The organism is Paraburkholderia sp. MM5477-R1 (assembly GCF_050436385.1).
Classification (GTDB): domain Bacteria; phylum Pseudomonadota; class Gammaproteobacteria; order Burkholderiales; family Burkholderiaceae; genus Paraburkholderia; species Paraburkholderia tuberum.
On record NZ_JBNDMC010000008.1, the window covers coordinates 172,824 to 229,866 of the forward strand.

Consider the following 57,043-nt stretch of genomic DNA (forward strand, 5'->3'; position numbering starts at 1 on the left):
AAAAAATCGCCTGACCAGCACGCCCACCGACGAAGTCGGTTTGGATGGATCGATTGTCGGCTGGCGACAGACACCGCCCGCGACCTTGCCGCGCAAGGCTGCGCGAAACGCATTGCTGCAGCGCGGTCGATTGACGCAGCTCACGCGCCGAGGCACACACGGCCACGTATCAGCCGCCAAAAGAAACTTGATATTCAACAACGGCTTGCCTCATCGATAAGCGTATTTCGCATAAAACAAGGCGGTTTTTTGACGCACATCGCATCGCAACACTTTTTGTTTCGATCCCCTACTCTTGCGCCATCTGCCCAGCGCAGTGCGCACCGACATCGGTCGACGCGCGTAAGTCCGCTCACGCGGGCCATCACGCACAACAGGATCATGAACTCCGCACTATCGGCATTCGATCTCGCGCGCATTCAATTCGCGTTCACCGTTTCTTTTCACATCGTTTTCCCCGCGCTCAGCATCGGTCTCGCCAGTTTCATCGCCGTTCTCGAATGGCGTTGGCTGAAAACCGGCAAGGCCTACTACAAAGATCTTTGTCTGTTCTGGTCGAAGATCTTCGCGGTGGCCTTCGGCATGGGCGTCGTCTCCGGTGTCGTGATGAGCTATCAGTTCGGCACCAACTGGTCGGGCTTCTCGAGTTTCGCCGGACCGATCACCGGTCCGCTGCTGATGTACGAGGTGATGACCGCATTCTTTCTCGAAGCGGGCTTCCTCGGCATCATGCTGTTCGGCTGGCAGCGCGTGAGTCCGCGCGCGCACTTCGGCGCAACGCTGATGGTCGCGATCGGCACGCTGATCTCGACCTTCTGGATTCTCGCGTCCAATAGCTGGATGCAGACGCCGCAGGGCTTCGAAGTCGTCGACGGTCATGTCGTGCCGCTCGACTGGTTCAAGATCATCTTCAATCCGTCGTTCCCCTACCGGCTCGCGCATATGGCGCTCGCGGCGTTCATCGTCGCGGGGCTGGTGGTCGCGGCGGTCGGCGCGTGGCATCTGCTGCGCGGCCGGCGCGATCCCGCCGTCAAGAAGATGTTCTCGATGGCGCTGTGGCTGCTGTTGATCCTCACGCCGATCCAGGCATTCGTCGGCGATCAGCACGGCCTCAATACGCGCAAGTATCAGCCGGCGAAGATCGCGGCGATCGAAGGCTTGTGGGATACCGAAAAAGGCGGTACCGCGCTGAACCTGTTCGGCATCCCCGACATGAAGGCGGAGACCACGCGCTACGCGGTGTCGGTGCCGCACCTCGGCAGCCTGATCCTCACGCATAGCTGGGACGGCGAAATCCGCGGTCTGAAGGAATTTCCGCCTCAGGACCGGCCGGATTCGACCGTCGTGTTCTGGAGCTTCCGCATCATGGCCGGCCTCGGCGTGCAGATGATCGCGATGTCGATCGCGGCCTGGGTGCTGCGCCGGCGCGGGCGCCTGTTCGAAGCGAAGTGGTTCCAGCGGCTGTGCGTCGCGATGGGACCGAGCGGCTTCATCACGCTGCTGGCCGGCTGGGTCACCACCGAAGCGGGCCGTCAACCGTGGGTCGTGTACGGCGTGATGCGCACGTCGCAGGCGGTGTCGCCGCTGACCACGCAGCAGGTCGGTCTGTCGTTGATGACGTTCGTGGCCGTCTACTTCCTCGTGTTCGGCACCGGCATCTACTACATGCTGAAGCTGATGCGCTCCGGTCCCGCGCTGCCTGGCGGCGAGTCGCACGACATGTCCCACGGCCTGCCGCAGCCGACGCCCGCGCAGACCGCGCGCCGCCCGCTGTCCGCCGCCGATCGGATGATCGACGCCGTCTAACCTACGCTTCGAGAGAAAGAAAAAATGGACGTAACCGTCGTATGGGCCGCGATCATCGCGCTTGGCCTTTTCATGTACGTGGTGCTGGACGGCTTCGACCTCGGCATCGGCATCGTCTTTCCGTTCTTCCCCGACGAAAAGGAACGCGACCTGATGATGAACACGGTCGCGCCAGTGTGGGACGGCAACGAAACCTGGCTCGTGCTCGGCGGCGCCGCGCTGTTCGCGGTGTTTCCTGTCGTCTACTCGACCGTGCTGTCGGCGCTCTATCTGCCGCTCGTGTTCATGCTCGTGTGCCTGATCTTTCGCGGCGTGTCGTTCGAGATCCGCGCGAAGTCGCGGCGCACGAAGCATCTGTGGGATCTCGCGTTCATCGGCGGCTCGGCGGGCGCGGCGTTCTTCCAGGGCATCGTGCTCGGCGCGTTCCTGCAAGGCATTCCGGTCGCCGATGGCGCCTATGCCGGCGACGCGTTCGGCTGGCTCACGCCGTTCAGCCTGCTGACGGGCCTCGGACTCGTCGCGACCTACGCGCTGCTCGGCTGCTGCTGGCTCGTCGCGAAGACCGAGGGCGATCTGCAGCGACGGCTGCATCGCGTGGTCTGGCCGCTGACGCTGGTGCTGCTCGGCTTCGTCGCGCTCGTGAGCCTATGGACGCCGCTGATGGACGCGGGCATCGCGCAACGCTGGTTCCATGACGGGATCTTCTACCGTCTGCTGCCGGTGCCGTTCCTCGTCGCGATCTGCGCGTTCTTCATGCATCGCGCGGTGCGCGCGCGCCATCACAACACGCCGTTCGTGCTCGCGCTGGCGATCGTGCTGCTCGGCTATCTCGGGCTGCTCGTGAGTCTGTGGCCGTATGCGATTCCGTCGAGCATCACGCTATGGGAAGCCGCCGCGCCACGCTCGAGCCAGACGTTCACGCTGGCCGGCGCGGCGGTGATCCTGCCGATCATCGTCGCCTATACGACGATGGGTTACTGGGTCTTTCGAGGCAAGGTGCGTCATGGCGACCAACATCACTATCACTGAAACGCGGGGTGCCAGTGCGTCGGCTCCCACCGCCACTGCCGCAACGCCCAGCCGCAAACTGCCGGGCTGGCTCTGGTTCATCGCGCTATGGTGTTTCGGCGTGACCGCAGCGATGTCGCTCGGCTTCGCCTTCAAGCTTCTGATGAGTGCGACGCTGTTCGCGGTCAGATAGCGGCGCGCGAACCCATGTCGATCCGGCGGGCATAACCTTCCGGATCGTGCGCGTCAGCGCTTCAAAAACGGGGCGCGCGGCTCGTCTACGTAGCAAGCCGGAACCTATGCGCGGGAGACCTGCCTTAACATCACGAAGCGCAGCGAACGATGCCGGCAGCCGGCCACGCGCGTCGCAGCTGCGCAGCCTGCAACTGCGGCATGCGCAACGGCGGCAGCCCTCAACGGACAGGCTCGACTCGCGGAGACATCATGAAGTTTCTTGTAGCCGACGACCATGAACTGATCCGGCAAGGCGTCAAAGGCATGCTGCGCGGCTTCGATCCCGACGCCCAGTTCGACGAAGCCGACAGCTGGGAAACCCTTGCGACCGCCGCGCGCCCCGACGCGAATCACGATCTGGCGATCGTCGATCTGCATATGCCGGGCATGAGCGGCGCGACATCGCTCGAAACGCTGCTGAAGGCGAATCCGGCGCTGCCGGTCGTGGTGCTGTCCGCCGAGGAATCGCCCGACGAGATGCGCGCGGTGCTCGCGGCCGGGGCGCTCGGCTTCGTCCCCAAGCGCCAGCCCGCCAGCGTGATGCTGAAGGCGATCGAACTGGTGCTATCCGGCGGTGCCTATGTGCCGATGGAGGCGCTGAGTCTGCTCGGCTCGCGCGAGACGCGGGCGGGCACCGATGCGGATGGATCGGCACGTGTGCCGGCCCCGGGCGCCGCCGCGCAAGCCGTCCGCGGGCCGGGCCCCGGCACCGTCCCGCAGCTCGAACCGGTCACGCAGGTACCGTCGCTGCAGCCGCATCAGCAGCATCTGCTGGAGAACCTGTCACCACGTCAGCAGGACATCATGCGGCTCGTGCATCGCGGCTGGACCAACAAGATGATCGCGCGCGATCTCGGCGTCGCCGAAGGCACGGTGAAGGTGCATCTGTCGGTGATCTTTCGGGCGCTTGGTGTGCATAACCGGTCGACGGCGATCGCCGTAATCAATGGATGGCTGGAGGCCGGGAAGACGTTGTAGCGCTTTGTGCTGCGCCGCAAGCCCAACCCGTCTTGGTTTCCAGCCTCTAAGGCTGCGTTTCGCTTTGCGCGCCTGAGCCCGCTTCGGCTTGCGGCGAGCCGGCCGCGGCGGGCGACGGCGGTGGGTCGTCCGGCGCTCCGCCCCCCAACACCACTGCACCCGCCGGCCGCCCCTGATCGAGCTCCGCCTGCTGCCACAGCATTTCCAGCGTGCGCCGCAAGCGCGCCGGCGTCACCGGCTTGTGCAGCACCGGAATCCCCTGCAACGCGAGCGCCGTCAGCTCCGCCGACGCCATATCGCCGGTGATCAGCAGCGTCACCACATTGCCGTGCCCCTCCCGCGCAAGCACGCCCCGTATCGCGCTCAGCGCCTGCGCGCCGGTGCGGTGATTGGCGAGCTGGTAGTCGCACAGCACCGCGTCGGGCACGAAGCCGTCCGCGAGCGCGGCGAGCGCGCCGGCTTCGTCGCGCGCGCCGCGCACGTCGCAGCCCCAGCGCTCGAGCAGACTCGCGAGGCCTTCGAGTATCGACGGCTCGTCGTCGATGCACAGCACGCGCCGCCCCTGCGCGGCCGGGCCGCCCGCGACCGAATCGTTCAGACTCGCGACGATGCCGCTCGCGTCACCCGCCTGCACCGCAAAGCGGAACACCGAGCCGCGCCCCGGCGCCGAGCGCAGCTGCAACTCGCCGCCGAGCAGGCCGACGAGCCGCCTGACGGTCGGCAGCCCGAGCCCATGCCCCTGACGCGCGTCGCGCTGCGGATTCTCGACCTGGTAAAACTCCTCGAAAATGCGCTCGTGCTCTTGCGGCGCCATGCCGACGCCCGAATCGCGCACCTCGATATAGCCGCCCTTCTGTCGCCCCGCGCGCCGGAAGCCGAGCCAGATCGCGCCTTGCTCCGTATAACGCACCGCGTTCGACAGCAGATTGCTCAACACGCGTTCGAGCAGCACCGGATCGTCGTAGACGACCATCGTCGTAGGCGCGATGCGCAGCGCGAGCCCCTTCGCCGCGGCCTGCGGACGATACTGGCTACCGACCCGGTCGAACAGCTCGGAGAGCCGGAAGTGCAACCGGATCACCTGGGTCACGCCGCTTTCGAGCCGCGCGAGATCGAGCACCTGGTTGAACAGCTGATTGAGCGCCTCGACGTTATAGACGATGTGCCCGGCCGTCTTCGCGTGCTGCGCGGGCGTCGCCGCCGGATCGTTCAGAGATGCCGCAAGCAGGCCGATTGCATGCAGCGGCTGACGCAGATCGTGGCTTGCCGCCGCGAAAAAGCGCGTCTTCGCGAGACTCGCTTCTTCGGCGACGCGCTTTTGCGCGGCCAGCGATTCCGCGAGGTATTGCTGATCGACACGCGCCTGCACGACCTGGCGAAACAGCTTGCGATAGCTCATCGCGTAGACGTTGATCGCGCAGAAGAAGAACGCGAGCACGATCGCGAGAATCGTGCGATCGAACGTATGCGAGCCGAAATGCAGCACGATCGACGGCAGCAGCAGAAACGGAATCGAGGTCGAAAAATTGAGGAGATCGAACCCATTCGACATGAACACGCCGGCCGCGAGCGTCACCAGCAGTACGGTATGCAATAACGGCAGATCGGTTTGCGGACTCTGGAACGCGAACCACACCGCGAAGCCCGGCCCGCTATAGAGGAGCACGCCGCGCAGCGCGTGCAGATAGATCCAGTCGCGCGGCGAGACGAGCTGCGGATAACGGCGATTGCAAATCCACAGCGCCAGGCCCGCGCAATTGGCGAGCGCATAAAAAACGAAGCACGCGATAAACAGCGGCGGGGCCGGCACATGCGGCCAGTAGATCGCCACCAGCACCGCGATCGAAAACCAGTGCGAAAAGAACGCGATCGGATCCTGCGCGTAGAGCACGCGCACGAGGTCTTCGTCGATGGCACGCTGGATCGGGTCGGCCCGCATGGGGCGGTCTCCTCTGTCGATCGGCGTGAGCGCTTTAGCGCTTACGCCGATCCCACGCAGCTTTATCGCGCGGGCATGGCAACTTCGTTGAGACGAAACACTGACGAAGCGGCGGCGCTCTGGCACTTCGTGGCAACCGCGGGTTGAATCGGGCGACCGAATGCGCCGCCCGCGCGGTCTATTCTACGGCGAATGCGCGCTCTTCAGACGAATCGTCAGCAATCCACCGGAAGGTTTACCCGGCAGTTTACCATCGCGAGTTTTTATGTCGCGTCGCACCAATTTTAAAGACACTAAGCTGTTGATTAAAAACAAATAACATGTTTACCGTTTTACTCCTGCCTTCTATACACTGCCCCGACATAACGGTTCGCTGTGGGGGAATGCTGTGGGGGAATTGACCGAAAAATCTACTGGCCGTACTCACGCCGATAGACCAAGGACGCGTCCTCCGGGATGGCAATGGAGTCGCAGGAAAGGTTCACGTGTCCGCAACCGGCGCGATTAGTGTGCACTTCCGCTATCGCTATCGGTTCGACGGGCAACAGAAGGAAGTGGCGCTGGGTGCCTGGCCCCGTGACACATTGAACGCCATTCGCGAAAAACATCAAGCCATCAAGGTTCGTGTCTCACTTGGCGCTGATCCCAACGGCCAAAAACAAGCAGTACGCCAGCAGATCACGCTCGAGCGGGCATTGGAAAAACGGCTGCTTGCAGAGCATACGGCCCGCGTCGAACAGGAACAGATTACGAGGTCCACCTTCCGCCAGCTCTGCGACGCATGGCTGGAACACGGGGTCAACCGGAAATGCAAGAAGCGGCTCAAGCTCACGTTCGAGAAAAACATCCTGCCGTCACTCGGGGAGAAACGTGTACACGACGTAAGTGATTCGATCCTCCTTGAAGTGCTGCAAGCGATCATCTCATCGGGTCGTAAGCCGACCGCACTCGCTCACTTTGGCGAGCTGCACCACATGTTCAAATGGGGCAAGCGCGGCAAGCCGTGGCGTGACCTCATCGATGTGCTGCCTACCGAACTGATCGATCTGGACCGCCTGTTCGGCAAGGGGTACGTCTCCTTGCGGACACGGACCCTCTCCGAAGACGAAGTGCGTGACCTCAATTTGAAGGTCGCGGCAACCCGTGAGACTCCCGACCGGGAAACGTGGGGTCGCGTGCGGCACACTCCGCTGGGCGAGGACACTGAGGCTGCAATATGGATCTATCGACGCGCAAGCGGAACATGGATCGCAAACCATCTCCACTGTGGGATTCGCTCGTACTCTCCGGGGGTGGCTGGACACCTCACGATCTGCGACGCACCGGCGCAACTTTCATGCAATCGCTCGGCATCTCCCCTGTCGTGATCGAGCGGTGTCTAAACCACGTCGCGCCACAGCGGGATCGACAGGAGGTCAATCCGAAACTGGTGCGCGTCTACCAGCAGTACGGCTACGCCAACGAAATGTGCGATGCCTGGCAACGCCTGGGGCACTACCTCGGCACACTACTGTCAACGCCTGTTGATAGCTTCGACGTCGAAACGCTGCTACTCGATCACACCCTGTGATTTCTGGTTACCGATTGGCTTCCAGCCAAGGCGAAGCGACATCCAAGGTAATCAGGTAACGCTCTAAGTCCGGATGAGAATCTGTCCGGAAACAACGGACGTTCAGGCCAAGCTGATATTTGTCGCCCGCCTGCCAATAGCCAGTAGGGGCCGCGCATCCGCGTATCTTAGCTCGCACAGTCGGCGTGTCCTCAAGGGGCGGGGAGTCTTCAACCAGAATCTGCCGCCAGCCGCCTCGACGAAGCTGCTCCTGCAAGTCCAAGACAATCGCCATCGTCTCGTCGAGCGGCAAGATCGTGACCTGTGGTGACATCCGAACGGAATCGACCTTACCGTGCTCGTCGTAGCTCACAGCCATGAACTTTGCAACAGGGGTCGAGAACCCGTACTGAGGATCGGTAAAACGCAGCCTAGCCGGACGGTTGATTACGCCGCCCCAATTCGCGGCCGGCTCGGCGGCCGGCAGGGTCGAGCGCGATTGCTGGCGCACCTGTTCGTAAGGCTCCCCGATCGTCAGTAGAACTTCATCAGCAGGTCTAGTCACCGCGTAGATACCCCCTACGATAGTGCAGCCAATCACCAAGCACCCCAGATACACGAGCCGTCTGATTTTTTTACGCGACATAGCTATCTCGGATGCGCAGCTAGAAAGATGGAATTCTCGACCATGTGCTTCTCTGTCGGGTTGCGCAATAGGTCGTCAAACCGCTGGGCTGCGCGCATTACGAACGCCATCCGCTGACCAGGATCGGCAAGGTTGGCGAGCGGCTGCTTACTGAAAATTTCAATTTGGGCGTTCGCTCCCGTTACAGTGCACTGGTTCGCAAGCGTCAACTGAATCTCGCGTGCCGAGCTAGTCGGAATGTTTAACGCCCATGCGAACTGATTAGCCCGCATCAGCATCGCAAACATCGGATCGTTGTACATAGCCGGCTGCAAGATATTGACCTGTTCATGCCATGCCAGCCGTTCAACACCTTTCGTGATGTTACCGGCATCAATTGCCTCAAAGCCCTGAACGGTTTCAAGTTGCGGCTCGCCGAAAGGCACTTTATCCGCAATCGGCCATACGACCGAGCCACGCAGCGCCGCGCGCTCCTTGAGACACCGCTTGAACCGCTGGAGCCCAAATCGTTTATAGAACATGTGCAGCGGCCAGATGTCGAGGAACAAGGCCGTATTGCCCTTGGCGAGCATCTGATACACCTTGGTCGCGCCTTCGCCGGTTGCCTGATCCGGCACAGGCATGCGCGGCGATCCATATGGCGACAGCCTTTCCAGAGGCGAGCTTTGCCGTTCCCATTGTTGATAGGCGTTGCGCTGCTGATTGGACTTGTGAATCAACTCGGCAGCGTTCAACAACCCGCAACCTACCTGCTTCGACGCGAACGCAGCAAGCCCGGCCCACTGGAAGCGATGATCATCAAGCCACGACTGTGCATAGGCGGCGTTGATACGGCGGTTGCGTGCAATCGGATCGTCTACGGCAACGATGGCTTCGGCCTGCTTCTGATAGAAGCGCCAGCAGTCGATACAGTCCTGCTTGTCATCTTCCGCTCGCTTTTTTGCGGCGGCCTCTTCCTCCTTCCAGTTGGGGTAACAGATCGGACATCTCGGGTTTTCACATCCCTGTCTAGCCATGCTCGCCAGCCTTTCCTTTTGTTATTTGAGTCGTACAACGAACATTCATGCGAATACCCTACAACAAGTTACTTGTCTACAAGACCGGTTCGACTTAACAAAAAATCACAATTAAGTTGTCAGTGACGGCAGTCAGGGCAGTCATCCCAATCCTCGCCGTGAGAACAGGTTTCCGGTTGCATGGCAAGCAATCCCCGGATTCTGTACACGATCCGGTTTGGCTCGTATTCGTTCATCGTGCTCGCGTAACACACAACCGCGTCGAGATGCGGCTCGATGGCGCGCAGCAGTTCCAGCGCTATTTACTGAGAAATTCAGGTTCTTCGCCTGACTAGCTATCGCCGTAAGCGCCTGATGTCCAAGGGTTTTCTGCGCGCGCTTAAAAATCAGGCTGGTTTACCCGGCGGTTTACCCATCGGCTAACACTTAATCCATATAGGCGACGGCCTTGCCGCGAACCATACTGCATTCACGTTTCAGCGCGGCATTTCAGCCACCTTCCCTCGACTCGCGGCCCACGCGCCGCGGCTCGCCGCGCTCCCTGCCAACCGACGGAGGTTTTCCATGGGCGCAGTCCCGAGCTACGAGTTCGCCCGCCAACTCGACGACGCGATCCTCCCCGATCTGTGGCGCAGGCGCACCCGGCTCTCAGCGGACGAAATGGTGTCGATGGTCGACCTGGTCAAGCGCGCGTTGCGGACCTACCACCCGCTCGAATTGCAGGCGCTCGGCGAGGACAAGGAAGAACTGGTCGCTCAGTTCATCTACGCGAAGGTGTTGCGCCTCGCGCCCGGCCACACCGAAACTAACGCGCGCGCCGACAGCGCACCGTCCAACAGCTACGCGGTATGCGCGTATTTCCGCCGCTATCTGATCGACTGCCTGCGCAGCGCGTGCCATCAGCGCAATGTGTCGATGGAGACCGAGGGCGTCGCGCAGGAAATCGATCTGCACGCGCACGCGCTCGAAGACCCGGTGGAAAGCGTGCTGCTGCAATACGGCCTCGACGAACAGCGCGTGCGGCGCGCGGCGCGCGAGTTCATCGAAGGGCTCGACGAACCCGAGCGGATCGTGCTGGCCGGCAGCCTCGGCTGGTGCTCCGAAGGCAAAGGCGGGCTTTCGGCGGTCGCGGCTCGGCATCGGGTGCCCTCTTATCACTATCGCGCCGTCAAACTCGGCGTCACCATGAAAAAGACGGCCGGCGCCGAGGAATTTTCCAACACCAAGCTCGGCCGCTGGCTCACCGACGCGCTCGGCATCGAGATCGACGTCGACAATCGCGCGGCGATTCTGGTTGCGCTGAATCTGCTCGCGGCGGAATCGAGCGATAGCGAATTCAATGAAGTGGCCGCGTAATAGTTCGGATAACCAACAGGCCACATAAGAAGCGCGATAAGTGCGCATGCCCGTACGGCCGGGTACACCCGGCAACGGCCGGCCGGTCGTGCCGCCCTGAACCTCGCACGCTACGACTTCGGCGCGCCCTCCACGGCGCGCTTTTTTTTGCGCCGATATTCCGCCTACGATAAAAAAGCTCCCGCAGCACGCCGTCTTTGTTCCGAAGTCGAGCTTCCGTTCCCGCATCCGATTACAGACGAGGTGGTCCTGATGAACCGCTTATCGAGCGCGCCGACGGCGCTGCAACGGCATTACGAGGTGGTCGTGATCGGCTCGGGCTACGGCGGCGCGATCGCCGCGAGCCGCATGGCGCGCGCGGGCCGTCGCGTGTGCGTGCTCGAGCGCGGCCGCGAATTCATGGCCGGCGAGTATCCGCGCACGCCCGTGCAGGGCGCCGAGCAGATCCAGTACAACACGGCCGAGGCGCAGATCGGTTCGCCGCTCGCGCTGATCGAAGTGCACGTGAACGAAGACGTCAACGCGGTGGTGGGCTGTGGGCTCGGCGGGACGTCGCTGATCAATGCGAACGTCGCGCTCGAGGCCGATCCGCGCCTGTGGGACGACCCGCGCTGGCCGGCCGCGCTGCGCGCCGACCAAGCCGGACGCGACGACGGCTATGCGCTCGCCTGGAAAATGCTGTCACCGTCGCCGGTGCCCGACGACTTCCCGCCGCTGCCGAAGCTGCAGGCGCTCGAAAAATCGGCGCAGGCGCTCGGCATGGCCGACCGCTTCAGCCGTCCGCCGATCACGGTCACGTTCAAGGACGGCCCGAACGCGGCGGGCGTCGAGCAGCAGCGCTGCGTCGGTTGCGGCGATTGCAACTCCGGTTGCAACTACGACGCGAAGAATTCGACCCACATGAACTATCTGCCGGACGCGGTCGCCCACGGCGCGCAGATTTTCACCGGCACGGCCGTGCATTCGGTGCTGCGCGATCCCGACACGCAGCAATGGAAGGTCAACTTCCAGCTCGTGAAGCTCGGCCGCGAAAGCTACGACGCGCCCGATCTGTTCGTGCTGGCCGATATCGTCATCGTCGCGGCGGGCACGATCGGCTCGACTGCGCTGCTGCTGCGCTCGCGCGACGCGGGCTTGAGCACGTCGGAGATGCTCGGCCAGCATTTCACCGGCAACGGTGACGTGCTCGCCTTCGCGTACAACACCGGGGACACGATCAACGGCGTCGGCTGGGGCGAGCACAAGCCGGGGCAGATTCCGCCGGTCGGGCCGACCATCACCGGCCTGATCGACAATCGCGCCGACGAGAAAAACGTCAAGGACGGCTATGTGATCGAGGAAGGCTCGCTGGCCGGTGCGGTCGGCGAGGCGCTCGTCGGCATGCTCGGCGCGCTCGCGCCGCTGGAAGGCGTGGATGCGGCTGGGGCCCCGTCGCTGCTCGAGCGCATGAGTTATGACGCGCGTGCGCTCGAAAGCCTGATCCGCGGCCCGTACCACGGTGCGCTGAATCACACGCAAAGCTACCTCGTGATGGCGCACGACGACGAAAGCGGCCGCATCACGGTCGGCGACAAAGGCCGTGCGCGCATCGAATGGAAAAACGCGGGACGCCAGCCGATCTTCCAGAGCATCGAGAACGTGCTGATCGAGGCGACCAAACCGCTCGGCGGCAAATATCTGCGCAACCCGATTTCGACGAAGATCGCCGGCCGGCACACCGTCACCGTGCATCCGCTCGGCGGCTGCGGCATGGGCGAGGACGCCGCGCATGGGGTGGTCGATCATCTGGGCCGCGTGTTCAGCGGCACGGTCGGCATCGCGGTGCACGACGGCCTCTACGTGATGGACGGCGCGGTGATGCCGATGTCGCTCGGCGTCAATCCGCTCCTGACCATCTCCGCGCTCGCAGAGCGCAATTGCGCGCTGCTGGCCAAAGCGCACGACTGGTCGATCGACTACATGTCGAAGGGCACCGCCGCCGCGCCGCCCGCACAGAAGATCGGCCTGCGCTTCACCGAGACGATGGTCGGCACCTACACGCCCAGCGTGGCGGGCGAAGCCGCGAAGAGCCCGATCGAATTCACGCTGACGGTCGAGTCCGACGATCTCGCCGACATGCTGAGCAACCCGAATCACCTCGCGCGCACCGCCGGCACACTGACCTGCCCCGCCCTGTCCGCCCAACCGCTGACGATCAGCGACGGCACCTTCAACCTGTTCGTCGTCGACGAATCCGACCTCGACGAACGCAACATGAACTACCGGATGACGCTCGACGCGGTCGAAGGCAACACCTGGTATCTGACCGGCAAGAAGATCATCACGCGCACGTCGCCGATCAACCTGTGGGAGCAGACCAACACGCTGTATGCGGAGATTCGCGCCGCGGCGCAGGACGATGCGCCCGTCGTCGGCACCGCGACGCTGATCATCACGCCCGAAAACTTCCTGAAGCAGCAGCGCACGCTCGAAGTCACACACGCGCCCGACCTGAAGACGCGCCTCGAATGGACGCTGAAGTTCGGCAAGTTCTTCGCGGGCGTGCTGTTCACCGAATACGGCGGCGTGGCCGCGCCGCTGCAGTTCTACGATCCATACACGCCCCCGCGCGCGAAACGCACGCTGCGCGCGCCGGCGCCGCAGGTCACGTATTTCGACACACCCGACCGCACGCGGCTCAAGCTCACGCGCTACTGCGATCCGGCCGCGGGCAAAGCCGCGAAGCCGATCCTGCTGATCCACGGCTCGGGCGTATCGAGCCGCATCTTCTCGACCGATCTGATACCGACCAACCTCGTCGAATATCTGTACGCGTCGGGCTACGACGTGTGGCTCGTCGATCTGCGCGTCAGCATCGAACTGCCGAGCGTGCTCGTGCCGACCAACGTCGACAAAGTCGCGCGCGAGGACATTCCCGCCGCCGTCGCGAAGATTCGCGAAGTGACCGGCGCGCCGAACATTCAGGTACTCGGCCACTGCCTGGGCGGCCTCGCGCTCAGCATGTCGCTTCTCCATGGACTCGACGGCGTGCGCTCGGCGGTGATTTCGCAGGTGTCCGCGCATCCGGTGCCGGGCACGTTGCAACGGATCAAGGCCGGCTTGCATATTCCCGACCTGATGCAGCATCTGCGCATACGCGACCTCACCGCCTATACGCAGGAAGATTCGTGGCCCGCGAACCTGTTCGACGAAGCGCTGCGTCTCTATCCGCTCGATCACGGCGAGGGCTGCGGCAATCCGATCTGTCATCGCGCGACGTTCCTGTATGGCCTGCTCTACGAGCACGACAAGCTGAACGAGGCGCTGCATGCGAACCTGCAGGAACTGTTCGGCATTCACGACATGGCCGTGTTCCAGCATCTGGCCACGATGGTGCGCGCGGGCCAGGTCGTCGATGCGCGCGGCGACGACGTGTATCTGACCGGCGCGGACGGCATGAAAGGACTCGAGGGCATGCGTTTGCCGATCGGCTTCATTCACGGCGAGAAGAACGAAACCTATCTGCCGGTCAGCACCGCGCGCACTTACGAGCTGCTGCGCAAGCGCTTCCCCGAGCAGCCGTACGAGCGGCATCTGATCCCGGGGTATGGGCATATCGACTGCATCTTCGGCAAGAACGCGGCGGTCGATGTTTATCCGTTGATCGTCGGCTATCTGAATGCGCATTGACACGGTTGCATTGCCGATGCGCCACGCATTCGGACAATAAAGCCAGGCATAAAACAAGAGATTTTGATAGAAGCCGGCGTGTCGCAATATTGCGTGGATTCGTTCGACCATTATCTCAAAATCACGAGGCGCGATTAATACGTTAGTATCGACCCTCTCGTAAAGCCGAGGCGCAAAGTTCAGGGCTACACGCTTACGGATGGATCGAGGTAACGACAATTGGCGACACTTGCCCGTAGACTTTGCAAGCTGTTTCTTTTTTTGGCTTTGTTTTTGTTATCGGTGCGGTATGTCCACACGTACCCATCACCCATGACGCTGGAGCAGCAGCAAATATTGATCGAAATCTCCGATAAGCTCGAAGTGGCCGATTATGAACTGCTTTACATCGGCGCAATGACGGCCATAGATCTGATTGTGGCGATCGTTCTTTATGTGCTGATCGTGAAAATATGGCGGACTTGCACGCGAGGCAGAAGTCGTTGATTTGCTTCTCATCGAAACTCAGAACAGCTTGCCCGGATTCAAAATGCCGTTCGGATCGAGCGCACGCTTGATCGCGACCATCGCGGCAAGCTCGGCCGGTGAGCGCGAAATCGGCAGGAACTCGCGCTTCAGCGAGCCGATGCCATGTTCCGCCGACACCGACCCGCGCAACGGCCTCAGCATCTCGTAGACGAACGCATAGACCGCGTGATGATCGACGCCCGGAATCGAATGACCATCCACGGTCAGATGCAGATTCGAATCACCGATATGCCCGAAGAAATACGCTTCGTTGCCGGGCCAGCGCTGATCGAGCGCCGCGCGGCAACGGTCGACGAACGTGCCGATCTCGCCGATCGGCAGACTCACGTCGAAGTTGATCGGATCGAGCTTGAGCGGAAACTCCGCGGTGCACTCGCGGATCGCCCATAGCGCGCGCGCATCGGCGACCGATTGCGCGATCACCGCGTCGCGCAGCGCGCCCGCTTGCAGCGCATCGGTCAGCGCCTGGGCGAAACGTTCGCCAGCGTCGTCGGCATCGAAGCCCGCGTGTTCGATCAGCGCATAGAGCGGATGCGCGGCGTCGAACGGCGAGCGCGCGCCGGTCAGCTTCACGCCGAAATCGTAGAAGTCCGGCCACATGATCTCGAACGCGCCGATGTCGTTGCCGAAGCGCGTCGCGAGACGGCGCAACAGGCTCACCGCGGCATCGTAATCGTCGAGCGCGACGAGCGCCGTATGGCGCGCCGCACGTCGCGGATGCAGCCGCAGCACCGCGCGCGTGATCACGCCGAGCGTGCCCTCCGAACCGATGAACCAGTGCTTCAGGTCATAGCCGGTGTTGTTCTTGACCATCTTGCCGAGCGAACTGAGCACGTCGCCATTGGCGAGTACCACTTCGAGCCCGAGCACCTGGTCGCGCGCGGTGCCGGACTGGATCACGCGATTGCCGCCCGCGTTGGTCGCGAGATTGCCGCCGATCTGGCATGAGCCGCGCGCGCCGAGGTCGAGCGCGAGTTCGAAGCCCGCTGCTTCGGCGGCTTCCTGCGCGGCCTGTAACGTGGTGCCGGCACGTACGGTCAGCGTGGCCGACGCGGTGTCGAGTTCTTCGACGCCGGCCAGACGTTCCAGCGACAACGCAATATCGTTGGCGCGCGCGATCGCGCCGCCCGCGAGTCCGGTCATACCGCCTTGCGGTACCACCGGCTGATGCGCGGCGTGGCAGATCGCGAGCGCACGCGATACTTCGTCGGTCGTGCGCGGCATCAGCAGCGCCGCCGGACGCGTCGGCTCGTGGCGCGTCCAGTCCGTCAGCGCGCGTTCGCCGATCTGTTCGCCGACGCGCACCGCGTCGACGCCGAGCACGGCGCGCAAGGCCTCGAGCGTCGTCGCGAGCGGTGCGGTTGCGGTCTGGGTCGTCTTGTCGTCGGTGATGCTCGGTTCTGTCATGCAGGTGGTCCTTACTGTGCGGTAGCGGCGAGTTTCTTGCGGTAGCCCATCGAATCGTTGATGCGGCCGAGGATATAGTCGCCCGCGGCGACCGGCTGATATTTGCTTTGCGCGTCGCTCGCGCCGAGCTCGCGCGGATCAACGAGCGCGCCGTAGGTCGGATCGTAGAACGTCGCGATCGAATAGCGCTCGCGCCCCGATGCATTGATCACGCGATGCAGCGTCGAGCGGAAGCGGTCGTTGGTCCAGCGCGCGAGCAGATCGCCGACGTTCACGACGAAGCTGCCTTCGACGGGCGGCGCCTCGACCCACGTATCGTTGGCGATTTCGCGCACCTGCAGGCCGCCGACCTGATCCTGCCACAGCAATGTGATGCAGCCGTAGTCGGTGTGCGGCGCGACGCCGAACTGATCTTCGTCGGACTGCTGCGGCTGCGGCGGGTAGTAGACCATTTGCGTGCGCTGCATGCGCTTCGTGTAGCGCGGCGCGAAGAAATTTTCTTCGATGCCGAGACTCACCGCGACCGCGCGCAGCAGATCGGCCCCGCACGCGCCGACCGCCTCGTAATAGTCATACAGCACCGGCCGCAAGCCGGGCATGAAGTCCGGCCAATTGTTCGGCCCGCGTAGTGCCTGGCCCGCCAGCACGTCGGGATCGTCTTCCGGCAGTTCGAGGCCGATGCTGAAGAACTCCTTGTAATCGGGCCGCTTCGCCTGATACATCGTCGCGTCGCCAAGCGCATTGAAGCCGCGATGCCGATGATTGACCGCCGCGCGTCGTTTCGTGTCGACCGGAAACGCGAAGAAAGTGCGCGCGGCCTGCGCGGCGGCATCGATCTTCGCTTGCGGCACGCCGTGATTGACGATGTAGAAAAAACCGATCGTCGTACAGGCTTCATGAATTTCCTTCGCGACGCGTCGGAGCGCCTGCTGATCGCCCGCGCGCACGCCGGCGACATCGATGATCGGAATGCGGGTCACGGGCATCGCGCGGCTCCTTCGAGGATCGGTATTGCAGTGGTATATACCGCCAAAAGCAGCGCCGCAAGTTGCTTCGCACACGTCGATATCAGGGCTTTTCTCTACTCAAGCGAGCATTTATTTTTCGCCGGAAACGCGGTATATACTGCCCAGCGAGGCCCGCATCGCGCCGCCGGCGCGGCGGGTCTGGAACGAACACTTCGACACGCCGGCGACCCAACACCAATTCGCCCCCGGAGAACCCCATGCGTATCCTTGCAGGCTGGAAATGTCGTCTGGTCATGCTGGCGCTGTGCGCGGCAAGCGTCGCCGCGCACGCCGAAGACCAGCTCGCCAAAGTGAAGAAAGCCGGCGAACTGGTGGTCGGCACCGAAATGCAGTTCGCGCCATTCGACTTTCTCGAGAACGGTCAGCAAGCCGGCTTCAACAAGGATCTATTCGCGGAGATCGGCAAGGAAATCGGCGTGAAGGTGCGCTTCATCGATCTGCCGTGGCCGAGTGTCCTGCCCGGTCTCGAAGCGGGCAAATTCGATATGGTCGGTGGCCCTCTGACGGTCACGAAGGCGCGCATGGAACGCTACACGTACACGCTGCCCGTCGCCGATGCGACCGACGCGCTGCTCAAGCGCGCGAACGATGCGTCGATCAAGCAATCGTCGGATATCGCGGGCAAGACGGTCGGCGCGGGCAAAGGCACCGCGCAGCTGGACCAGTTGAAGAGCTACGCGGCCACGCTGCCGAAGCAGCCTGAAATCCGCGAGTACGTCGACAACAATCAGGCTTATGCGGACCTCGCGGCGGGCCGCATCGCCGCGGCAGCGAACTCGATGACCAACATCGCGTATGTCGCGAAGCAGCGCCCCGAGATGTTCGCGGTCGTGCAGCCGCCGTTCGGCGCGAAGGTGTACTTCGCGTATGCATTGCGTAAGGACGCCGACAGCAAACCGCTCGCCGACGCGTTCAACGCAGCGCTCGTGAAGATGCAGAAGGATGGCCGCCTCGCCGCGCTGCAGAAAAAGTGGTTCGGTGTCGCGATGGAGATGCCGTCCACGATGCCCACGCCGAACTACTGAGCGTCTTCAACGTGGGCGTCCCGCATCGTGCAATCGTTTCGCCGTAGCGCGGCGCGCGTCGCCCTTCCCCTTCCATCGGCCGCGACCCATGTTCAACACGACCGTCTTCGTTCAGGGCCTGCCGCTGCTGCTGCATGCGGCGCTCGCCACCGTCGGCATTTCGCTGACGGGGCTCGTGATCGGATTCTTCGTCGGCATCGGCGTGTGCACCGCGCGGCTGTCGCGGCATCGCGCCGCGCGCCTCGCGGGCGGCGCCTACGTGTTCTTCTTTCGCGGCGTGCCGATGCTCGTGCAGTTGCTGCTCGTGTACTACCTGTTGCCGTTCGCCGGCATCAACGTGTCGCCGATCGTCGCCGCGATCAGCACGGTGTCGCTGTGCTCGGCCTCGTATATCGCGGAGATTCTGCGCGGCGGTTTTCTGAGCATTCCGCCCGGACATCTCGAAGCCGCGCGCATGCTTGGGCTTTCCCCGCTCGATACGCTGCGGCGCATTCTGGTGCCGCAAGCATTCCGTTTGACGCTGCCGTCGCTCGTCAACGAAATGGTGCTGCTGATCAAGGCTTCTTCGCTGATCTCGGTGGTCGGCGTCGCCGAGTTGACGCGCACCGCGCAGAACATCGCCGCGAGCACCTACCGGCCGCTCGAAGCGTATGTCGCGGCCGGGCTCATCTACTTCGTGATCTGCGGTTCGCTCGCGCTGGTCGCGCATGCGGCCGAACACCGTTTGCAGCACGCCTGAATCGACTCACGTTTAAGCGAACCTCGCCATGCAAACGTTCGACCCGACCGTCATTACGCACAACCTGCAGCCGATCGCCGCCGGCCTCGCCACGACGCTCGCCAGCTGGGTCGCGGGCGTCGCAATCGGTCTCGCGATCGGCTTTCTGATCGCGGTGCTGCAACTGTTCTGCGGACGCTGGCTGCGCGCCATGTTGCGTGTCTACATCGAGTTGCTGCGCGGCACGCCGTTTCTCGTGCAGCTGTTTCTGCTGTACTACGCTGGCCCGTCCATCGGCATCACGCTCGAACCGATGACGGCCGGCATCGTCGGCCTCGGTCTCTACGGCAGCGCGTATTTCGCCGAGGCGTTCCGCTCCGGCTTCCAGTCGGTGCCCAAAGGCCATCTCGAAGCGGCGGCGTGTCTCGGACTCACGCGCTGGCAGGCGATTCTGCGCATCCAGGCGCCGCAGATGATGGTGCTGATCGTGCCCGCGCTGACCAATCTGATCATCGTGTTGAGCAAGGAAACGGCAGTGCTGTCGATCGTCACGGTGCCCGAACTGACGTTCGTGCTGACCGGCATCGGCTCGGCCACCTTCGCTTTCGTCGAAACCCTGCTGGTGCTGTGCGTGTGCTATCTCGCTCTAGTCGAGCTGACCTCGCGCGCGGGCATGTGGGCCGAAGCCCGCCTCGCACGCTTCATGGCATGATTCCGGAACACCTATGAACGCCATCGCCGACATGTCCTCCCCCGCGCGATCTTCCGCGCCGTCCGCCAGTGCAACGGCGAACGCATCGAATGCCGCGCCGCTGATCGAGGTGCGCGATCTGCGCAAACGCTTCGGCGATGTCGAGGTGCTGCGCGGCGTCGATCTCGAGATCGCGCGCTCGGAAGTGGTCTGCGTCATCGGGCCGTCGGGCTCGGGCAAGAGCACGCTGCTGCGCTGCCTCGCCGCGCTCGAAACCTACGATCACGGCGACGTGTGCATCGAAGGCGAGCTGCTCGGCTATGCCGAGCGCAACGGCAAACGCGTGCGCGCCTCGCAGGGCGAGATCAACCGCGTGCGCCGCAACGTCGGCATGGTGTTCCAGCAGTTCAACCTGTGGCCGCACATGACCGCGCTCGGCAACGTGATGGAAGCGCTGCTGCGCGTGCGGCGCCTGTCGCACGACGAAGCGCGCCGCCGCGCGAGCGCGATGCTGGAGACGGTCGGCCTCTCGCACAAGGGCGACGCGTATCCGGCGAAACTGTCGGGCGGTCAACAGCAACGCGTCGCGATTGCGCGCGCACTCGCGATGGAGCCGCACATCATGCTGTTCGACGAACCGACCTCGGCGCTCGATCCGGAGCTGGTCGGCGAGGTGCTGCAGGTGATGAAGCAGCTCGCGCGCGACGGCATGACGATGGCCGTGGTCACGCACGAAATGGGTTTTGCCGCGCAGGTCGCCGACAAGGTCGTGTTCATCGATCAAGGCCGCATCGCCGTGCAGGGCAAACCGCGCGACGTGTTTCACGATGCCGCGCAGCCGCGTCTGCGGCAGTTTCTGCAAAACTACTTCGACCGCAATGCGTTCTGGACGCGCGGCCCCGACGACACCCCGCCCCTATGAGCGCCACCGTTCGCAACAAGCCTCATGGCAAATCGTCCGCCAGCGCGGCCAGCGCCGCGGCCAAAATCGCGCGCGGCAGCGACGAAGCGCCGGCCGCGCGCTACGAGCAGGTCAAACAGCACATTCGCCAGATCATCGGCTCGGGCGAACGCCAGGCGGGCGACCGTCTGCCTTCGGAGCTCGACCTCGTCGCGACGCTCGGCGTCTCGCGCATGACGGTCAACCGCGCGCTGCGCGAACTCGCCGACGCGGGGCTCGTCACGCGCCTATCGGGCGTCGGCACTTTCGTCGCGCCGAACAAGCCGCAGTCCACGCTATTGATGATCGCCCATATCGGCGACGAGATCCGCTCGCGCGGCCACGCTTATCGCTGCGATATGGTGCTGTTGCAGCGCGAGACCGCGTCGGTCACGGTGTCGAACGCCTTGGGGCTGGCGCCGGGCGCTTCGGTGTTTCATGTGATCTGCGTGCATCGCGAGAACGGTCTGCCGGTGCAGCTCGAAGATCGCTATGTGAATCCGGCCGTCGCGCCGGATTTTCTGCAGCACGATTTCTCGGCGCTGAAGCCGTCCGAGTATCTGCTGACGGTCGTGCCGATGCACGATCTCGAACACGTGGTCGACGCGGCGCTGCCGACGCCTGCCGAAGCAGAGCTGCTCGAAATTCACGCCGAAGAACCGTGCCTGACGCTGACGCGCCGCACGTGGACGGGCGGCGTCGCCGTGACGTTCGCGCGTTTCGTGCATCCGGGTTCGCGCTATCGGCTCGGCTGCCGCTTTTCGCCGAATACCTCGCAGCGCCAGGGATAACGCGCGCTTCAGGCCCTAGACGGTCCCCGCCAGATGAAAACGCGACGCCGGATGCCATAGCCGCACCGACGTCGCGACGTTCTCGCCGACCCACGTGCGCCGCCACAGCAGCAGACACGGCTCGCCGATATCCATCATCAGATGACGCCGCACATGGGCGTCGGGCTTTTGCGCGTAGATGCGAAACTCGGCGCGCTGCACGGGCGCGAGCCGCACCATGTAGTGATTCGGCGTTTCGACCGAGAAGTCCTGCTGCAGATATTCAGGGAACACCTTCGGATTGACGAAGCGGTCCTCGTACTGGATCGGCTCGCCCTCCTCGCTGTGCACGATGCACGAGTGAAACGCGGGACCGCTCGCGAGACCGAGCGCTTCGAGCGCGTCGGCGTCGTCGCTCGGTTCGAGCGTCAGCACGCGCGCCGAATGACGATGACCGCGCGCGGCGATTTCATCGGCGATATTGCGGATCTCCAGCACCGTCGATTCATACCGCTGCGGCGCGACGAAGGTGCCCGAGCCTTGCACGCGCGTGAGCACGCGCTCGGCGGTCAGCTCGCGCAGCGCGCGCGACACCGTCATGCGCGCGACGCCGAACTCCTTGACCAGTTCCGTTTCGGAAGGGATCAGCCCGCCCGGCTTCCATGCGCCTTCGCTGATGCGCTGAAGCACGTAGCGTTTGATCTGCTCGTAGGCGGGCATCGCCTTGACCGGCGTGTCGCGATCGCGTTCGCGTTCGGCGGAATGCTGTTTCTGCCCGGCCTGTGCGGCGGGCGCTATACGCGCCTGTGTCGTTGTTTTCACTCCAAACCTCATCGGTGGTTCGCCGGTGGTACATGAGGTACACCGTGGCCGGTTCTCCGACGGCCGGGCCCAATCTTACCCGGTTCGACGGTGGGGAGACGGCTGGAACGCGCTACCAGATAAACGGCACGAAACGGTAACGCACACGAGCCATGTATTGGGTGTAGCCGTCGAGCTGCCCGGCGAGCAGCCGCTCCTCGCGCACCGCGCGCCAGCCCATCCCGTACCCCATCACGGGCAGCGCCACGAGCCCCCACCACGAGCCGAGCATCAGCGGCGTGCCGACGAAGAACACCAGCGCGGCCGCGTACATCGGATGACGGACGTACGCGTAGGGCCCGGTGTCGGCAACCTTGTGCCCGCGGCTCGACTGAATCTTGACCACCGGTGCGGCATAGCTGTTCGCGCGAAACACGAACCGGCACGTGAAGATGCACAGGAACACGCACAACGCGCCGAGGCCCATGAGCCACAACGGCAGCGGCGCGGACCAGCGAAACCGCATCGCGTCGAAACCCATCAGGATCAGCCAGCCGCACCACGCGGCCCCGATCGCGGCCATGAACACACGATCCCAGCGGCTCTGCTGCGCCTGCACGAACGGCGCGAGCCGCTCCGCGAGCAGCGCGGGATCATGACGCGCGAGCCACAAGCCGAGCCACAGGCTCAATACCGCCAGCTCGAACAGATACCACCATGCTGCCGGCCACGCGAGCGTGCCGGCCGCGCCGAACAGCAGCACGCCCATGAAAACCAGCCACGCCAGTGATTGCAGGATCAGACGTGCGACCATCGCGGCTCCCTCGAGCGGTCGGCTCATGCGGCCTCATCGCGCGTGCGCACGCGCTCGAACACGTCGGCGATATCGATGTCCTCCAGATTCAAGCCGAAACGCTCACGCAGACAGTCGGCGAGTTCGGCGGCGCTCGCGAGGCGCCGTTCGTTGACGATCTGCCCTCGTGCGTCGCGCTCGTTGAACTGATCGTTGAATAGCGCCAGTCGCAGTTCGGGCAACACGCGGCACGCCAGCAGGTTATGAACGAACTTCGAATCCGGTGACGTCGAGGTGTACCAGTTCGAGGTTTCGTAGTCGATCCACTCGACTGCGCGCAGATCGACGTGATAAACGCGGGTCCAGCTCTCGTCCGGCGCCAGCACCTCGAGATAGACGGTGTCGCGCCCCGCGTCGGCGAGACGGAACGTGCCGAGCGGAATCGGCTGCGCGAGGCCGGCGGTCAGCCGCAGCGGCGCGGTCAGCGTCACGGCGCCGAAGCCGACGTCGGCGATCCATGCGTCGCCGTCGATATCGACGCGCAGCACCATATGCGTGCGCGGCGCAATCGTGCCGGGCTCGCGGCCCCACACGACGCGCGCAAGCATCGGTGTGACCCTGAAGCCGAGTTGCATCAGCACGTTCGCGAACAGAATGTTCTGCTCGAAGCAGTAGCCACCGCGCTTTTCGGTCACGAGCTTGCGTTCCACGGCTTCGAGCTCGAGCCTGACGGGCCGGCGCGTCAACGGGTTCAGGTTCTCGAACGGGATCGCGGCGGGATGGAGCCGGTGAATCGCCCGCAGCACGTCGAGCGTGGCGGCGCGCGGGCCCTGATAGCCGATCCGGGCGAAGTAGTTTTCCAGATTGATGGTGTGGGACATCGGCGGAATTCCGGTTGGACTGCGGGTTCGACGCGGTCATAGCGGCTTTCGGCGCTGACTCGACCGCGCGCGGGACGAAGCGAAAACGCGCCTACAACCCCTTCAACGCCGACGTCGCGATCGACGGCACCGTGATGCCGTGGCTCGATGCGAACTGCACGGCCGAGCCCAGCGTCGACATCAGCGACTGCAACTGCCCCGGCGCCGATTGCGCGATATACGAAGCGCTTTGCGCGGTCTGCGGATTGAGGCCCGATTGCAGCAGCGACGACGGACTCATCTGACCGAGGCTGCCGAGCCCCGACTGCAAGCTCGAATACTGGCTCACACCCTTGCCGAGCGACGACAGACCCTGCGTGAACGCTTCCTTGTTGACCGGCGTCGCAGACGCGCCGCCACTTGCATGATTCGCGAACGCATCGGTCAGCTTCTGCGACAGCGACTGCTGGGTGCTGCCGACCTGCGTCAACTGACTGACCGACGGCGTGCCGCCGCTGAGCAGCCCCGCCGCCTGCTGCGCCTGGCCGGCGGCACTCGTCATGCCCATCGCCGACGCGAGGCTCGACTGTCCGCTCAGCACCTGCTGGTTCGCGCCCACGTAACTCTGCAGCAACTGCGACACGCCGCCCGACGACGCCCCGGCACCCGCCGCGCTATCGCCGCCCCCGCCGATGCCGAACTGCTTCAGATTCAACTGCGCGTGCGCTGCGCCGCCCAGCAACAGACCACCACTCACCAGCAACGAAACCAGCAGAATGCGCTTGCCCATCTCTACCTCCTTACTTTGACTTTCGGGGTGACTCGTGCGCTTCGACACCTCGCCGTTTCGCACGTTCGTGCCTGACTACATCAATACGTTTTCATTACGCGCCAATGAATATCTGTTTACGTCCTCATAAAGTTTAGACGCAGTCCGTAAATCCGGGAATTACATGCCAGTAATATTGTTGCGAATCGTTCTCATTTGTGTTGACTGCCGCAATACGCCTGCGTACGATCACGCCATCAGCCGCTTTGGCAGCCTGGGACAACACGCGATGTCGCGCCAGGCAGTCGCAGATTGATCACATCGATCGAAACAACACTCATAAGGATTTCGATGAAGTTCGCCCAACTCAATGGATCGCGTGCCAATGCGCGTCCGGTTTGCGACGCTTGCGCAGGTCCCGGCGCAACTCATCGTACGCGTTTGCCTTCGATGCGGCGCGTCGCACTGTGCACGGCCTTCGCGTGTGCCTCGTTGACCGGCCACGCGGCGCTGGCCGAAGCCAATCCCGATGCGAACCCGGAAGCGCCCGAGGCCGACCTGAACATTCAGGCGACGCAAACCGACCAGTGGACGGGCCTCTGGAACCGCCAGCAATTGCTCGGCGACATGGGCGGCCTGCGTCCGTGGCTCGGCAAGTACGGCATGACCTTCACGCTGACCGAAACCAGCGAAGTGCTGGCCAATCTGCGCGGCGGTCTCGCGCGCGGCGTCGACTACGACGGCCTGACCACCGCGAGCTTGCAGATGGATACGCAAAAGGCGTTCGGCCTGCCGGGCGGCCTCTTCAACGTCAGCGCACTGCAAATTCACGGCGCGAACCTGAGCGCGAACAAGCTCGGCACGTTGAATACCGCGAGCGGCATCGAGGCCGACGACGCGACGCGTCTGTGGGAGCTCTGGTATCAGCAGTCGTTCCTGAACAAACGCGTGGACGTGAAGATCGGTCAGCAGAGTCTCGACCAGGAATTCATCACGAGCACGTATGCGGCCCTGTTCCTCAACACGATGTTCGGCTGGCCCGCGCTGCCCTCGTACGACATGCCGTCGGGCGGTCCCGCCTATCCGCTCGCGGGTCTCGGCGTGCGCGTGCGCGGCCAGATCACCCCTTCGTTGACCGCGCTTGCCGGCGTGTATTCGGGCGACCCGCTCGGCAACGACCCGGACAACATGAGCGGCACGAACTTCAACCTGCATAACGGCGCGTTGTGGATCGGCGAGCTGCAGTACTCGATCAACCAGCCGGCCGAAGGCGAAATGGTCGGCATGGGCGGCGGCGGTCTGCCGGGCACCTATAAGCTCGGCGTCTGGTACAACACCAACAAGTTCGCCGATCAGCGCTACGACAACATGGGGCTGTCGCTCGCGAATCCGGCGTCGACCGGCATTCCGGTGAATCACAGCGGCAACTACAGCTTCTATGCGGTCGCCGATCAGATGGTGTGGCGCCCCGACTCCGACGAACCACGCAGTCTCGGCGTGTTCGCGCGCGTGATGGGCGCGCCGGGCGACCGCAACCTCGTGCAAGTCGCGGCCAACCTCGGCGTCGTGCTGAAGGCGCCGTTCAAGGGCCGTGACAACGACAGCGCCGGTCTCGCGCTGACCTACATCAAGGTCGGCAGTCATGTGAACGGACTCGACAAGGACTTCCTGGCATTCAACGGCAGCCCCTACGGCTTGCGCACCAGCGAAACCACGCTCGAGGCGACCTACCAGTACCAGGTCAATCCGTGGTGGCAGTTGCAGGCCGACGCGCAATACACGTTCAACGCCGGTGCGGGCCAGAACCCGAACGACCCGACGCAGCCGCTGCGCAACACCTTCGTCGTCGGCATGCGGACCAATATCAACTTCTGACGCCGCCCGCCGCGCGCTTTCATCCTCGCAAGCACATGCCACCCCACGCAACCGGACCAGCACTTCCCATGCTTTCTATCGTCGCCGCCACTCCCGCTTTGTGCACCCGCACGGAGGCCCAATCGTGAATCAACTCACGCGCAAGCTTGCGGCGCGCGCCGCGCGAGCCCTGCTCGCCGCGATGGCCGGCGCCGCCGCTCTCACGATGGCCGCCAGCGCGCAGGCCGAGCCGCAAGGCTTCCTTGAAACGATCAAGCATCACACGACGCTGATCAACACCGTGCCGGATAACGGCGACCAGAATCCGTACGCGCTCGTGGTCGCGCCGGTCAGCGCGGGCACCGTGAAGAAAGGCGACGTGCTGGTCGGCAACTTCAACAACTCGACGAACCTGCAGGGCACCGGCAGCACGATCATCGACTATCACCCGGACACCAGACAGATGACGGTGTTCGCGACCGTGCCGCGCGATCTGAAGGAATGCCCGGGCGGCATCGGCCTGTCGACCGCGATGACGATGCTGAAGTCGGGCTGGGTGATCGTCGGCAGCACGCCGAGCAACGACGGCACGACCGGCACCAAGGGCGCTGGCTGCCTGATCGTGATCGACCCGCAAGGCAAGATCGCGTCGACGATCTCGACGCCGAACATCAACGATCCGTGGGGCAACATGGCGGTCGTCGACAACGGCACGAGCGCAACGCTGTTCGTCAGCAACGCGGGCTTCGGCGTCGGCGACGCGCAAGGCAATCCGCCCGTGTTCAAGCAGGCCACCGTGCTGCGCCTCGACCTCGACGTGCCGGCAGGCAAGCCGCCCGTCGTGAAGCAGGAAACCGTGATCGGCAGCGGCTTCGGCGCGCAGGCCGACAAGGGCGTGTTCCTCGTCGGGCCGACCGGCCTCGCGCTGTCGGCCGATCAGAAACTGCTGTACGTGTCCGACGCGATCGGCAACCGCATCACCGAGATCGACGATCCGCTCACGCGCGACAGCAGCGCGGGTGTCGGCCGCCAGTTGACCGCCGACGGCCTGCTGCATCGTCCGCTCGCGATGGTCACCGCGCCCAATGGCCACCTGCTGGTGACCAACGCGTTGAACGGCCAGGTCGTCGAGATCGATCCGGCGACCGGCAAGCAGCTGTACGCACGCTGGATCGATACCGACAAGGCGCAATCGCCCCCCGGCAACGGCGACCTGTTCGGTATCGCGATGACGCCGGAAGGCGACGGCTTCTACTACGTCGAAGACGACGTGAACACACTGGTGCTCGCGAAGTAGGCGGCACCCAGGTTTCAGGAAGGTGAACTGACCATGACAAACGATCACCCCCCACGGCCGTCACGACGCGGCTTCCTGAAGGCGGGGGGCGCGGCGGTCGCGGCCGGCGCGAGTCTCGGCGCGGGCCTCGCGACCTCGCCGCCCGCGCTCGCGAAGGCGCCCGCGCATAGCGCCCAGAACGCCGATCCGCAGTTCGCGGCCGAGCCGTTCTACGGTCCGCATCAAGGCGGCATCGTCACGCCGCAGCAGAGCCACACCTACGTCGCCGCGCTCGATCTGACCACCGACAAGCGCGACGAAGTGATCGCCCTGCTGCGCACGTGGACCGAAGCAGCCGCGCGCCTGACGCAAGGTGGCACGGCCTTCGCGCTGCCCGCCGGCGACGGCGGCGGCGACCGGGCCGCCCCCGATTCCGGCGACGTGCTGGGCCTCGGCCCGAACGGTCTGACCATCACGTTCGGCTTCGGCCCCGGCCTCTTCACGAAGGACGGCAAGGACCGCTACGGGCTCGCGTCGCGCCGCCCCGCCGCGCTCGTCGATTTGCCGCGCTTCAACGGCGATCAGCTGATCAAGGAGAAGACCGGCGGCGACCTGTTCATCCAGGCGTGCGCGAACGACGCGCAGGTTGCGTTTCACGCGGTACGCCAACTGACGCGCCGTGCCTACGGCGTCGCGGCGATGCGCTGGGGCCAGGCCGGTTTCCTGTCCGGTCCGCGCGCTCAGACGCCGCGCAACCTGATGGGCTTCAAGGACGGCACCAACAATCCGTCGACCGCGAAGCCTGAGCTGATGAACCAGTTCGTGTGGGCTCGCGCCACCGACGACGCGCCGTGGATGGAAGGCGGCACCTACACGGTCGTGCGCCGCATCCGCATCACGCTCGAACACTGGGACAACACCGAGCTCGGTTTCCAGGAACAGGTGTTCGGCCGCCACAAGTACAGCGGCGCGCCGATCGGCAGCAAGCATGAATTCGACGCGGTGGATCTGAAGGCCGAGGACAAGGACGGCAACCCGGTGATCCCCGAGAACTCGCACGTGCGACTGTCGAATCCGGCGAGCAACAACGGCGCGCAGATTCTGCGCCGCTCGTATTCGTACAACGAAGGCACGAACTTCTATATCGAGCGCTGGCCGCCGTGGCGCCAGGAAACCGAGTACGACGCGGGGCTGATTTTCATCGCGCACCAGAGCGACCCGCGCACCGGCTTCATCCCGATCAACGACCGGCTCGCGAAGTTCGACATGATGAACCAGTTCACGACTCACGTCGGCAGCGCGATTTTCGTCGTGCCGCCGGGCGCGAAGCCGGGTTCGTATGTCGGCGCGGGGCTGTTCGAGACGTGATGCAGCAAATGAAGCACGCCGGGCGTGCAGCGCCTGGCTCACTCAACACAATCAAAACGGACTTCTGCAACATGGCTCATTCCTGGTTTGCCACCCGTCTGCGCGCGCTCGGCAGCATGGCCGCGCTGTCGCTCACCGCGCTCGCGACGATGCCGTCGGCGGCTCACTCGGCGTCGATCACGCTGTACAACGCGCAGCACGAGCAGGTCGTCAATCTGCTCGCGAAGGACTTCGAAAAGCAGTCGGGCATCTCGGTGAAAGTGCGCAACGGCGAAGGCCCGGCGCTCGCCGCGCAGATCGTCGCGGAAGGCGCGGCCTCGCCCGCCGACGTGTACTTCACGGAGAACTCGCCGGAGCTGATGCTGCTCGAGGAAAAGGGGCTGCTCGCGAAGGTCGACGAAGCGACGCTCCGCGCGGTGCCGGCACGTTTCAATTCGCCGAGCGGTGTATGGGTCGCCGTGACCGCGCGCGAGAGCGTGCTCGCATACAACACGACGAAGCTGCAGCCATCGCAACTGCCGCAATCGGTGTTCGACCTCGCGAAGCCTGAATGGAAAGGCAAGGTCGGCATCGCGCCGAGCGACGCCGACTTCCTGCCTCTCGTGAGCGCGGTGCTGGCCCTGAAGGGTGAAGAGCAGACGCTCGCGTGGCTGAAGGGTCTCAAAGCCAACTCGCAGATCTTCGACGATGACGAAGGCGTGGTCGCCGCGGTCAATCGCGGCGGGGTCGCGGCCGGTCTGATCAACAACTACTACTGGGCGCGTCTGCATGCGGAAATCGGCGATGCGAAAACCCGCAGCGCGATCTATCACTTCGGCCACGGCGACGCCGGTGCGCTCGTCAACGTATCGGGCGCGGGCGTGCTGAAGTCCGCGCACAACGCGGACGGCGCGCAGAAGTTTCTCGCCTATCTGGTCAGCGAACGCGCACAGCAGCTGATGGCCAACAGCCACGTGATGTTCGAATATCCGCTGCACGCGGGTGTCGCGCCGGACCCGATCCTCAAGCCGTTCGCCGAACTGACTCCGCCCACGCTGACGATCCAGCAGCTCGGCGACGATAGCCAGGCCGGCAAGCTGCTACGTCAGGCAGGCCTGCTGTAAATGAGCGAAGCACTGTCAGCCGGTCCGCCGGCTGTCCCCCCAGCCCCGGCGCGCGGCCGGACGCGCGCGCCGCGCAGCCTTTTTGCGGCGGCAGCACTCAGCGCTTTGCTGGTGCTGCTGCCGATTGCGTTTACGTTCTGGCGCGCGGCGAGCTTCGGCATCGGCGACGCGCTCGATCTGATCTGGCGGCCGCTCGTTGGCGAGCTGCTCGTCAATACGGCGTTGATCACCGTCACGACTACCCTCGTTTGCGCGGTGATCGGCACCGCGGCCGCGTGGTTCGTCGAGCGCACGCATCTTCCCGGACGGCGCGCGTGGGCCGTGCTGTGCGCCGCGCCGCTCGCGATGCCGGCCTTCATTTCGAGCTATGCGTGGGTGTCCTTGAGCGAGGACTTGCAGGACTTCAACGGCGCGTTGCTGGTCTTGACCTGCGCGTATTTTCCGCTCGTCTATCTGCCGGTCGCCGCCGCGCTGCGCGGCATGGACCCGGCACTCGAAGAAAGCGCGCGCGCGCTCGGCTGCAACCGCTGGACGAGTTTCGCGCGCGTCGTGCTGCCGCAACTGCGGCCGGCGCTGCTCGGCGGCATGCTGCTCGTCGCGCTCGGCGTGCTATCGGAATTCGGCGCGTTCACGCTGCTGCGCTTTCATACGTTCACCACGCAGATCTACGCGGAATATCGCACCAGCTTCGACGGCGGCGGTGCATCGCTGCTCGCGTGTCTGCTGATCGTGATCTGCCTCGTCGTGCTTGCGTTCGAGTTTCGCGTGCGCGGTGCAGCGCGCTACGAGCGCGTCGACCGCGGCACGCGCCGCGCGGTGTTGCGCTACGAGCTCGGCGGGTGGCGCTGGCTCGTCGTCGCGGGCTTTGCGCTGCTCACGCTTGCGACGCTCGGCGTACCGCTCGGCATGATCGGCTTCTGGCTCACGCAGCCGGGCGCGGCCGCCGTGACGCCGGCCGACGTATCGCCCGAACTGCTGTGGAACGCGACGTGTTCGTCGCTGGGTTTCGGCCTCGCGGCCGCCGCGCTGACCACGTTGCTCGTGGTGCCGCTCGCGTTTCTGCTGGTGCGTTATCCGACGCGTTTCGCGACGCTGTTCGAGCGCACCGTGTTTCTCGCGCAGGGCGTGCCGGGGCTCGTGATTGCGCTCGCGATCGTCTCGCTCGCCGTGCATGCGCTGCAGCCGCTCTATCAAAGCGCGACGCTGCTGATCGTCGCCTACGCGATCCTGTTCATGCCGGTCGCGCTCGTCAGCGTGCGCGCGGCATTCATGCAGGCGCAGCCGCGCCTCGAGGAAACCGCGCGCGCGCTCGGCCTTGACTGGACGCAGACGCTCGTGCGCGTCGTGCTGCCGCTCGCGGGCCCCGGGCTCGGCGCTGCCGCGGCGATGGTGTTCATCTCGGTCGTCACCGAACTGAACGCGACGCTGCTGCTGTCGCCGCTCGACACGCAAACGCTGGCGACCCAGGTGTGGGCCGACACGTCGACGATGGCGTTCGCCGCTGCCGCGCCGTATGCGGCGCTGCTGACCGGCATCTCGCTGTGCGCGTCGGGACTGCTGTTCGCGCTGCTCGGCCGCTCGGCGCTGCTCGGCGAGCGCGGCTGACACACGCCGGCTTTTTCATCGCTGCTTTTGTTCGACTACTTCGGATTTTCATGAGCGAACTTCGTATCCGCGGACTGCAGAAATCGTTCGACGGTCACCCGGTGCTGCACGGCCTCGATCTCTCGGTCGAGCGCGGCACGCTGCTCGCGCTGCTGGGGCCCTCGGGCAGCGGCAAGACCACGCTGCTGCGCCTGTTGTGCGGCTTCGAGCGCGCGGACGGCGGCAGCGTCGAGATCGATGGCCGGCGCGTCGTCGGCGACAACCTGCACGTACCGTCGGAGCAACGCCGCATCGGCTACGTGCCACAGGAAGGCGCGCTGTTTCCGCATCTGTCGGTCGCGGACAACATCGTGTTCGGTCTGCCACGCACGCAGCGCCGCGCGCGCCATCGCGTCGCTGAGTTGCTGGAGCTGGTCGGCCTGCCCGTGCATTTTGGCGAGCGCGCGCCGCAGCAACTGTCGGGCGGTCAACAGCAACGTGTCGCGCTCGCCCGTGCGCTCGCACCCGCGCCGACGCTGATCATGCTCGACGAGCCGTTCTCCTCGCTCGACGCCGCGCTGCGCGTCGAAACGCGCCAGGCGGTCGCAAGTGCGCTGGCCGCGGCCGGCGCGACTGCCGTACTGGTCACGCACGATCAGTCCGAGGCGTTGTCGCTCGGGCATGAGGTCGCGGTGCTGTGGAACGGGAGGCTGATCCAGACCGCGACGCCCGAAGTGCTATACCGCCGGCCGGTGACGCGCGAGCTTGCGTCGTTCATTGGCGAGGCGGTGTTGTTGCCGGGCATCGCGCAACAGGATCGCGCGAGTTGCGAGCTCGGCGAACTCGCACTGGTCGCGCCCGTCGGCCACGGTGCGGTCGACGTGATGGTGCGTCCCGAGCAGATCCGCCTGCTGCGCGCCGATGAAACCGCGCGCACAGGCGCCGCGCACGACGCGCTCGTCACTGACGTGATCTTCCAGGGGCAGGACGCAAGCGTCGCGCTGCAATTGCAGTCCGCGACGCGGGCGATGGTGCGCGCGCGCGTGCCCGGTTATCTGTGCCCGCGTCCGGGTGAGCGCGTGCGGCTCGCGGTCGAGGGTGAAGTGACCGCCTATTCGCGTGCCTGAACGGCTAAGGCTGGCACGCTCGGCTACCGCAGCGACAGATCCTGCACCATCTGCTGCGCCAGATAATCGCAGGTCGGCCGATCCGATTTCGCGCTGCGCGCGACCACGATTTCGAGCGGCGCGATTCTCGGCAGGCCTTGCGCGTCGCCGAGTATCGCGAGCCGCGGCGGCACGCTGCACCGCGTCAGCGCAATCACCGACAAACCGGCATCCACGGTCGCGACGAGCCCCATCAGGCTCGCGCTGCTGAACGCCGCGCGATAACGGATGCGCGCGCCATCCAGCGCAGCCAGCGTGTGCTGGCGCGCGACGCAGCCCGGCTCGTACAACCCCACCGGCAATGGCGAGGCCTTCAGCACCGGCGTGTCGACCGACGCCCCCACCCACACCATCGGTTCGCTGCGCACGAATTCGCCGCGCATCCTGCGGTCGCGCGTGACGAATGCGAGGTCGATCTTGTTGTCCGCGAGCATCGGCGCGAGTGCCGTGCTCTGCGCGCAGACGATCTCGATCTCGACGCGCGGGTACAGCGTCGCGAAACGCCGCAACACCGGCGATAGCAGCGACGACACATAGTCGTCCGGCGCGCCGAGCACCACCCGCCCGGTCACCTCGGGCCGCACGATCGCCGACCACGCCTCCTCCTGCAACGCAAGCGCGCGCCGCGCGTATTCGAGCAGCGTACTGCCGGGCCGCGTCAGCGACAGGTTGCGCGTGTTGCGTGCGAACAGCGTCGTGCCGAGCATCGTTTCGAGCCGCTTGATCTGCATGCTGACCGCCGCCTGCGAGCGATGCACGCTCGCCGCCGCCTTCGTGAAGCTGCCCGCCTCCACGACCGCGACAAAGCTGCGCAACAGATCGACGTCGAATTCAGGGTTCACGATTTATCAACCGGGCTTATGGAATTGCTCAATTTAATTCGTTTGTGAACAGGCCACAAGCGGCGCAATACTCGCAGGCATCATGTTACGGAGTCGTTGCGCATGTCCCTCACCTCACGTCAACAAGGCGCGATCACGCTGGCGAGCGGCGGCCTGCTGATGGGCACGATCGGCGTTTTCGTCGAGGAGGCGCGGCTCGATGCGCTGACGCTCGTGTTCTTCCGCTGCCTGTTCGGCTTTCTCTCGCTCGCCGCCTATTGCGCGTGGAAGGGCTTTTTCACGCGCGCGCAGTTCACGCGCCGCACGGTCGCGCTCGCGCTGATTTCCGGCGTGCTGATGGTCACGCAATGGGTCGGCTTTTTCGATGCGATTCATCGCACCAGCATCGCGGTCGCGACCGTCGTGTTTCATGTGCAGCCGTTCTGGGTCGTGCTGATCGGCGCGGCGCTCTTTAACGAGCGGCTCGGCGCGGACCGGCTCGGCTGGATCGCGACGGCGTTCGTCGGGCTCGTGCTCGCGTCGGGCGTGATCGCGGCCGGAAACCTGCAAGGCCACAGCAGCTATCTGATCGGCTTGAGCGAAGCGCTGCTCGGCTCGCTGCTGTATGCGAGCGTCACGCTGATCGCGAAGAGCCTCGGCGACATGCGCCCGCATCTGCTGACGCTCACGCAATGCGCGGTCGGCGTGATCTGTCTGCCGCTGATCGCGCCGCTGATCGCGCCTTTGACGCTCACGCATATCGGTCCGATGCAGTGGTTCTGGCTGATCGGCATGGGCGTGCTGCACACGGGATTGTCGTATGTGCTGATTTACGGCGCGCTGCCCAGGCTCAGCACGCCAGTGATCGCGGTGCTGTTGTTCGTTTATCCGCTGACCGCGATCGTCGTGGATGCGCTCGTGTATGGCCGTGCGCTGTCGCTCTCGCAACTGGCGGGCATGGCGCTGATCGTCGCCGCGAGTCTCGGCGTCAATCTCGGCTGGCCGTTGCTGACGCTGCTGCATCCGGGTGGGCGGGCACGCAGTCACGCGAAGTAAAGCGCGCCGCCCGCCCGGTTCTTACTGCGGCAGCGTCTCGCCCTTCGTCTCCGGCGCGAACGGAATCACGAACAGGCCGAGCACGAACACGAGCGCGGTCAACGCGATCGGCACGCCGAGCGTCTGCATATGCAGCACCGCCGCGCCGAGCAGAAAGTTGACGCCGGCGCCGACGAAGCGTCCAAACGACGTGCAGAACGCAAACGCCGTCGCGCGTACACGGGTTTCGAACTGCTCGGGCAGCCACAGGCTGAACAACGCGAAGTTGCCGCCGAAAAAGCCCAGCACGAACAGCCACGCGATGAACGGCGCGAGCCCGTTCGGCAGATAGAACGCCCACCCGAAGCTCGCCGCGATCGACACCGCCATCCCCGCGAAGTACACCGCGAGCGTCATCTTGCGGCCGATGCGCTCGGCCAGTGGCGGCAGCGCTAGACAACCGAGGATCGTGCCGATCGACAGCAAGCCGGTCGCGAGCGACGCGGTGCGAATCGAATCGCCCTTGGACATGCCGGCGCGCGCCGCCAGTTGGATCACTGCGGACGGCTCGTAGACGGCGCCCGCCCACAGCCCGATGATCGCGATCGTCAGCAGAATGCACGCGACCCATGTGCGACGCCGGTAAGCCGGCCCCAGGATCTCGCGCAACGGCTTCACGCGCACCGTCTTTGCGTCGGCTTTCTGCCACTTCTCCGGCTCCTTCACGCGCAGCAGAATCAGAATCGCGACGACGACCGGTACCGCGCCGGTCAGGAACATCGCGCGCCAGCCGAAATGCACGCCGACCGTGTAATTGAGCGCAGCCGCGAGGAAGAAGCCCGCGTAGTAGCCGGTCTGCAGATAACCGGCGCCCATTTTGCGACGATCCTCCGGCCAGGCCTCGGCAACGTAGGTGCCCGCCAGCGCCCACTCCCCGCCGATCCCGACGCCCGCGATGAAGCGATAAATACCGAGCTGCCACACATTGGTCGAGGTCGCGGCGAGCCCGGTGAAAATCGCGAACGTGAAGATGGTGGCGGCGAGCACCTTGGTGCGGCCGAAGCGATCGGCGAGCGGTCCCCAGATGAACGACAGTCCCCAACCGACCAGAAACAGCGCGAACAGGATCGATCCCGCGAGGCCGACATTCGACGGCGTCGCCGCGAAGCCCGAACGCGGCAACAGCTCAGTCAGCGCGGGCGTGAGCACCAGCGCGTAAATGAACGAGTCCATGCCGTCGAGCGTCCAGCCGGCCCACGCTCCCCAGAACCCTGCGATCTGCGAACGATTGAGCGGTGTGCGCTGACGCGCGACCGCTCGTCGGTCGGTTACTGTATTCATCATGCTCCTCCGGCCTACGATAGTTGAACGTAACGAAGAAAGGGACGGGCGCGCTTGGAGATGGCTCGACGACGTTGATTGATCGGCGATGTCCTCGTACAACTCATTCAGAGGACGGCGCGAGCACCTGCCTGGAATGTGGTTCAAGACTTCCGGGTTTGCCCGCGCTGAAATGCGCGTCTTTTTATATATAATATTTGATACCATGACCGACGCAACTGAAGGTTTTCCCCTGGACGCCGCCATGTCCGGTTCGTTTCTTCCGGCCGCCGCGCCGCGCGAAAGCACCTCGCACATGATTGCTGAGGCGCTGCGCGCGGCGATCGTCGACGGCACGCTCGCGCCTGGCGCCCCGCTGCGCCAGGACGCGATTGCCCGGCATTTCTCGGTCAGCGCGATTCCCGTGCGTGAGGCGCTGCGCCAGCTCGAAAGCGAGGGCTGGGCACGCGCGGCGGTCCATAAAGGCGCGACCGTCGCGCCGCTGTCCGCCAACGAAGCGCGCGAGATCTACGAGATCCGCTCGGCGCTCGAAAGTCTCGCGCTCGGCCTTGCGATTCCGCATCACACCGCCGCGACGCTGCGCGAAGCCGCGGACTTGTGCCGCGCCGCCGAGCGCGAAGAGGATCCGTCGCGCTACGTCGCGCGCAATGCCGCGTTTCATATGTGTCTCTACGCGCCCGCCGGCCGGCCGCAGCTCGAGGACATGATCGGCTTGCTGCACCGGCGCGGCGAACGCTATCTGCGCCTGAAGTTCGGCTTGCCGTCATACAAGGGCGAGTCCGACAGTGAGCACGCCGCGCTGCTCGATGCCGTCGAGCGCCGCGATATCGCGACCGCGCAGTCGCTGGTGGTCGCGCATCTGCTCGGCACCGGCGAGCTTCTGCATCGTTTCCTGACCGAGCGCGCGCGCGAAGAAGCGCTTGCGCATCAACCGAAGCCGCGCGGCCGACGCCCGCGCGTCACCACCGGGAGCTGATCGAACCGATGACCGAGCCGATGAAACACCCCGCCGAAGCCGCCGCATCGCGGTCCACTGCCCGCTCGTGGACGACCCGGCGCGACGAAAAGAATCGCCGCCTCGCGGCCATCGCGCCGTGGCTCGAAGACGGCGTGCTGCCTCCGCACCGCATCGTCGATGCGCTCGAAACGCTGATCCAGCCTGGCGAGCGCGTCGCGCTCGAAGGCGACAACCAGAAGCAGGCCGACTTCCTGTCGCGCTCGCTCGCCACGGTCGATCCTCACAAGCTGCACGACGTGCATCTGCTGATTTCGAGCATCAGTCGTCCTGAGCACTTGACGCTGTTCGAGCGCGGCATCGCGCACAAGGTCGATTTCTCGTTCGCGGGGCCGCAGAGTCTGCGCGTCGCGCAACTGCTCGAAGACGGCCAGCTCGAAATCGGCGCGATCTATACGTATGTCGAGCTGTATGCGCGCATGTTCGTCGACCTGACGCCGCACGTTGCACTGCTGTGCGCGGACAAGGCCGACCGTCACGGCAATCTGTACACCGGCCCGAATACCGAGGACACGCCGACGATCGCCGAGGCCGCCGCGTTCCGTCACGGCATCGTGATCGTGCAGGTCAACGAGATCGTCGACGAATTGCCGCGCGTCGACATTCCGGGCTCGTGGGTCGACGTGGTCGTGCAGGCGGACCGGCCGTTCGCGGTCGAGCCGCTGTTCACGCGCGATCCGCGCCATATCGGCGACTTGCAGGTGCTGACCGCGATGATGGTGATCCGCGGCATCTACGAGCCGTATGGCGTCACGTCGCTGAATCACGGCATCGGCTTCGATACCGCGGCGATCGAACTGCTGCTGCCCACCTACGGCGAATCGCTCGGTCTCAAGGGCAGGATCTGTCGCAACTGGACACTCAATCCGCACCCGACGATGATCCCCGCGATCGAATCGGGCTGGGTCGACAGCATCCATTGCTTCGGCAGCGAGGTCGGCATGGAGGCGTATATCGAGGCGCGCCCCGATGTGTTCTTCACCGGCAACGACGGCAGCCTGCGCTCGAACCGCGTGCTGTGTCAGTTGGCCGGGCAATACGGCGTCGACCTGTTCATCGGCTCGACGCTGCAGATCGATGCGGACGCGAATTCGTCGACGGTCACGCGCGGACGCCTCGCCGGTTTTGGCGGCGCGCCGAACATGGGCCACGATCCGCGCGGCCGACGTCATTCGAGCGAGGCGTGGCTGAAGCTGTTGAAGGGCGACGGCGCGGTGTCGCGTGGCCAGAAGCTCGTGGTGCAACTCGCGGAAACGTACAAGAAAGGCGGCGAGCCAACCTTCGTCGATGAACTCGACGCGGTCGCGGTCGGCGCGAAAAACGGCATGCCGATCGCGCCGGTGATGATCTACGGCGACGACGTGAGCCATGTGGTCACCGAGGAAGGCATCGCGCATCTGCACAAGGCCGAAGGCATCGACGAGCGGCGCGCGGCGGTCGCGGCGGTGGCCGGTGTCACGCCGATCGGTCTGCGCGCGAAGCCCGAGAAAACCGCGGAATTGCGCCGGCGCGGCATCGTCGCGTATCCGGAAGATCTCGGCATCCGGCGCGGCGACGCGAAGCGTTCGCTGCTCGCGGCGCGCAGCATCGACGATCTGGTCACGTGGTCGGGCGGACTGTACGCGCCGCCCGCGCGCTTCCGGAGCTGGTGACGATGGCGTCCGCTGCTGTTCTTGAACGGTTGGACGCGTCGCTCGCTTCGGTCCTGCGCGATGCGTGCGGCACCTCGCCGGTCGCGCCGTTTTCAGACGCGCAACTCGCGCGCGACGCGATCATCGCGCTGATCGACGAGGCGGAGCTCACGCCGAAGCCCGCGCTCGTCGACCGGCGCGGCAGCGGCGCGCATCGCGACCTCGATCTCGCGATCATGCGGCGCTCCGCGCACGCGCTCGAACCGACCTTCGCGGCGCTGGCGCGAACGGCGCGTCGCCGCGGCGAGCCGTCGGCGCTGCTGCGCGCCGAGCTCGCGCAGATCGGCCGCGCGGGCGAACAGGAGATGATGCAGGCGACGGGAGGGAGCAATGCGCATCGCGGCGCGATCTGGATCATCGGCTTGCTGGTTGCGGGCGTGGCGCTCGAAACGGCTTCGAGTTCCTCCATGCGTGCGCATAGACCTGGCGGTCCCAACCGTGTCGATACCTCGCGCATCTGCACGCTGGCCGCGCAGATCGCCTGCTTCCCGGATCGCTTCGCCGCTTCGTCCGATAGCCACGGCGAACGCGCGCGTCGACGCTATCAGGTCGGCGGCGCGCGGCGCGAAGCGCAGGACGGCTTTCCGCACGCGCTCGACGTCGGTCTGCCGGCATTGCACGCGGCCCGCGCGCGCGGCCTCGACGAAAACGCCGCGCGCATCGATGCGTTGCTCGCGATCATGAGCACGCTCGACGATACCTGCCTGCTGCATCGCGCGGGACTCGCCGGCTTGCATGCGGGGCAGCGCGGCGCGCGGCGCGTGCTCGACGCGGGCGGCAGTTCGACAGCCGCGGGCCGCGTCGCGCTCGACGCGCTCGAACGCGAACTGCTGTCGCTGAACGCATCGCCGGGCGGCGCGGCCGATCTGCTCGCCGCCACCCTCTTTCTCGACATGCTGGCGCATCGCGACGCCAGCCGGAGCTGAGCCTCATGGAACATCTGACCTTTGACTATCCGGCGCAACGCGCCGTCACGACCCGCGCGCACGTCGGCGTGGTCGGCTCGGGCGATCTGGAAGTGCTGCTGTCGCCTGCCGCCGCCGATCCAGGCGGTTCGGCGCTCGCCGCGCACGTGGTGGTGCGCACCAGCGTCGACGGCTATAGCCACATCTGGAAGAGCGTGCTCGACCGCTTCTTCACGCGCTACGACGGCGCCGCGCACATCGAGATCAACGACTTCGGCGCGACGCCGGGCGTGGTCGCGTTGCGGCTCGCCGAAGCGGTCGAAGCGGCCGAGGAAGGAGACAGCGTATGAGCACAAGCGCCAGCGTACATAGCGCGCCGCTGCTGCGCGAAAGCTTCATCGAACTGCCCGCGCGCGAGCGCGCCCGCTCGGTGCTCGACGCGGGCAGCTTCCGCGAACTGCTCGGACCGTTCGATCGCATCGGGTCGCCTTGGCTGCCCTTGCAGGGCATCGTCTGCCAGGCCGACGACGGCTGCGTGATCGCGCGCGGCACGATCGACGGCGAACCGGCCGTGGTCGCCGCGATCGAATCGGCGTTCCAGGGCGGCAGCATCGGCGAAGTGTCGGGCAGCAAGATCGCCGCGGCGCTCGAGATGGCGCTACGCGACTGCGAGCGTGGCAAGCGCGTGCGCCCGGTCGTGCTGTTCGAGACCGGCGGCGTGCGGTTGCAGGAAGCGAACCTTGGGCTTGCGGTCATCGCCGAGATTCAGGCGGCGATCGTCGCGCTGCGCCGGCGCGTGCCGGTGGTCGGCGTGATCGCGGGCATGGTCGGCTGCTTTGGCGGCATGTCGCTCGCGGCCGCGCTGTGCTCGTATCTGATCGTGACGAAGCAGGGACGGCTCGGCATGAACGGACCTGAAGTGATCGAGCAGGAAGCCGGTATCGAAGAACTCGATGCGAGCGATCGCCGCCGCGTATGGCAACTGATCGGCGGCGAGCAGCGCGTCGCGAGCGCGCTCGCCGACACGCTCGTCGACGACGATGCCGAGGCCGTGCGCGCCGCCGTACGCGCCGCGTTCGCGCAAGGCGTGCCGGCCACGCATCGCAGCGAGCAGGTCGACACGTTCTTGCAGCGGCTCGCGCGGATCGATCCGGCCAGCGTCACGCCCGAGACGCTGCGTGATGTGTACAACCCGCAAGGGCGCGATGCGTCGAACAAGGAGCAGGCATGAACGACACGACACTCACGCGCGGCGCGCGCTGGTTCAATGCACTTGCCGGCGAATCGTCGAGCGCGGCGCCCGTCTGGAGCGGCGATGCGCCGCTCGGCCGCGACACCGCGCGCTTCATCACGGTCGTGCCCGATCCCGCGAACCGTTTTCCGCGCGCGACCATCAACGTGGTCGGGCTCGAACAAGGCTGGCAACTCGCGCGCGCGGTGCGTGAAGCGATCGAAGCGGATGCGGGTGTGGACGCCGGCACGCGCCGCCCGATCGTCGCGATCGTCGACGTGAAGAGCCAGGCGTACGGCTATCGCGAGGAAATGCTCGGCATCCACCTCGCCTGCGCGGCCGCCGTCGACGCCTATGCGAGCGCGCGCGACGCCGGCCATCCGGTGATCGCGCTGATCGTCGGTCCGGCGATGTCCGGCGCGTTCCTCGCGCACGGCTATCAGGCGAACCGCATCGTCGCGCTCGACGCGCCCGGCACGATGGTCCACGCGATGGGCAAGGAAGCGGCCGCGCGCGTCACGCGCCGCACGGTCGAAGAACTCGACGAACTCGGCGACACGATCGTGCCGATGTCGTATTCGATGGCGTCGTTCGCGAAGTTGGGGCTGCTCGATCAGTTGATCGAAGGCATCGACGCGGACGCGCCCGACGCGGCACAGATCGAGCGCGTGCGCACGGTGCTGGTCGAGCAGATTCGCAGCGCGCGCGAGGGGGATCGTACGCTCGCGCGTCGGCTGGAATCGGCGGCGGCGCGGCAGACTCGCGCGGCGTCGATCGAGGTGCGGCGGCGTCTTGCCGAACAATGGGATGCCGTGTGATGCGCGTGTGTGCGGCTGCGCCCTTCTCCACCGTGCACGCCACGTCGTGCGACGCGCGGTGGCGGCCGCATGATCTGCTGCGCTTGCGGCGGCTGGACTCGCCCGATGACGAACCAGCGTGGGTTCGCGACGCGTTCGAACGCGCGCCGTATGCGGTCGTCCGACGCGCGCTCGCCGCTGATGGTTTCGTCGCGATCGGCGTACGCGGTGCGAAGCGAGCGCAACGCTACGGCACATGGGTGCATGCGGACGATATCGTCGGTGCCGTGCCGCCGGAATCGCTCGCGCAGACGCAAGCCGATGCTGGGCGTGATGCATTGCCCTCGTTCGTTGCACTGCTTTCGTTGCAACGTGATTCGGGCGGTCCGCTTGGTGGATTCGCTTGGGGACCTATTGGCAGCACCGGCTTTGAACTGGCGACGCACGTGCCGACTGTCAACGAAACCAGCGACCTCGATCTGTTGATCCGCGTGCCGCAACCGCTGGCGCTGAATGTCGCGAGTGCTTTGCTGGAGCAACTGCAAACGCTCGCGGCGCATATCGGTATCCGCATCGATGCGCAACTCGAAACGCCCGCGGGTGGCGTGGCGCTCGCGGAATGGGCCGCGGGTAAGGCGCGCGTGCTTGCCCGCGATGCGAGCGGCCCCCGCTTGATCGCCGATCCGTGGGCGGCGGTTGCTCACAATGGCATTGCCTGATGCTCGCGCTTCTGTTCCCCGGCCAGGGTGCGCAGAGCGAAGGCTTTCTGCATCGACTGCCGCAGCATCGCGCGGTACAGGACACGCTCGCTGAAGCCTCCGACACACTTGGCATCGACGTGCTGACGCTCGACTCAGCCGACGCTTTCGATTCGACGGTCGCGGTGCAACTGGGCTTGACCGTCGCGGGCGTCGCGATCATGCGCGCGCTCGCCGATGAAGGATTGGCGGCGGAGATCAGCGCGGGACTGTCGATCGGCGCGTATGCGGCGGCGGTCAGTTGTGGCGCGGTGGCGTTCCGCGACGCGCTGAAGATGGTGCAGCGACGCGCCGAGCTGATGGAAACCGCTTATCCGGCGGGCTATGGTCTCGCGGCCGTCTCCGGCTTGAGCGAGCAGCAGGCGGAAACGCTCGTTGCACAGCAGGCCGCGGAGCACCGGCAACGCGTGTATATCGGCAACGTCAATGCACCGCGCCAGATCGTGATGGCCGGCGCGGACGATGCGCTCGACGGGTTCATCGAACGCGCGCTCGCGGCCGGCGCGCGCAAGGCCACGCGGCTCGCGGTCAGCGTGCCCTCGCATTGCGAATTGCTCGCGCGTGCGAGCGACGAACTGCTGGCGTACTCGCGCACGTTCCATGTTGAAAGACCGCGCGGTGTTTATATCGGCAATCGCGGTGGACGCCCGTTATATACGGCCGATGCGATTCGCGAGGATCTTGCGACCAATATGCGTTACACCGTGCGCTGGTTCGATGCGCTGACCGTGATGCAGGAAATGGGCGCGCAGGTGCTGGTCGAGGCGCCGCCGGGGCAGGTGTTGACAGATATCGTGAAGGAGAATTTTTCTGAGGTCAGTGCGTTGGCTGCGAGTACATTGCCGTTTGACAGGTTGGTGGGGACGGTACGCAGGCGGTTGGAGCGTGGCTGACGGGGTGTGCTTTGCGGTGTGCGAATGCGGCTGGGCCAGGGGCGTCTGGGAGCTTCGGCCAGACGCCGCTCGCAAGCCGGCGTCGGCGAATGGTCGCTCTTGCTGATTCGCGGAAGCTACCTCGACGGCTCGGACACGCTGCCGGGCAGTTGCCGCACCAGCTCGATGAATGCCCGCAACCCGGCGGGAATATGTCGGCTTCCGGGAAAATAGAGAAACAGTCCGGGAATGAGCGGGCACCAATCACTCAGCACCGCAACGAGCCGCTTGCGTGCCATCGCGTCGCGCGCATACGGCTCGGGTACGTATGCAATACCGAGTCCCCGCAGTGCCGCTTCGATCATCAACGCATTGCTGTCCATCGTGAGCGCGCCGGGCGGATCTATCGTGAAGGCCTGACCGTGACGCGCAAACTCCCATCGATAGCGTTTGCCACTGGGCAGACGTTGCCGGACGCAGTGATGGGCCTGCAATTCGTCCGGCACGGCAGGCCGGCCATGCTTGCGCAGATAACGCGGCGACGCCACTGCAACAAAGCGTGAATCCTCGCTGACCCGTACCGCGATCATGTCCCTGGGTACCGCTTCACCGAGCCTTACGCCTGCATCAAAGCCTTCCGCGACGATATCGACGAAACGTCCGTCCGAGACGAGATCCAGCTCCATCCGCGGATACATCGCCAGAAAGCGCGGCACGACAGTCTGGAGCAGTTGACGGATCGCCCCGTCGCTTCCATTGATGCGCAGCGTGCCGCGAAGCGCCTCATCTTCCCGCGCGACATCGTCGAGCACGTGATCGAGATCGCTCAGCACAGGGCGCAGACGTGCAAGCAGACGCTCCCCCGCTTCTGTCAGGGATACGCTGCGCGTGGTCCGGTGCAGCAAGCGCACATCCAGATCGTTCTCGAGTCCGCGCATCGCATGGCTCAGCGCCGAACGCGACACGCCCAGTTCGCCTGCGGCCTGCACGAAGCTCCGCCGCGCGGCGACGACCATGAACGCCTGCAGATCGTTGAGAGTCGGTTTGCCCATTGGTGAATTTCCTTCAACACGTCATGCCGATCGGCCTGGCTTCTCCGACGAGTTCCATTGTTCTAGCATGAACTCCTGATCCTTCCAACGGAGCATGAGCATGACGAAGAACTGGCTGATCACGGGCGCATCGAGCGGGCTGGGGCGTGGGCTGACGGAGAAGCTGCTGGCACGCGGCGACGGCGTTGTCGCGACGCTGCGCAGGCCCGGCGCATTGGACGATCTGCGCAAGCAACACGGCAATCGACTGGAGGTCGTCACTTGCGACCTGACGAACGTCGATGCAATCAGAGCCGCTGTAGCGCAGGCATTTGCTGCGCTCGCGCGCATCGACGTCGTCGTCAGCAACGCGGGCTACGGGCTGTTCGGCGCGGCCGAAGAGCTCGACGACACCCAGATTGCACGGCAGATCGAGACGAATCTGACCGGGTCGATCCAGTTGATACGCGCGGTCATTCCGCGTCTGCGGGAACAGGGCGGCGGACGGATCGTGCAGGTGTCGTCGGAAGGCGGCCGAATCGGCTATCCGGCTTTTAGCATTTATCACGCGACGAAATGGGGAATCGAGGGTTTCGTCGAAGCTGCCGCGCAAGAAGTCGGACCGTTCGGCATCGACTTCGTGATCATGGAGCCCGGTCCGACGCGCACCAACTTTGGCGCGGGTCTCGACCGCGCGGCGCCGATGCGCGTGTACGACGACACGCCCGTCGGTGAAATCCGGCGCGCACTCGACGCTGGCTATTTCGATTTTGCGGATGCGGCGAAAACTGTCGACGCAATGATCACCGCGATCGACAGCCCGTCCCCTCCGCTACGGCTTGCGCTGGGCAAGTCTGCGTACGAATCGATACGTGCGTCGCTGACAAAGCAACTCGCGAGTCTCGAGGCGCAGAAGGAGATCGCGTTGTCGGTGATGGAGCGTGGATAGCCAGATGGCGAGCCACTCGATGGCCCCGAAACGTAGCGCAAGCGACGTTTCTGAAGGATGACTTCCAACGGATGAAGAGATTCGAACAGCCGAACACTTCGTCAACCAAGGGAGCAGATGTGGCCGGTCGGTAGTTGACGCGATCGCCCCAGATCGACACGCAAGTGCCCTCCGAATTCCGCGTGCCCTTTACGCCGGCTTCCGACCCGCAACGGACCTTCGCCCGGCCTGATAACGGCCATTCGATGGCCATGTATGATGCCGCGCAACACCCCATCGTAGGAGTTTGGCAATGGTAGATGCAGTGAACCCGATAGAAGTTTGGGCGCCGTTCGGCACCTTCTCTATGGCGGTCATTCAAGGCGATGGCCGTATCGCTCACCTGAAGGGCCAAGTGTCGCTCGATCGACATGGACAAATCGTCGGGCAAGGGGACATCCGCGCGCAGGTAAGGCAGGTACTGGAGAATATTCGCAGCGTCCTAGCGTCGATTGGTGGACAGATGGCGGATGTGATTTCGATGGTTCACTATGCAACGGACATTGAGGCCTTTATGGCCACCGGCGACATTCGCCAAGAGTTTTTTGGTGCGCCGTATCCTGTCACGACGACCGTCCAGGTGCAACGTCTATACCGGCCTGAACTGCTAATCGAGATCGCGGCGATCGCCGAAATTCCCCGCTCGCGGTTTCGCCATCCTGGGCCGGGCAACCAGGCACTACGTGAGTGATTTCCTCGCACGACCCGGCTTGGCCGGCTAGCGCCCGACAACCAAGCGCGGCGATCGCCGCGTGCGCGGCCTCTCATACAAAGGGCATAAGGCGACCCGATTCGGTCATAGAGGATCATGAAACCGAACGGCAGTTATGGAAGTACAACCGACCGACGGCGAGCCTGGTCAACAATCGAATTTCTCCGTGTCTCTATGGATTCGGAGGGCTAACGCATTTGGTTTGTCCGACTAATTCCGCTAATGCGGCGATGACTCCGCTCCGCTGCGGAGAAAGGCTATCCGTCGCGAAACGCTTATCACGTAGGGGCGCCTGCGCTGACGGCACGGGACACACGTAGCCTCGACTTCGGCATGTCAATCTGGAATTGGCGGCTTGCCCCAGCCCGAACAGGATCCTCTCGTCCGCGAACCGAAAGCTCTTCAACGTAGCACCTCGTCGCAATAGGAGGACTGCGATCTGAACGCCCTCTACTGTTAGCCTGTACGGAAATGCCCGAGCAACATCGTTCCGTGGCAACGGCACACGCATCCATACAAGCGTTTATTGCAATATCAAGTATCTTTCCTACACTGCGAGAGGTACCACACCGCGATCACGCGTCTCCCAGCGAAATTTAAAAACAAAACGGAGTCTGATCTATGTTCCAGCAAATTCTCAATCCGACCGGCAGCTTGTTCGCGTCGTGGCTGCTGGCGCTGGTACCCGTGGTCATTCTCCTGGTACTACTCGCAGTCTTCAAGCTTTCTGCCTGGCTTTCCGTCCTGCTCGGCGCGATTGTCACCTTTATCCTCGCCGTCGCGGTATGGGGGATGCCGCTGAGCACCGGGATCCGGGCCTATCTCTATGGCTCGCTGACGGGCATCTGGGCGGTAGACTGGATCACGTTTTGGGGTGTCATGCTCTTCAATTCGCTGACGCTCACCGGTGTGTTCGACCATTTCCGGCGCTGGCTCACCGCCCAGGGCACTGCGGACGTGAGGGCACAGACCATGCTGTTTGCCTGGGCTTTCGGCGCCTTGCTCGAGGGGCTGGTCGGATTCGGCTACCCTTGGGCGTTCGTGGCGCCGATTCTGATCGGGCTTGGCATTCCCGATCTCGACGCGATCCGAGTTGCCGCGATCGCCAATAACGCCCCGGTCTCCTACGGCGCGCTCGGTGTGCCGATCATTGCCCTGGCAGCCGTGACCGGCCTGCCAATACTCGCACTTTCCGCCTCGGTCGCGCATATCGTGGTGGTGCTCGCGTTGCTGCCGCCTTGGGTATTGATCTATCTGGTCTCCGGACGAACCGGTTTGCGCGACGGTTGGCCGCTCGCGGTGGTGGGCTCGCTAGGCTACATCGCCGGACAATACCCGGTCGCGGTTTACCTGGGGCCCTATCTGCCCGATGTGACCGGTTCGATCGTTTGCTTTGCCGCCCTGCTCGTGTTGCTCAAATTCTGGCGCCCGAAAACCGTGCTCGGCTATGGCGGCAAGCCGGTCGATGCGGCGGCAGCGGCACTCGGCAACGCGCCGCACGGACTTTCGAGGGCGCAGGTGTTCCGCGCCTGGCTGCCCTTCATTGTGCTGATCGTGGTGGTGGTCCTGTGGACCGGCCCATGGTCGCCGCTGCCCAAGATAGTCTGGTTCAAGTTCGCGGTCACGGCAGGCTCTTCGATTCGCCAGGGCGCTGAAGTGGGCGCCGTCTTCGCTTTCTCGCCCTTCATCGGCGGTACGGCGATCTTCGCCGCATGGCTCATCACCACCTTACTGATCGGCATGAAGCCCGCGCAATATGCGGAAGCCTTCCGCCGCACCTGGCATCAGATGTGGGGCGCCTTGCTGGTGGGCGTCTTCATCTTCGGCCTCGCGTACATCTTCAATTTCTCGGGGATGGCGGCCTCTCTCGCCCAGGGATTCTCAAAGATCGGTGTCGCCTTCATCGTCGTTGCGCCCATTCTTGGCTGGATCGGCGTGGCGCTGTCTGGCAGCAATACGTCCACCAACGCAATGTTCGGCTTCTTCCAGGTAACGGTCGGGCGCTTGCTCGGCTTCCCCACGCTGCTCCTGCCGTCGCTCAACTCGGTGGGCGCCGAGGTTGGAAAGCCGGTTGCGCCCCAGACCGCGAGTGTGGGCGTGTCGACCAGCCGTTTCGTGCGTAACGAAGGGGAAGTCATCCGACACAACATGGGATGGACATTCATCATGCTGCTCTACCTCATCGTCATCGGGGTGGGTTTCTACGTGTTCGCCCCAAGCTTGATGACGCTGGCAGGTGGCGGTTAGGCGGATTCAGGTGCTCGCGAGGCGTTTCACCGCCGCTCAGCTGAACACGAATTCAAATGCGGACGGGACGGTAGGCCCGTCCGCTTGCGCATTGAACCTCCCCTTTTCGACAGATCCCGGGGCACGTAACTGGACCCGTTGTCGCCGTCGTCGGGGCTTTGTTACTGCGGGAAGTCCTGGCGGATTGGGTCCAGCATCCCAAAGTCGTTGCCCAACGTCCAATTCACGCCTTGTCCCTTTCGCTGCTCCCATTGCAGGAGCAGTCTCCCGTCGAGCGAAGATCAAACGCGATTTGTGCGCGCCTGTTTGGAGGACGATATAAGACGCGAGTCGTACAACACTGTTGATTGACAATCCGGAAAGCCGCGAAGACCAGAAACCCCGGATCTCGCACAGTCGTTTGCGCAAATCGACGGACAGCTTTGACATCTGGATTGGCCGATGGAGGAAGGACCGTTTCGGCCAATCGAATGGCCGTTTGCTGAGTGGATCCGACGTCCGAACGTCCGAGCGATGAGGCGGGCGAATGGCCGTTCATGGCCGATGACTGCCTCACGCAATGGGCACACATCGCTCGAACTTCGCAAGGCCGCGATCGGCGACACGCGACCCGTTGTTGACGATGGACGAACACGCGTGGATGTCTCCAATTGAATGGCAACCCGCCGTACATTGATTGCGGCGCAAATCCGGCTTCGCCGACCTGCCGCCGAGGATTCGCCGCGGAAGTGATTCATCGGGCAGCCTTTATATGCAGTTGAGCAAGCGGACTTGCTCTACATGCACAGCGGACGCCACTCCGTCGCAATCATAGTAACCATAAGAGAGGCCTGCACTATTGCCGTTGCGGATGATCAAGGCAATGTCCCGGGCGTAGTTGAAGGTTGAAGGCGGCGGTTCCCCGTTGGAAATCCGAGAGAATCGGGTTTCGACGACCAACTTCCCGGACAGGGAACCAAGGAGAACCGCCAAATGAAGCGTACCAAGGAGATGCCCCAAAGCGCCAGCGCGCCGTTGCACGTGGTGCCTAAGCAGGACCCGGACGGGCTGCGCGCCTGTTTTGCCGAGAACAGTCAGCTTCTGTTGCCCATGCTCGATCTAATTCAGAACACCCGCACCAGCATCGACGAGTTGATGTACGAAGCCGGCCGTAGCCTGGTCGAGCAACTGCTGGTGATCTCGGCGACGGAAGTGGCCGGCGAGAAGCATCCGGGCCGCAAAGGCGGCGAGGTCCGCTGGCACGGCTCGCAGCCAGGCCAGATCGTGATGGACGAACGCAAATTGAAGGTGAAGCGGCCGCGCCTGCGGCGTCGTGGCGGCGGCGAAGTGCCGGTCCCCGCCTACGAGCAATTGAACGAGAATCCGCGGCTCGCCGAGCGGGTGCACGAGATCATGGTCACGGGCGTGTCGACGCGCAAATATGCCAAGGTCCTGCCCGAGATGGCCGGCACCGTCGGCATCTCCAAGAGCAGCGTTTCGCGCCAGTTCATCAAGGCCAGCCAGACGGCGCTCACCGAGCTGATGGAGCGGCGCTTCGATGACAAGGACTTCTTGGCGATCTACCTGGACGGCATCATCGTCGACTCGCGTCACATCATCGCCGCCATCGGCGTGGACAGTCCCGGCGAGAAACACCTCCTGGGCCTCGCGAGCGGTTCGAGTGAGAACGCCCAGGTCGTCAAGGATCTGTTGCGCGGACTGATCGAGCGCGGCCTGCCTGCGGATCGCGAATACCTGTTCGTGATCGATGGTTCCAAAGCGCTGCGCTCGGCCATCGAGGAGTTCTTCGGCGAACGCGCCCACGTGCAGCGCTGCCGTGTGCATAAGCAGCGCAACGTCCTTGAGCGCCTGCCGAAAGAGAGCGTTTCGCAAACCGCCGCGATCATGAAGGCGGCCTACAAGCTGCCGGCCGACGATGGCATCGCCAAGCTCAAGACGCACGCGGCGTGGCTCAAGGCCGACCATCCGGACGCCTCGGCCGCACTGCTCGAGGGGCTGGAGGAAACGTTCACGGTGAACAAGCTGGGCCTGACGCCGGCGCTCATGCGCGGCCTGTCGACGACCAACATCATCGAGAATCCGAACGGCGCGGTGCGCCGTGTCGCGGGGCGCGTGAAGCGCTATCGTGACGCCGACATGGCCTTGCGCTGGACGGCCGCGGGCTTCCTGGAAGCTGAGAAGCACTTCCGGAAAATCCTCGGCGTGAACGAGCTCTGGATTCTCGCTGCCGCCTTGAAACGATCGACCTCAAAATCGATTGACCAAGATCGGAAGGTTGCCTAACCTATGCCGCACCCGCCGTCCCAACCGTCAACTGTCTTCGGGACATCGCCGATGATCAAGAAAGAAGCGCAGCATTTCGGCACTCGCATCCGGACCAGTAGCGTCCGTATAACTGCCTCGTGCATTGCCGCCTGCCCAAGCGTGCCCTGCGCCATGAATGGTCCACAACTCGGCGTCGATACCGTCGCCGGAAACCAGCCGCGAGACGGTACAGGCGCGTCGGCCCGCGTCGACCCGACGCCGTTCGCTGCCGGCGTCCGGCCGTGCGTCAAACCTCTGCACGAGCCGCGTGGCATTCGCTACGTGCACGGTGGCATCCGCGTCACCATGAAAGACGATCATGGGCCGTCTCGGTGACAAGTCTGTATCGCCTTGCACGCGTCGTGCGTTTCGGGGGTGCTTGCCGCCTTTCATCGCCGCGAGCGCGGAGGGTAAATTGTGCGCGCACCGTGCCGGAAGACCGGAATGCACGCCGACCGCGGCATACAGTTCGGGATACTCGGCGATCATGATCGCCGCCATCGCGCCCCCCGCGGACATCCCCGCGACGTACACGCGCGCAGGATCGACGTTGTGGGCCGAGATGATTTCGCGCGTGATGCCGGCGATCAGCGACGGCTCGCCGCGCTCGCGATGCTGATCGTCAGGTTTGAACCAGTTCCAGCACTTCGACGGATTCGCCTGCTGCGGTTGCACCGGATAAGCTACAAGACATCGATACCGCTCGGCAAGCGCGTTCATCTGCGTGCCTGCTGCGAAATCGTCGGCGTCCTGCGTGCAGCCGTGCAGCATCACAATCAGTGGCAGCGGCTCGCCGGCGCCCCCCGCCGGCACATACAGCCGATATTGACGGCGACCGGCGGCATTCGCATACGCAAGCGTGATGAAATGTCCTCGTTCCTCCACGTCAAGGCAGTCTTCTCGCGCCTTGTGCGCGGTCGCTTCCTTGGTCTTTGCAAACGGGAAGACAACGGGCTCTGGCGTCTTGTCCCGCGACGCAGTTTCGTTCACTGCACCGACGCTTTCCACTCGCAGTGCGCGTTGTATCGCTTCTGTCGCTTCGGCAACGCCGCGGGTACGCAGCAAAGTCATCGCTTCGTGCATTGAGTTCAGAAAGCCTTCGTTGAGTTTCATCACGTTTGTCCGATTACCGGTGTTGAGGGGGTGGGCCTCGCGCGGCTAGTGGATTCTGCCGGCAAGCGCCGTCTTGACTGCGGGCGAAGCGTGAAAGGCTCCCAGCACCACGACGCTTTCGATAGTCGCGAGCGCAAGTTCCGGGGAGACATCGGCGGCAATGCTGGCCAATCCCAGGACCTGAATGTTGAGACGCTCGCGCGCGGCTCGAATCGCCTCGAGATCCTGCCTGGAAAAATGCTGCAGCCCGAGCACGAGCGAACGACGCGCAACCGTTTCCTGGACGACCCGCGCATGTAGCGCGAGCTGGTTGCGAATCGCCATTCGGATCAGGTCGGTCCGGTTCGCATAGAAGCCTTCTTCAACCAGGAGGTCGATCTGCCCGAGGTCGACGGGTCCGAGGTTGATCGTGATTTTTTCCGAGTCGCCGCCTTTCGAGCGGGGGGTGTCCAATACCGCGGGTTTCTTCATCGCACCATCCTTGCACCATCCATGTGGATGGTTATAGGATGGTTTTAGATGCGCCGCAACATAAAAATTTGGGGTCGAGACGCCTTCTGGGCTCGCCGCATCGCTGGTCGTGGGGGCTAGATAGAGCGCTATCGCCGGTCGATGCGCACATGGATAGCTACAAGGTACTGGCCGGTTGGAGGACGCACATCGCGCTGTTCGACCGCATTGTTAAGTTAACGCCGAATAAGACGGCCGGGCAACGGGAGGTTGGTGCTGATGTTCGCTCGAACACAACGGATGAGCGTCGAGGCGCAAAACCATCAGAATAAGGCGCGAAATGGAGAGGTTCCCCGACCAGTTTTGACAAATTCAACTGCTATCCTTCAAAACTTGAACCCGTTCACTATCGCGGCTTTATCCAGGTAGTTGCTGCCGCAGGTCTCGCCAAACGCAGTCCATCAGCGCTCAAAATCGGAGTGGTCAACATCCCGCGAACCTCTCAACCCCGATGTCACTCGGGCAGCGAAAGCCGGTACTGCGGAAACGGATTGCGCAGACCTCAACATGGACCAAGGATTCCCAGCATACTGGCCCGGTAGAGCCTGAAATTCGTCGTATCGTTCGCACCGCCATGAGGGAGATATGCATAAACCCATCGACATTGAAACGATCCCGAGCAATGAATTGCAGCAGGTCAAGGCGACTTATGCCAAGCTTTGCGAGGACTACATTGCACATCGTAGCGATGGTGAATACCGGGACTATGTGCAATCGGTCATTGCCAACAACGCGAGTCTCGATCGCCACGTGCGCGCGTTCGAAATTTACGCACCGTATATCAAGCGTGGCATGAAAGTGCTCGACTGGGGATGCCGGCACGCGCCAGATTCGTGCATGCTTCGCACGCTCTACCATGACATCGATATATATGGCTGCGACATCTGCAAGGATGGGCAATTCGCGGAATTCCATGAGTACGCCGGGTTATCTTTCGCATCGCTCGATCATGAATTTCTGCTGCCCTACGAAGACAATCAATTCGATGTGGTGATCGGAAGCGGTGTACTCGAGCACGTGGCCCGCGAGCAAAAGAGCCTCGATGAGCTATGGCGCGTGCTGAAAAACGACGGTTTGCTGATAATCACATTTTTACCTAACCGCTTATCGGTGACCGAAAACGCGTGCAGAGTCATGAAGAAGTACACGGGCCATAATCGGCTGTACAGTCTCAGCGACGCGAAGCGCCTGTTTCTCCGGTCGGGATTCGTACTGGAAGAATGCGGCTATCACCAGGTCTTTCCCACCTTCGCAAAAGGCATAAAGGGCGGCGGAGCGCTCAACGCACTGGCCAATATCGGCATGAAGCTGAACCGGCCTTTCGAGCGGATACCGATCGTGAATGCAGTCTCGGCTAATCTGTTTTTCATCCTCCGCCGCGTGCATGAGATGTAGCAGGCGGCCGCCAAGGCGGCCTACCTCGCGGGATCATTGGGCAAGGCCGCGCCCTCCTGTTGCGACGTCACAAATCCTCTCAATGCAGGGGTGAGCCGGAAAACGAGCTTCTCGATCTCCACCACGAGGAAAAACAGGACGCCACCACCGACGAGCCACCCCCACGCCGACAAGGGCAGAGCCTCGGTGTGGAAAACGGCATGGAACGGGAACGTATAGGTGAACAGAAGCTGCAAGACCACGACGCCGGCTATTCCGTACCAGAGATAGCGATTGCCTGTATGGGCGCGCACGGACAGCGACGAATCGAGCAGATACCGGATGTTGAGCAGATAGAACACCTGGCCGAGCGTAATGGCGTTGACCGCGGCCGTGCGCGCCATCTGATCCGACGCCCCTTGCGACTTCATCCAGAAGAAGGTGGACAGCGTATAGATCACGAGCGCCGCGCCGACGAACAGGATGCGCCAGATGCCGAAGCGCGTGACGATCGGCCGGTCGATTGCGCGTGGCGAGCGGCGCATCACGTCTGCCTCGTGCGGCTCGAACGAAATGGTCAGGCCGAGCGCGACGGAAGTAACCATGTTGACCCACAGGATCTGCGGCGCCGTGATCGGCAGCGTGAAGGAGAACAGGATCGCCACCGCGATCACCGCGCCTTGCGCGACATTGGTCGGCAGCATGAACAGCATCGCTTTCTCGATGTTGTTGTAGACCGTGCGCCCTTCCTTCACCGCCGCGGAGATCGACGCGAAATTGTCGTCGGCGAGGATCATACCCGCCGCCTCCTTCGTCACCTCGGTGCCCTTGATCCCCATCGCGACACCGATGTCGGCTTTCTTGAGCGCCGGCGCATCGTTGACGCCGTCGCCCGTCATCGCGACGATCTGCCGGTTCGCCTGGATCGCCTTGACGAGCCGCAGCTTGTGCTCGGGACTCGCGCGCGCGAACACGTCGACGCCGCGCACGCATTCCTGCAGCGCCGCATCGTTCATCGCCTCGATCTCGGTGCCGGACACGGCGGTCTTGCCGTCGCCGATGCCCAGCATTCTTGCGATTGCCGCCGCCGTGATCTTGTGGTCGCCCGTAATCATCGTCACGCGAATGCCGCCGCCGTGGCATTCGCGCACGGCGTCGATCGCCTCTTTGCGCGGCGGGTCCATCAGGCCCACGAGGCCGAGCAGTACGAGGGTACGCGGCAGGTCCTGCGGCCCGAGGCCGCCCGTACGCAGGCCCGGGTCCGACAGCCACGCGAGCCCGAGCACGCGCTCACCTTGCGCGGCGAGCCGGTCGCCCTCCCTCGCGAAGTGCTCGCGATCGAGCGGCGCCGGGCCTTGCGCCGTCTGCTGCCGGTCGCAGTGGTCGAGGATCACCTCTGGCGCGCCCTTGACGAGCAGCATTTCGCCGTCCGTCGAACGGTTCAGCGTCGCCATGAACTTGTGCTCGGACTCGAAGGGGATCGCGTCGATCCTCGGCGCGGCGGCCGTCTCGGCGGCACGGTCCATGCCCAGCTTGGAAGCGAACGGATAGAGCGCGCCCTCGGTCGGGTCACCCTCCACTTTCCATTTGCCGTCTTCCTCGAAGAGCTCGGCGTCGTTGCACAACAGCGACACGCGGCCCATCAGCTTGAGCACGTCCGGCGCAGCGCCGAGCGGCTTGCCATCCGCGCTGACCTCTCCTTCGCTGGCGTAGCCGTCGCCCGTAACGGCATAGGCCGCTTCGGCCGTTACGACGGAGGTCACCATCATCTCCATCAGGGTCAGCGTGCCCGTTTTATCCGAGCAGATGCGCGAGACGGCGCCCAGTGTTTCGACCGCCGGCAGGCGGCGAATAATGGCGTTGCGCTGGGCCATGCGCTGCACGCCGATGGCGAGCGTGATGGTGATGAGCGCCGGCAGGCCTTCCGGGATGACCGATACCGCAATCCCCACGATGGCCTGGAACAGTTCGACGAAGGTCATGTGTCCGAGCCAGTGCCCCCAGGAGAAGAGCAGCACGCTGACAACGGCGATCACTGCCGTGATGACGTAGCCGAACTTCTTGATCTGGCGCAGCAGCGGCGTCTCGAGCGCGCTGACCTCGGCGAGCATCTGGTTGATCCGGCCGAGTTCCGTCTGGCTCCCGGTCGTCACCACGACGCCGGTTGCCCGGCCCGACAAGACCATCGTGCCGCAGAACGCCATGTTCTCGCGGTCGCCGACCGTGGCCTTGGCGGGTACCGGCGCGGTGCCCTTCTCGGCCGGGAGGGATTCCCCCGTAAGAGCCGCTTCTTCCGTGCGCAGGTTCCTGGCGTCGACGAGACGCATGTCCGCCGGGATTTTGTCGCCCGATTCCAGTAGCACGATGTCGCCAGGCACGAGTTCCTCGGCGGGGATCAAGCGAACCGCTCCGCCACGCATCACGCGCGCTTCCGCGGACAGCATGTTGCGAATCGAGTCGAGCGCCTTCTCGGCGCGTCCTTCCTGCAGGAAGCCGAGCAGCGAGTTGAGGATGACGACGGCCAGAATGACCGAGCCATCGAGCCACAGGCCCAGCATCAACTTGACGAAACCGGCCGCGAGCAGCACGTAGATCAGAACGTTGTGGAGCTGCATCAGGAAGCGTACGACCGGCCCCCTCTTCTTGCCCTGCGGGAGGCGGTTCGGCCCATAGGTGGACAGCCGCCCGGTCGCTTCCGTTGCATCGAGGCCCTGCGCGGGATCGACGTTGAACTGCCGTTCGATGTCACCGGCCGGCATCGCATGCCACGGCGTCGCACTCTCAACTGAGCTCATCCTCGTGTCTCCCGGTTCCAGTGATTTCGGGTCAGGGGGCCGCTCTCAATGGTCTGAATCGTCCCCGGGTTGATCGGGTCTCGTCGCGTCCACCGCTTCAGCGTCGAGTTCCTCCCTCGCGGCGGCGAGATCGTTCATCTGCTCTTGCGTGGCTTTCGGATATTCGAGGTCGAGCTTCTCGACGGCCTCGACGATCGCGGCCGCGACGATGAGGCGCGTGAAAGGTTTGTTGTCGGCGGGCACGACGAACCACGGAGCCGCTTCGGAGGCCGTCGCGCGGATCGTCTCTTCATAGGCGCGCATATAGTCGTTCCAGTAGCGACGCTCGCGAACGTCGGCTGCGGAAAACTTCCAGTGCTTGTCGGGATTGTCGAGGCGATCCATGAATCGCCTCTTCTGCTCCCCGTACGACAGGTTCAGATAGAACTTGAGAATGACCACGCCCTGGCGCGTCAGATAGTCCTCGAAGCGCGCGATGTCGGCGAGCCGCTCGTCCCATATGTTGTTGCCGACCCGTGCCGGCGGGATCTTCTGCGCATGGAGTAGGTGCTGATGCACGCGCACCACCAGCACCTCTTCATAGTACGAGCGGTTGAAAATGCCGATGTGCCCGCGCTCGGG

The 57,043-nt window shown here is 64.3% G+C and carries 51 protein-coding genes (1 of these 51 running past the window's edge); 35 read left to right on the plus strand and 16 right to left on the minus strand.

Annotation, left to right across the window (positions count from 1 at the left end; genetic code table 11):
* Positions 1-381: 381 nt before the first annotated feature.
* The 4 genes from OKW35_RS42545 (at position 382) to OKW35_RS42560 (ending at position 4,026) form a co-directional block, all read left to right on the plus strand.
* Positions 382-1,806 carry a cytochrome ubiquinol oxidase subunit I gene (locus tag OKW35_RS42545; protein ID WP_429555216.1) on the plus strand — a complete coding sequence of 475 codons (1,425 nt, stop codon included), beginning with the start codon at positions 382-384 and terminating at the stop codon, positions 1,804-1,806.
* A gap of 24 nt (positions 1,807-1,830) precedes the next feature.
* A complete protein-coding gene (gene cydB / locus OKW35_RS42550; protein WP_184066997.1) occupies positions 1,831-2,835 on the plus strand; it encodes a cytochrome d ubiquinol oxidase subunit II in 1,005 nt (334 codons plus the stop codon).
* Positions 2,810-3,007, plus strand: coding sequence for a hypothetical protein (locus OKW35_RS42555; RefSeq protein ID WP_429555217.1), 198 nt, complete (start codon positions 2,810-2,812; stop codon positions 3,005-3,007). The genes cydB and OKW35_RS42555 overlap by 26 nt, the downstream gene beginning before the upstream one ends.
* Positions 3,008-3,258: 251 nt before the next feature.
* Positions 3,259-4,026, plus strand: a complete 768-nt coding sequence (locus OKW35_RS42560; protein WP_184066994.1) for a response regulator transcription factor — start codon at positions 3,259-3,261, stop codon at positions 4,024-4,026.
* A 46-nt stretch (positions 4,027-4,072) separates the two neighbouring features.
* Here the strand turns inward: OKW35_RS42560 and OKW35_RS42565 are convergent, their stop codons facing one another.
* Positions 4,073-5,965 carry an ATP-binding response regulator gene (locus OKW35_RS42565; RefSeq protein ID WP_429555218.1) on the minus strand — a complete coding sequence of 631 codons (1,893 nt, stop codon included), beginning with the start codon at positions 5,963-5,965 and terminating at the stop codon, positions 4,073-4,075.
* Positions 5,966-6,396: 431 nt separating this feature from the next.
* Here OKW35_RS42565 and OKW35_RS42570 point away from each other — a divergent pair, with 431 nt between their 5' ends.
* The gene (locus tag OKW35_RS42570) at positions 6,397-7,332 is read left to right on the plus strand and encodes an integrase arm-type DNA-binding domain-containing protein (protein ID WP_429555253.1); all 936 of its coding nucleotides are present in this window, start codon (positions 6,397-6,399) and stop codon (positions 7,330-7,332) included.
* Positions 7,302-7,535: a hypothetical protein gene (locus tag OKW35_RS42575; RefSeq protein WP_184066977.1), complete on the plus strand. Its 234-nt coding sequence runs from the start codon at positions 7,302-7,304 to the stop codon at positions 7,533-7,535. The genes OKW35_RS42570 and OKW35_RS42575 overlap by 31 nt, the downstream gene beginning before the upstream one ends.
* A 7-nt stretch (positions 7,536-7,542) precedes the next feature.
* On the opposite strand, the gene OKW35_RS42580 is transcribed toward OKW35_RS42575, so the two are convergent.
* Both OKW35_RS42580 and OKW35_RS42585 read right to left on the minus strand, forming a co-directional pair.
* Complete coding sequence (locus OKW35_RS42580) at positions 7,543-8,160, minus strand: flagellar biosynthesis sigma factor (protein ID WP_429555219.1); 618 nt, start codon at positions 8,158-8,160, stop codon at positions 7,543-7,545.
* A 2-nt stretch (positions 8,161-8,162) separates the two neighbouring features.
* Entirely contained in the window at positions 8,163-9,176 is a 1,014-nt protein-coding gene (locus tag OKW35_RS42585; protein ID WP_184066971.1) for a DUF2515 family protein, read from the minus strand.
* A 564-nt stretch (positions 9,177-9,740) separates the two neighbouring features.
* On the opposite strand from OKW35_RS42585, the gene OKW35_RS42590 reads away from it, so the two are divergent.
* From OKW35_RS42590 to OKW35_RS42600, 3 genes are all read left to right on the plus strand, one after another.
* The gene (locus tag OKW35_RS42590; RefSeq protein ID WP_429403257.1) at positions 9,741-10,532 is read left to right on the plus strand and encodes a hypothetical protein; all 792 of its coding nucleotides are present in this window, start codon (positions 9,741-9,743) and stop codon (positions 10,530-10,532) included.
* Positions 10,533-10,784: 252 nt separating this feature from the next.
* A complete protein-coding gene (locus tag OKW35_RS42595) occupies positions 10,785-14,201 on the plus strand; it encodes an alpha/beta fold hydrolase (protein ID WP_429555220.1) in 3,417 nt (1,138 codons plus the stop codon).
* A gap of 312 nt (positions 14,202-14,513) precedes the next feature.
* The gene (locus tag OKW35_RS42600; protein ID WP_260321456.1) at positions 14,514-14,687 is read left to right on the plus strand and encodes a hypothetical protein; all 174 of its coding nucleotides are present in this window, start codon (positions 14,514-14,516) and stop codon (positions 14,685-14,687) included.
* Positions 14,688-14,705: 18 nt separating this feature from the next.
* Here the strand turns inward: OKW35_RS42600 and OKW35_RS42605 are convergent, their stop codons facing one another.
* The gene (locus OKW35_RS42605; protein ID WP_429555221.1) at positions 14,706-16,136 is read right to left on the minus strand and encodes an FAD-binding oxidoreductase; all 1,431 of its coding nucleotides are present in this window, start codon (positions 16,134-16,136) and stop codon (positions 14,706-14,708) included.
* A gap of 11 nt (positions 16,137-16,147) precedes the next feature.
* Positions 16,148-17,122 carry an isopenicillin N synthase family dioxygenase gene (locus tag OKW35_RS42610; protein WP_187618362.1) on the minus strand — a complete coding sequence of 325 codons (975 nt, stop codon included), beginning with the start codon at positions 17,120-17,122 and terminating at the stop codon, positions 16,148-16,150.
* Between the two features lie 239 nt (positions 17,123-17,361).
* On the opposite strand from OKW35_RS42610, the gene OKW35_RS42615 reads away from it, so the two are divergent.
* From OKW35_RS42615 to hutC (OKW35_RS42635), 5 genes are all read left to right on the plus strand, one after another.
* Entirely contained in the window at positions 17,362-18,189 is an 828-nt protein-coding gene (locus tag OKW35_RS42615; protein WP_187618363.1) for a transporter substrate-binding domain-containing protein, read from the plus strand.
* An 88-nt stretch (positions 18,190-18,277) separates the two neighbouring features.
* A complete protein-coding gene (locus tag OKW35_RS42620) occupies positions 18,278-18,928 on the plus strand; it encodes an amino acid ABC transporter permease (RefSeq protein WP_187610196.1) in 651 nt (216 codons plus the stop codon).
* Positions 18,929-18,956: 28 nt separating this feature from the next.
* Positions 18,957-19,619 carry an amino acid ABC transporter permease gene (locus tag OKW35_RS42625; protein ID WP_429365316.1) on the plus strand — a complete coding sequence of 221 codons (663 nt, stop codon included), beginning with the start codon at positions 18,957-18,959 and terminating at the stop codon, positions 19,617-19,619.
* Positions 19,620-19,632: 13 nt separating this feature from the next.
* On the plus strand, positions 19,633-20,520 hold the full coding sequence (locus OKW35_RS42630) for an amino acid ABC transporter ATP-binding protein (protein WP_429555222.1): 888 nt from the start codon (positions 19,633-19,635) through the stop codon (positions 20,518-20,520).
* Entirely contained in the window at positions 20,517-21,329 is an 813-nt protein-coding gene (gene hutC, locus OKW35_RS42635) for a histidine utilization repressor (protein ID WP_184038599.1), read from the plus strand. The genes OKW35_RS42630 and hutC (OKW35_RS42635) overlap by 4 nt, the downstream gene beginning before the upstream one ends.
* 15 nt (positions 21,330-21,344) lie before the next feature.
* Here the strand turns inward: hutC (OKW35_RS42635) and hutC (OKW35_RS42640) are convergent, their stop codons facing one another.
* The 4 genes from hutC (OKW35_RS42640) to OKW35_RS42655 form a co-directional block, all read right to left on the minus strand.
* Positions 21,345-22,130: a histidine utilization repressor gene (hutC, locus tag OKW35_RS42640; protein WP_184068391.1), complete on the minus strand. Its 786-nt coding sequence runs from the start codon at positions 22,128-22,130 to the stop codon at positions 21,345-21,347.
* A gap of 112 nt (positions 22,131-22,242) precedes the next feature.
* A complete protein-coding gene (locus OKW35_RS42645; protein WP_429555254.1) occupies positions 22,243-22,923 on the minus strand; it encodes a methyltransferase family protein in 681 nt (226 codons plus the stop codon).
* Positions 22,924-22,946: 23 nt separating this feature from the next.
* Complete coding sequence (locus OKW35_RS42650; protein WP_429403265.1) at positions 22,947-23,783, minus strand: arylamine N-acetyltransferase family protein; 837 nt, start codon at positions 23,781-23,783, stop codon at positions 22,947-22,949.
* A gap of 91 nt (positions 23,784-23,874) precedes the next feature.
* Positions 23,875-24,552, minus strand: a complete 678-nt coding sequence (locus OKW35_RS42655; protein ID WP_429403266.1) for a hypothetical protein — start codon at positions 24,550-24,552, stop codon at positions 23,875-23,877.
* 330 nt (positions 24,553-24,882) lie between these two features.
* Here OKW35_RS42655 and OKW35_RS42660 point away from each other — a divergent pair, with 330 nt between their 5' ends.
* The 6 genes from OKW35_RS42660 to OKW35_RS42685 all read left to right on the plus strand — a co-directional run bounded on the left by OKW35_RS42660 (position 24,883) and on the right by OKW35_RS42685 (position 32,843).
* Positions 24,883-26,406, plus strand: coding sequence for a carbohydrate porin (locus tag OKW35_RS42660; protein WP_429555223.1), 1,524 nt, complete (start codon positions 24,883-24,885; stop codon positions 26,404-26,406).
* A 181-nt stretch (positions 26,407-26,587) separates the two neighbouring features.
* Positions 26,588-27,682: a hypothetical protein gene (locus tag OKW35_RS42665; RefSeq protein WP_429555255.1), complete on the plus strand. Its 1,095-nt coding sequence runs from the start codon at positions 26,588-26,590 to the stop codon at positions 27,680-27,682.
* A 33-nt stretch (positions 27,683-27,715) separates the two neighbouring features.
* Positions 27,716-29,029: an iron uptake transporter deferrochelatase/peroxidase subunit gene (gene efeB / locus OKW35_RS42670; RefSeq protein ID WP_429555224.1), complete on the plus strand. Its 1,314-nt coding sequence runs from the start codon at positions 27,716-27,718 to the stop codon at positions 29,027-29,029.
* 71 nt (positions 29,030-29,100) lie between these two features.
* On the plus strand, positions 29,101-30,132 hold the full coding sequence (locus tag OKW35_RS42675; RefSeq protein WP_184068377.1) for an iron ABC transporter substrate-binding protein: 1,032 nt from the start codon (positions 29,101-29,103) through the stop codon (positions 30,130-30,132).
* On the plus strand, positions 30,133-31,737 hold the full coding sequence (locus tag OKW35_RS42680) for an ABC transporter permease (protein ID WP_429555225.1): 1,605 nt from the start codon (positions 30,133-30,135) through the stop codon (positions 31,735-31,737).
* 50 nt (positions 31,738-31,787) lie between these two features.
* Complete coding sequence (locus OKW35_RS42685) at positions 31,788-32,843, plus strand: ABC transporter ATP-binding protein (RefSeq protein ID WP_429555226.1); 1,056 nt, start codon at positions 31,788-31,790, stop codon at positions 32,841-32,843.
* Between the two features lie 23 nt (positions 32,844-32,866).
* On the opposite strand, the gene OKW35_RS42690 is transcribed toward OKW35_RS42685, so the two are convergent.
* Complete coding sequence (locus OKW35_RS42690) at positions 32,867-33,724, minus strand: LysR family transcriptional regulator (RefSeq protein ID WP_090806141.1); 858 nt, start codon at positions 33,722-33,724, stop codon at positions 32,867-32,869.
* 102 nt (positions 33,725-33,826) lie between these two features.
* Between OKW35_RS42690 and OKW35_RS42695 the strand changes: the two genes are divergently transcribed.
* A complete protein-coding gene (locus OKW35_RS42695; protein ID WP_429555227.1) occupies positions 33,827-34,759 on the plus strand; it encodes a DMT family transporter in 933 nt (310 codons plus the stop codon).
* Between the two features lie 21 nt (positions 34,760-34,780).
* On the opposite strand, the gene OKW35_RS42700 is transcribed toward OKW35_RS42695, so the two are convergent.
* Positions 34,781-36,079, minus strand: a complete 1,299-nt coding sequence (locus tag OKW35_RS42700; protein WP_429555256.1) for an MFS transporter — start codon at positions 36,077-36,079, stop codon at positions 34,781-34,783.
* A gap of 205 nt (positions 36,080-36,284) precedes the next feature.
* Here OKW35_RS42700 and OKW35_RS42705 point away from each other — a divergent pair, with 205 nt between their 5' ends.
* Genes OKW35_RS42705 through mdcH form a run of 8 tightly spaced genes read left to right on the plus strand, consistent with a single transcriptional unit; the run spans position 36,285 to position 43,369 of the window.
* Positions 36,285-37,055 carry a GntR family transcriptional regulator gene (locus OKW35_RS42705; RefSeq protein ID WP_429555228.1) on the plus strand — a complete coding sequence of 257 codons (771 nt, stop codon included), beginning with the start codon at positions 36,285-36,287 and terminating at the stop codon, positions 37,053-37,055.
* 20 nt (positions 37,056-37,075) lie between these two features.
* A complete protein-coding gene (gene mdcA / locus OKW35_RS42710; RefSeq protein WP_429555229.1) occupies positions 37,076-38,746 on the plus strand; it encodes a malonate decarboxylase subunit alpha in 1,671 nt (556 codons plus the stop codon).
* Between the two features lie 2 nt (positions 38,747-38,748).
* Entirely contained in the window at positions 38,749-39,711 is a 963-nt protein-coding gene (locus tag OKW35_RS42715) for a triphosphoribosyl-dephospho-CoA synthase (protein ID WP_429555230.1), read from the plus strand.
* Positions 39,712-39,716: 5 nt separating this feature from the next.
* Positions 39,717-40,040, plus strand: a complete 324-nt coding sequence (locus tag OKW35_RS42720; RefSeq protein ID WP_184038621.1) for a malonate decarboxylase subunit delta — start codon at positions 39,717-39,719, stop codon at positions 40,038-40,040.
* Entirely contained in the window at positions 40,037-40,921 is an 885-nt protein-coding gene (locus OKW35_RS42725; RefSeq protein ID WP_429555231.1) for a biotin-independent malonate decarboxylase subunit beta, read from the plus strand. The genes OKW35_RS42720 and OKW35_RS42725 overlap by 4 nt, the downstream gene beginning before the upstream one ends.
* Positions 40,918-41,739 carry a biotin-independent malonate decarboxylase subunit gamma gene (mdcE, locus tag OKW35_RS42730; RefSeq protein ID WP_429555232.1) on the plus strand — a complete coding sequence of 274 codons (822 nt, stop codon included), beginning with the start codon at positions 40,918-40,920 and terminating at the stop codon, positions 41,737-41,739. The genes OKW35_RS42725 and mdcE overlap by 4 nt, the downstream gene beginning before the upstream one ends.
* The gene (locus OKW35_RS42735) at positions 41,739-42,437 is read left to right on the plus strand and encodes a malonate decarboxylase holo-ACP synthase (protein ID WP_429555257.1); all 699 of its coding nucleotides are present in this window, start codon (positions 41,739-41,741) and stop codon (positions 42,435-42,437) included. Before mdcE ends, OKW35_RS42735 begins: the two co-directional genes overlap by 1 nt.
* Complete coding sequence (gene mdcH / locus OKW35_RS42740) at positions 42,437-43,369, plus strand: malonate decarboxylase subunit epsilon (RefSeq protein WP_429555233.1); 933 nt, start codon at positions 42,437-42,439, stop codon at positions 43,367-43,369. The genes OKW35_RS42735 and mdcH overlap by 1 nt, the downstream gene beginning before the upstream one ends.
* A gap of 116 nt (positions 43,370-43,485) precedes the next feature.
* On the opposite strand, the gene OKW35_RS42745 is transcribed toward mdcH, so the two are convergent.
* Complete coding sequence (locus tag OKW35_RS42745) at positions 43,486-44,400, minus strand: LysR family transcriptional regulator (protein WP_429555234.1); 915 nt, start codon at positions 44,398-44,400, stop codon at positions 43,486-43,488.
* Between the two features lie 100 nt (positions 44,401-44,500).
* On the opposite strand from OKW35_RS42745, the gene OKW35_RS42750 reads away from it, so the two are divergent.
* From OKW35_RS42750 to OKW35_RS42765, 4 genes are all read left to right on the plus strand, one after another.
* Positions 44,501-45,328, plus strand: coding sequence for an SDR family oxidoreductase (locus tag OKW35_RS42750; RefSeq protein ID WP_429555235.1), 828 nt, complete (start codon positions 44,501-44,503; stop codon positions 45,326-45,328).
* Between the two features lie 292 nt (positions 45,329-45,620).
* On the plus strand, positions 45,621-46,058 hold the full coding sequence (locus OKW35_RS42755) for a RidA family protein (protein WP_429403278.1): 438 nt from the start codon (positions 45,621-45,623) through the stop codon (positions 46,056-46,058).
* A 642-nt stretch (positions 46,059-46,700) separates the two neighbouring features.
* Positions 46,701-48,326 (plus strand): L-lactate permease, encoded by a 1,626-nt coding sequence (locus tag OKW35_RS42760; protein WP_429403279.1) that lies wholly within the window; start codon positions 46,701-46,703, stop codon positions 48,324-48,326.
* A 972-nt stretch (positions 48,327-49,298) separates the two neighbouring features.
* On the plus strand, positions 49,299-50,609 hold the full coding sequence (locus OKW35_RS42765; protein ID WP_090812302.1) for an IS256 family transposase: 1,311 nt from the start codon (positions 49,299-49,301) through the stop codon (positions 50,607-50,609).
* A 27-nt stretch (positions 50,610-50,636) separates the two neighbouring features.
* On the opposite strand, the gene OKW35_RS42770 is transcribed toward OKW35_RS42765, so the two are convergent.
* Both OKW35_RS42770 and OKW35_RS42775 read right to left on the minus strand, forming a co-directional pair.
* Positions 50,637-51,743, minus strand: coding sequence for an extracellular catalytic domain type 1 short-chain-length polyhydroxyalkanoate depolymerase (locus OKW35_RS42770; protein WP_429555236.1), 1,107 nt, complete (start codon positions 51,741-51,743; stop codon positions 50,637-50,639).
* Between the two features lie 45 nt (positions 51,744-51,788).
* Entirely contained in the window at positions 51,789-52,214 is a 426-nt protein-coding gene (locus OKW35_RS42775) for a CopG family transcriptional regulator (protein ID WP_429555237.1), read from the minus strand.
* A gap of 149 nt (positions 52,215-52,363) precedes the next feature.
* Between OKW35_RS42775 and OKW35_RS42780 the strand changes: the two genes are divergently transcribed.
* On the plus strand, positions 52,364-52,525 hold the full coding sequence (locus tag OKW35_RS42780) for a hypothetical protein (protein ID WP_429555238.1): 162 nt from the start codon (positions 52,364-52,366) through the stop codon (positions 52,523-52,525).
* 313 nt (positions 52,526-52,838) lie between these two features.
* Complete coding sequence (locus tag OKW35_RS42785; RefSeq protein WP_429555239.1) at positions 52,839-53,648, plus strand: class I SAM-dependent methyltransferase; 810 nt, start codon at positions 52,839-52,841, stop codon at positions 53,646-53,648.
* Positions 53,649-53,668: 20 nt separating this feature from the next.
* On the opposite strand, the gene OKW35_RS42790 is transcribed toward OKW35_RS42785, so the two are convergent.
* Positions 53,669-56,422 (minus strand): HAD-IC family P-type ATPase, encoded by a 2,754-nt coding sequence (locus tag OKW35_RS42790; RefSeq protein ID WP_429555240.1) that lies wholly within the window; start codon positions 56,420-56,422, stop codon positions 53,669-53,671.
* Between the two features lie 45 nt (positions 56,423-56,467).
* Positions 56,468-57,043, minus strand: partial view of a polyphosphate kinase 2 family protein gene (locus OKW35_RS42795; RefSeq protein ID WP_429555241.1) — the 3' portion only. 372 nt of this gene lie beyond the right edge of the window; 576 of the gene's 948 nt are visible here — the last part of the coding sequence; its start codon lies beyond the right edge, outside the window; its stop codon occupies positions 56,468-56,470.

Bases quoted from the DNA above. Each gene is read 5' to 3' on its own strand.
- OKW35_RS42625 (WP_429365316.1), top strand. From the start codon at position 18,957: ATGCAAACGTTCGACCCGACCGTCATTACGCACAACCTGCAGCCGATC.
- OKW35_RS42775 (WP_429555237.1), bottom strand. From the start codon at position 52,214: ATGAAGAAACCCGCGGTATTGGACACCCCCCGCTCGAAAGGCGGCGAC.
- OKW35_RS42735 (WP_429555257.1), top strand. From the start codon at position 41,739: ATGCGCGTGTGTGCGGCTGCGCCCTTCTCCACCGTGCACGCCACGTCG.
- OKW35_RS42785 (WP_429555239.1), top strand. From the start codon at position 52,839: ATGCATAAACCCATCGACATTGAAACGATCCCGAGCAATGAATTGCAG.
- OKW35_RS42685 (WP_429555226.1), top strand. From the start codon at position 31,788: ATGAGCGAACTTCGTATCCGCGGACTGCAGAAATCGTTCGACGGTCAC.
- OKW35_RS42565 (WP_429555218.1), bottom strand. From the start codon at position 5,965: ATGCGGGCCGACCCGATCCAGCGTGCCATCGACGAAGACCTCGTGCGC.
- OKW35_RS42595 (WP_429555220.1), top strand. From the start codon at position 10,785: ATGAACCGCTTATCGAGCGCGCCGACGGCGCTGCAACGGCATTACGAG.
- OKW35_RS42580 (WP_429555219.1), bottom strand. From the start codon at position 8,160: ATGTCGCGTAAAAAAATCAGACGGCTCGTGTATCTGGGGTGCTTGGTG.
- OKW35_RS42675 (WP_184068377.1), top strand. From the start codon at position 29,101: ATGGCTCATTCCTGGTTTGCCACCCGTCTGCGCGCGCTCGGCAGCATG.
- OKW35_RS42665 (WP_429555255.1), top strand. From the start codon at position 26,588: ATGGCCGGCGCCGCCGCTCTCACGATGGCCGCCAGCGCGCAGGCCGAG.
- OKW35_RS42615 (WP_187618363.1), top strand. From the start codon at position 17,362: ATGCGTATCCTTGCAGGCTGGAAATGTCGTCTGGTCATGCTGGCGCTG.
- OKW35_RS42605 (WP_429555221.1), bottom strand. From the start codon at position 16,136: ATGACAGAACCGAGCATCACCGACGACAAGACGACCCAGACCGCAACC.
- OKW35_RS42630 (WP_429555222.1), top strand. From the start codon at position 19,633: ATGAACGCCATCGCCGACATGTCCTCCCCCGCGCGATCTTCCGCGCCG.
- OKW35_RS42645 (WP_429555254.1), bottom strand. From the start codon at position 22,923: ATGGTCGCACGTCTGATCCTGCAATCACTGGCGTGGCTGGTTTTCATG.
- OKW35_RS42585 (WP_184066971.1), bottom strand. From the start codon at position 9,176: ATGGCTAGACAGGGATGTGAAAACCCGAGATGTCCGATCTGTTACCCC.
- OKW35_RS42555 (WP_429555217.1), top strand. From the start codon at position 2,810: ATGGCGACCAACATCACTATCACTGAAACGCGGGGTGCCAGTGCGTCG.
- OKW35_RS42760 (WP_429403279.1), top strand. From the start codon at position 46,701: ATGTTCCAGCAAATTCTCAATCCGACCGGCAGCTTGTTCGCGTCGTGG.
- OKW35_RS42650 (WP_429403265.1), bottom strand. From the start codon at position 23,783: ATGTCCCACACCATCAATCTGGAAAACTACTTCGCCCGGATCGGCTAT.
- OKW35_RS42660 (WP_429555223.1), top strand. From the start codon at position 24,883: ATGAAGTTCGCCCAACTCAATGGATCGCGTGCCAATGCGCGTCCGGTT.
- OKW35_RS42590 (WP_429403257.1), top strand. From the start codon at position 9,741: ATGGGCGCAGTCCCGAGCTACGAGTTCGCCCGCCAACTCGACGACGCG.
- OKW35_RS42600 (WP_260321456.1), top strand. From the start codon at position 14,514: ATGACGCTGGAGCAGCAGCAAATATTGATCGAAATCTCCGATAAGCTC.
- OKW35_RS42755 (WP_429403278.1), top strand. From the start codon at position 45,621: ATGGTAGATGCAGTGAACCCGATAGAAGTTTGGGCGCCGTTCGGCACC.
- OKW35_RS42745 (WP_429555234.1), bottom strand. From the start codon at position 44,400: ATGGGCAAACCGACTCTCAACGATCTGCAGGCGTTCATGGTCGTCGCC.
- OKW35_RS42770 (WP_429555236.1), bottom strand. From the start codon at position 51,743: ATGAAACTCAACGAAGGCTTTCTGAACTCAATGCACGAAGCGATGACT.
- hutC (WP_184038599.1), top strand. From the start codon at position 20,517: ATGAGCGCCACCGTTCGCAACAAGCCTCATGGCAAATCGTCCGCCAGC.
- OKW35_RS42780 (WP_429555238.1), top strand. From the start codon at position 52,364: ATGGATAGCTACAAGGTACTGGCCGGTTGGAGGACGCACATCGCGCTG.
- OKW35_RS42610 (WP_187618362.1), bottom strand. From the start codon at position 17,122: ATGCCCGTGACCCGCATTCCGATCATCGATGTCGCCGGCGTGCGCGCG.
- mdcA (WP_429555229.1), top strand. From the start codon at position 37,076: ATGAAACACCCCGCCGAAGCCGCCGCATCGCGGTCCACTGCCCGCTCG.
- mdcH (WP_429555233.1), top strand. From the start codon at position 42,437: ATGCTCGCGCTTCTGTTCCCCGGCCAGGGTGCGCAGAGCGAAGGCTTT.
- mdcE (WP_429555232.1), top strand. From the start codon at position 40,918: ATGAACGACACGACACTCACGCGCGGCGCGCGCTGGTTCAATGCACTT.
- OKW35_RS42695 (WP_429555227.1), top strand. From the start codon at position 33,827: ATGTCCCTCACCTCACGTCAACAAGGCGCGATCACGCTGGCGAGCGGC.
- OKW35_RS42620 (WP_187610196.1), top strand. From the start codon at position 18,278: ATGTTCAACACGACCGTCTTCGTTCAGGGCCTGCCGCTGCTGCTGCAT.
- OKW35_RS42720 (WP_184038621.1), top strand. From the start codon at position 39,717: ATGGAACATCTGACCTTTGACTATCCGGCGCAACGCGCCGTCACGACC.
- OKW35_RS42765 (WP_090812302.1), top strand. From the start codon at position 49,299: ATGAAGCGTACCAAGGAGATGCCCCAAAGCGCCAGCGCGCCGTTGCAC.
- OKW35_RS42715 (WP_429555230.1), top strand. From the start codon at position 38,749: ATGGCGTCCGCTGCTGTTCTTGAACGGTTGGACGCGTCGCTCGCTTCG.
- OKW35_RS42680 (WP_429555225.1), top strand. From the start codon at position 30,133: ATGAGCGAAGCACTGTCAGCCGGTCCGCCGGCTGTCCCCCCAGCCCCG.
- OKW35_RS42700 (WP_429555256.1), bottom strand. From the start codon at position 36,079: ATGAATACAGTAACCGACCGACGAGCGGTCGCGCGTCAGCGCACACCG.
- OKW35_RS42655 (WP_429403266.1), bottom strand. From the start codon at position 24,552: ATGGGCAAGCGCATTCTGCTGGTTTCGTTGCTGGTGAGTGGTGGTCTG.
- OKW35_RS42705 (WP_429555228.1), top strand. From the start codon at position 36,285: ATGACCGACGCAACTGAAGGTTTTCCCCTGGACGCCGCCATGTCCGGT.
- OKW35_RS42545 (WP_429555216.1), top strand. From the start codon at position 382: ATGAACTCCGCACTATCGGCATTCGATCTCGCGCGCATTCAATTCGCG.
- OKW35_RS42750 (WP_429555235.1), top strand. From the start codon at position 44,501: ATGACGAAGAACTGGCTGATCACGGGCGCATCGAGCGGGCTGGGGCGT.
- cydB (WP_184066997.1), top strand. From the start codon at position 1,831: ATGGACGTAACCGTCGTATGGGCCGCGATCATCGCGCTTGGCCTTTTC.
- OKW35_RS42790 (WP_429555240.1), bottom strand. From the start codon at position 56,422: ATGAGCTCAGTTGAGAGTGCGACGCCGTGGCATGCGATGCCGGCCGGT.
- OKW35_RS42575 (WP_184066977.1), top strand. From the start codon at position 7,302: ATGCAATCGCTCGGCATCTCCCCTGTCGTGATCGAGCGGTGTCTAAAC.
- efeB (WP_429555224.1), top strand. From the start codon at position 27,716: ATGACAAACGATCACCCCCCACGGCCGTCACGACGCGGCTTCCTGAAG.
- OKW35_RS42725 (WP_429555231.1), top strand. From the start codon at position 40,037: ATGAGCACAAGCGCCAGCGTACATAGCGCGCCGCTGCTGCGCGAAAGC.
- OKW35_RS42560 (WP_184066994.1), top strand. From the start codon at position 3,259: ATGAAGTTTCTTGTAGCCGACGACCATGAACTGATCCGGCAAGGCGTC.